This is a genomic window from Hyella patelloides LEGE 07179, from assembly GCF_900659865.1.
In the GTDB taxonomy this organism is placed as follows: Bacteria; Cyanobacteriota; Cyanobacteriia; order Cyanobacteriales; family Xenococcaceae; genus Hyella; species Hyella patelloides.
On the sequence record NZ_LR213782.1, the window covers coordinates 1 to 52,857 of the forward strand.

40 protein-coding genes, 3 pseudogenes and 1 riboswitch are annotated in these 52,857 nt (G+C 36.6%); of the genes and pseudogenes, 18 read left to right on the top strand and 25 right to left on the bottom strand.

The window, feature by feature from the left end:
- Together H1P_RS04450 and psbC are read left to right on the top strand one after the other, a co-directional pair.
- Window positions 1-161: pseudogene (locus H1P_RS04450) on the top strand (photosystem II D2 protein (photosystem q(a) protein)); the annotation flags it as partial.
- A complete protein-coding gene (psbC, locus tag H1P_RS04455) occupies window positions 145-1,527 on the top strand; it encodes a photosystem II reaction center protein CP43 (protein WP_144864558.1) in 1,383 nt (460 codons plus the stop codon). The pseudogene H1P_RS04450 and the gene psbC, both read left to right, overlap by 17 nt.
- A gap of 541 nt (window positions 1,528-2,068) precedes the next feature.
- Here the strand turns inward: psbC and glgA are convergent.
- Together glgA and H1P_RS04465 are read right to left on the bottom strand one after the other, a co-directional pair.
- Entirely contained in the window at window positions 2,069-3,541 is a 1,473-nt protein-coding gene (gene glgA, locus H1P_RS04460; protein ID WP_144864560.1) for a glycogen synthase GlgA, read from the bottom strand.
- Between the two features lie 213 nt (window positions 3,542-3,754).
- Complete coding sequence (locus tag H1P_RS04465; RefSeq protein ID WP_144864563.1) at window positions 3,755-4,114, bottom strand: winged helix-turn-helix transcriptional regulator; 360 nt, start codon at window positions 4,112-4,114, stop codon at window positions 3,755-3,757.
- Window positions 4,115-4,241: 127 nt separating this feature from the next.
- Between H1P_RS04465 and H1P_RS04470 the strand changes: the two genes are divergently transcribed.
- The 4 genes and pseudogenes from H1P_RS04470 to H1P_RS04485 all read left to right on the top strand — a co-directional run bounded on the left by H1P_RS04470 (window position 4,242) and on the right by H1P_RS04485 (window position 8,890).
- Window positions 4,242-5,210, top strand: a complete 969-nt coding sequence (locus tag H1P_RS04470; protein ID WP_144864565.1) for a zinc-dependent alcohol dehydrogenase family protein — start codon at window positions 4,242-4,244, stop codon at window positions 5,208-5,210.
- Window positions 5,211-5,491: 281 nt separating this feature from the next.
- Window positions 5,492-6,105: pseudogene (locus tag H1P_RS04475) on the top strand (DUF3038 domain-containing protein).
- A gap of 115 nt (window positions 6,106-6,220) precedes the next feature.
- The gene (locus H1P_RS04480; RefSeq protein ID WP_144864567.1) at window positions 6,221-7,837 is read left to right on the top strand and encodes a DUF4335 domain-containing protein; all 1,617 of its coding nucleotides are present in this window, start codon (window positions 6,221-6,223) and stop codon (window positions 7,835-7,837) included.
- A 111-nt stretch (window positions 7,838-7,948) separates the two neighbouring features.
- Window positions 7,949-8,890 carry an alpha/beta fold hydrolase gene (locus H1P_RS04485; RefSeq protein ID WP_144864570.1) on the top strand — a complete coding sequence of 314 codons (942 nt, stop codon included), beginning with the start codon at window positions 7,949-7,951 and terminating at the stop codon, window positions 8,888-8,890.
- A 16-nt stretch (window positions 8,891-8,906) separates the two neighbouring features.
- On the opposite strand, the gene H1P_RS04490 is transcribed toward H1P_RS04485, so the two are convergent.
- Window positions 8,907-9,203 (bottom strand): hypothetical protein, encoded by a 297-nt coding sequence (locus H1P_RS04490; protein ID WP_186375833.1) that lies wholly within the window; start codon window positions 9,201-9,203, stop codon window positions 8,907-8,909.
- A gap of 334 nt (window positions 9,204-9,537) precedes the next feature.
- Here H1P_RS04490 and gltX point away from each other — a divergent pair, with 334 nt between their 5' ends.
- The 4 genes from gltX (at window position 9,538) to H1P_RS04505 (ending at window position 12,976) form a co-directional block, all read left to right on the top strand.
- Window positions 9,538-10,983 (top strand): glutamate--tRNA ligase, encoded by a 1,446-nt coding sequence (gene gltX, locus H1P_RS04495; protein WP_144864572.1) that lies wholly within the window; start codon window positions 9,538-9,540, stop codon window positions 10,981-10,983.
- 154 nt (window positions 10,984-11,137) lie between these two features.
- Window positions 11,138-12,031: a methylenetetrahydrofolate reductase gene (locus tag H1P_RS04500; protein WP_144864574.1), complete on the top strand. Its 894-nt coding sequence runs from the start codon at window positions 11,138-11,140 to the stop codon at window positions 12,029-12,031.
- A gap of 3 nt (window positions 12,032-12,034) precedes the next feature.
- Entirely contained in the window at window positions 12,035-12,232 is a 198-nt protein-coding gene (locus H1P_RS38100; protein WP_246141466.1) for a hypothetical protein, read from the top strand.
- A gap of 54 nt (window positions 12,233-12,286) precedes the next feature.
- On the top strand, window positions 12,287-12,976 hold the full coding sequence (locus tag H1P_RS04505; RefSeq protein ID WP_281291088.1) for a formylglycine-generating enzyme family protein: 690 nt from the start codon (window positions 12,287-12,289) through the stop codon (window positions 12,974-12,976).
- 13 nt (window positions 12,977-12,989) lie between these two features.
- Here H1P_RS04505 and H1P_RS04510 read toward each other — a convergent pair whose 3' ends face one another.
- Entirely contained in the window at window positions 12,990-13,427 is a 438-nt protein-coding gene (locus H1P_RS04510) for a pentapeptide repeat-containing protein (protein WP_144864576.1), read from the bottom strand.
- A gap of 373 nt (window positions 13,428-13,800) precedes the next feature.
- Window positions 13,801-13,890: riboswitch (Glutamine riboswitch) on the top strand.
- A gap of 37 nt (window positions 13,891-13,927) precedes the next feature.
- On the opposite strand from H1P_RS04510, the gene H1P_RS04515 reads away from it, so the two are divergent.
- The 3 genes from H1P_RS04515 (at window position 13,928) to pyrF (ending at window position 16,629) form a co-directional block, all read left to right on the top strand.
- Window positions 13,928-14,248 carry a DUF4278 domain-containing protein gene (locus H1P_RS04515; RefSeq protein ID WP_144864579.1) on the top strand — a complete coding sequence of 107 codons (321 nt, stop codon included), beginning with the start codon at window positions 13,928-13,930 and terminating at the stop codon, window positions 14,246-14,248.
- Between the two features lie 265 nt (window positions 14,249-14,513).
- Window positions 14,514-15,728: a tyrosine--tRNA ligase gene (gene tyrS, locus H1P_RS04520; RefSeq protein ID WP_144864581.1), complete on the top strand. Its 1,215-nt coding sequence runs from the start codon at window positions 14,514-14,516 to the stop codon at window positions 15,726-15,728.
- A 202-nt stretch (window positions 15,729-15,930) separates the two neighbouring features.
- Window positions 15,931-16,629, top strand: a complete 699-nt coding sequence (gene pyrF, locus H1P_RS04525) for an orotidine-5'-phosphate decarboxylase (RefSeq protein ID WP_144864583.1) — start codon at window positions 15,931-15,933, stop codon at window positions 16,627-16,629.
- A gap of 339 nt (window positions 16,630-16,968) precedes the next feature.
- Here pyrF and H1P_RS04530 read toward each other — a convergent pair whose 3' ends face one another.
- From H1P_RS04530 to H1P_RS04565, 8 genes are all read right to left on the bottom strand, one after another.
- Window positions 16,969-17,829, bottom strand: a complete 861-nt coding sequence (locus H1P_RS04530; protein ID WP_144864585.1) for an NAD(P)-dependent oxidoreductase — start codon at window positions 17,827-17,829, stop codon at window positions 16,969-16,971.
- The gene (tadA, locus tag H1P_RS04535) at window positions 17,826-18,335 is read right to left on the bottom strand and encodes a tRNA adenosine(34) deaminase TadA (RefSeq protein WP_144864587.1); all 510 of its coding nucleotides are present in this window, start codon (window positions 18,333-18,335) and stop codon (window positions 17,826-17,828) included. The genes H1P_RS04530 and tadA overlap by 4 nt, the downstream gene beginning before the upstream one ends.
- Window positions 18,336-18,527: 192 nt before the next feature.
- Window positions 18,528-19,448 (bottom strand): DnaJ C-terminal domain-containing protein, encoded by a 921-nt coding sequence (locus H1P_RS04540; protein ID WP_144864589.1) that lies wholly within the window; start codon window positions 19,446-19,448, stop codon window positions 18,528-18,530.
- 140 nt (window positions 19,449-19,588) lie between these two features.
- The gene (dnaK, locus tag H1P_RS04545) at window positions 19,589-22,006 is read right to left on the bottom strand and encodes a molecular chaperone DnaK (RefSeq protein WP_144864591.1); all 2,418 of its coding nucleotides are present in this window, start codon (window positions 22,004-22,006) and stop codon (window positions 19,589-19,591) included.
- A gap of 354 nt (window positions 22,007-22,360) precedes the next feature.
- Window positions 22,361-23,137 carry an MlaE family lipid ABC transporter permease subunit gene (locus tag H1P_RS04550; protein ID WP_246141467.1) on the bottom strand — a complete coding sequence of 259 codons (777 nt, stop codon included), beginning with the start codon at window positions 23,135-23,137 and terminating at the stop codon, window positions 22,361-22,363.
- A 118-nt stretch (window positions 23,138-23,255) separates the two neighbouring features.
- Window positions 23,256-25,877 carry a methyl-accepting chemotaxis protein gene (locus H1P_RS04555; protein WP_144864595.1) on the bottom strand — a complete coding sequence of 874 codons (2,622 nt, stop codon included), beginning with the start codon at window positions 25,875-25,877 and terminating at the stop codon, window positions 23,256-23,258.
- A gap of 243 nt (window positions 25,878-26,120) precedes the next feature.
- Entirely contained in the window at window positions 26,121-26,651 is a 531-nt protein-coding gene (locus tag H1P_RS04560) for a chemotaxis protein CheW (protein WP_144864597.1), read from the bottom strand.
- Between the two features lie 95 nt (window positions 26,652-26,746).
- Window positions 26,747-27,112 (bottom strand): response regulator transcription factor, encoded by a 366-nt coding sequence (locus H1P_RS04565; RefSeq protein ID WP_144864599.1) that lies wholly within the window; start codon window positions 27,110-27,112, stop codon window positions 26,747-26,749.
- A 1,633-nt stretch (window positions 27,113-28,745) separates the two neighbouring features.
- Between H1P_RS04565 and hmpF the strand changes: the two genes are divergently transcribed.
- Complete coding sequence (gene hmpF / locus H1P_RS04570) at window positions 28,746-30,479, top strand: pilus motility taxis protein HmpF (RefSeq protein ID WP_144864601.1); 1,734 nt, start codon at window positions 28,746-28,748, stop codon at window positions 30,477-30,479.
- A 90-nt stretch (window positions 30,480-30,569) separates the two neighbouring features.
- Here the strand turns inward: hmpF and H1P_RS04575 are convergent, their stop codons facing one another.
- From H1P_RS04575 to truB, 4 genes are all read right to left on the bottom strand, one after another.
- Complete coding sequence (locus H1P_RS04575) at window positions 30,570-32,201, bottom strand: diguanylate cyclase domain-containing protein (protein ID WP_144864603.1); 1,632 nt, start codon at window positions 32,199-32,201, stop codon at window positions 30,570-30,572.
- A gap of 41 nt (window positions 32,202-32,242) precedes the next feature.
- A complete protein-coding gene (locus tag H1P_RS04580; RefSeq protein WP_222426927.1) occupies window positions 32,243-32,650 on the bottom strand; it encodes a response regulator in 408 nt (135 codons plus the stop codon).
- Between the two features lie 92 nt (window positions 32,651-32,742).
- Window positions 32,743-34,773, bottom strand: a complete 2,031-nt coding sequence (locus H1P_RS04585; RefSeq protein WP_144864606.1) for an ATP-binding protein — start codon at window positions 34,771-34,773, stop codon at window positions 32,743-32,745.
- 71 nt (window positions 34,774-34,844) lie between these two features.
- Window positions 34,845-35,801 carry a tRNA pseudouridine(55) synthase TruB gene (gene truB / locus H1P_RS04590; RefSeq protein WP_144864608.1) on the bottom strand — a complete coding sequence of 319 codons (957 nt, stop codon included), beginning with the start codon at window positions 35,799-35,801 and terminating at the stop codon, window positions 34,845-34,847.
- Window positions 35,802-36,063: 262 nt separating this feature from the next.
- On the opposite strand from truB, the gene H1P_RS04595 reads away from it, so the two are divergent.
- On the top strand, window positions 36,064-36,504 hold the full coding sequence (locus tag H1P_RS04595) for a DUF3531 family protein (RefSeq protein WP_144864610.1): 441 nt from the start codon (window positions 36,064-36,066) through the stop codon (window positions 36,502-36,504).
- Window positions 36,505-36,819: 315 nt separating this feature from the next.
- On the opposite strand, the gene H1P_RS04600 is transcribed toward H1P_RS04595, so the two are convergent.
- Window positions 36,820-37,056 (bottom strand): type II toxin-antitoxin system HicB family antitoxin, encoded by a 237-nt coding sequence (locus H1P_RS04600; protein ID WP_144864612.1) that lies wholly within the window; start codon window positions 37,054-37,056, stop codon window positions 36,820-36,822.
- A 534-nt stretch (window positions 37,057-37,590) separates the two neighbouring features.
- On the opposite strand from H1P_RS04600, the gene H1P_RS04610 reads away from it, so the two are divergent.
- Together H1P_RS04610 and H1P_RS04615 are read left to right on the top strand one after the other, a co-directional pair.
- Entirely contained in the window at window positions 37,591-37,920 is a 330-nt protein-coding gene (locus H1P_RS04610; RefSeq protein ID WP_144864614.1) for a PadR family transcriptional regulator, read from the top strand.
- A 1-nt stretch (window position 37,921) separates the two neighbouring features.
- A complete protein-coding gene (locus tag H1P_RS04615; RefSeq protein ID WP_144864616.1) occupies window positions 37,922-38,887 on the top strand; it encodes a cytochrome b N-terminal domain-containing protein in 966 nt (321 codons plus the stop codon).
- Between the two features lie 138 nt (window positions 38,888-39,025).
- On the opposite strand, the pseudogene H1P_RS39250 reads toward H1P_RS04615, so the two are convergent.
- From H1P_RS39250 to H1P_RS04650, 7 genes and pseudogenes are all read right to left on the bottom strand, one after another.
- Window positions 39,026-39,787: pseudogene (locus tag H1P_RS39250) on the bottom strand (pyruvate:ferredoxin (flavodoxin) oxidoreductase); the annotation flags it as partial.
- A gap of 36 nt (window positions 39,788-39,823) precedes the next feature.
- On the bottom strand, window positions 39,824-40,354 hold the full coding sequence (locus H1P_RS04625) for an O-acetyl-ADP-ribose deacetylase (protein ID WP_144864618.1): 531 nt from the start codon (window positions 40,352-40,354) through the stop codon (window positions 39,824-39,826).
- An 11-nt stretch (window positions 40,355-40,365) separates the two neighbouring features.
- Window positions 40,366-41,622, bottom strand: a complete 1,257-nt coding sequence (locus tag H1P_RS04630) for a M16 family metallopeptidase (protein WP_144864620.1) — start codon at window positions 41,620-41,622, stop codon at window positions 40,366-40,368.
- Between the two features lie 14 nt (window positions 41,623-41,636).
- Window positions 41,637-42,908: a M16 family metallopeptidase gene (locus tag H1P_RS04635; RefSeq protein WP_144864622.1), complete on the bottom strand. Its 1,272-nt coding sequence runs from the start codon at window positions 42,906-42,908 to the stop codon at window positions 41,637-41,639.
- 510 nt (window positions 42,909-43,418) lie between these two features.
- Window positions 43,419-45,530 (bottom strand): hypothetical protein, encoded by a 2,112-nt coding sequence (locus H1P_RS04640; protein ID WP_144864624.1) that lies wholly within the window; start codon window positions 45,528-45,530, stop codon window positions 43,419-43,421.
- Window positions 45,531-45,563: 33 nt separating this feature from the next.
- Window positions 45,564-47,633 (bottom strand): hypothetical protein, encoded by a 2,070-nt coding sequence (locus H1P_RS04645; RefSeq protein ID WP_144864626.1) that lies wholly within the window; start codon window positions 47,631-47,633, stop codon window positions 45,564-45,566.
- Between the two features lie 376 nt (window positions 47,634-48,009).
- Entirely contained in the window at window positions 48,010-49,713 is a 1,704-nt protein-coding gene (locus tag H1P_RS04650; RefSeq protein ID WP_222426929.1) for an ArnT family glycosyltransferase, read from the bottom strand.
- 422 nt (window positions 49,714-50,135) lie between these two features.
- On the opposite strand from H1P_RS04650, the gene H1P_RS04660 reads away from it, so the two are divergent.
- The gene (locus tag H1P_RS04660; protein WP_144864630.1) at window positions 50,136-51,386 is read left to right on the top strand and encodes an MFS transporter; all 1,251 of its coding nucleotides are present in this window, start codon (window positions 50,136-50,138) and stop codon (window positions 51,384-51,386) included.
- A 23-nt stretch (window positions 51,387-51,409) separates the two neighbouring features.
- On the opposite strand, the gene H1P_RS04665 is transcribed toward H1P_RS04660, so the two are convergent.
- On the bottom strand, window positions 51,410-52,579 hold the full coding sequence (locus tag H1P_RS04665) for a glycosyltransferase family protein (protein ID WP_144864632.1): 1,170 nt from the start codon (window positions 52,577-52,579) through the stop codon (window positions 51,410-51,412).
- Between the last annotated feature and the right edge of the window lie 278 nt (window positions 52,580-52,857).

The window sequence follows — 52,857 nt, forward strand, 5'->3', positions numbered from 1 at the left end:
CTCAAGAGTTAAGAGCAGCCGAAGACCCTGAATTCGAGACTTTCTACACCAAAAACATTCTCTTAAACGAAGGTCTACGCGCTTGGATGGCGACACAAGACCAACCACATCAAAACTTTGAATTCCCCGAGGAGGTTCTACCACGTGGTAACGCTCTCTAGTCCCGCAATGGGAGGCGGTCGCGACCAGACTTCTACTGGCTTTGCCTGGTGGGCTGGTAATGCACGTCTAATCAATCTTTCTGGTAAGCTACTGGGCGCACACGTTGCTCACGCTGGCTTAATTGTTTTCTGGACTGGTGCAATGACTATTTTTGAAGTTGCACACTATGTTCCTGAAAAGCCCATGTACGAACAGGGCATGATCTTAATTCCTCACCTAGCCACATTAGGTTGGGGTGTAGGTCCTGGTGGTGAAGTAATCAATACCTATCCTTACTTCGTTGTTGGTGTATTACATTTAATTTCTTCTGCGGTACTTGGTTTGGGTGGTATTTACCACGCAATCCGTGGACCCGAAGTATTGGAAGAATACTCCAATTTCTTTAGTCAAGATTGGAAAGACAAAAACCAAATGACCAACATCATTGGTTATCACCTCATTCTTCTTGGATTAGGTGCATTCCTTCTTGTCTTCAAAGCGATGTTCTTTGGTGGTGTTTACGATACCTGGGCTCCTGGTGGTGGAGATGTTCGTCTCATCACTAACCCCACTTTAAACCCTGCTGTTATCTTTGGTTATCTAACTAAAGCTCCCTTCGGTGGAGAAGGTTGGATTGTTGGTGTTGATAACATGGAAGACATCATCGGTGGTCACATCTGGATTGGTTTGATTTGTATCTCTGGTGGTATTTGGCACATCTTAACCAAACCTTTTGGTTGGGCGCGTCGTGCTTTGATCTGGAACGGAGAAGCATACCTTTCTTACAGTATCGGTGCTGTGTCTTTCATGTCATTTATTGCCTCTACCTTTATTTGGTTCAACAACACTGCTTACCCCAGTGAGTTTTTCGGACCTACTAACGCAGAAGCATCTCAAGCTCAAGCTTTTACTTTCTTAGCTCGTGACCAACAAATGGGTGCTAACATCGGTTCTGCACAAGGTCCTACTGGTCTTGGTAAATACTTAATGCGCTCTCCCACTGGTGAAATTATTCTTGGTGGTGAAACCATGCGCTTTTGGGACTTCCGTGGTCCTTGGTTAGAACCCATGCGTGGTCCTAACGGTATTGACTTGGACAAAGTAAGAAATGACATTCAGCCTTGGCAATTACGCCGTGCTGCTGAATACATGACTCATGCTCCTAACGCTTCCATCAACGCTGTAGGCGGTATCATCACTGAGTCTAATTCTTTCAATTTCGTAAACATCCGTCAGTGGTTGGCTTCCTTCCAATTCTTGATGGCTTTCTTCTTCCTCGTAGGTCACTTATGGCACGCAGGACGCGCTCGTGCTGCTGCTGGTGGTTTTGAGAAAGGAATTGAACGCGAAACTGAGCCAGTATTAGCGATGCCTGATTTAGACTAATCGATATTTTTGATTAGTTAATTAAATTAAGTATATTGAATAAGCTCCTATCATTAATGATGGGAGCTTATTTTTTTGTTTCGTCATATTGGTTACCGTTGTCTTTTTTGAGACTCTTTCGATCTTTGATGAAGATATTATATTAAGCGAACTTAAACAATACCGCTTCTCACGCATTAACAAGAGACGAAGGTTTAGAGCTAGGATTCATGATGTCACCGAGTCAGAGTAAACAATAGTTTTGGTGTTTTTTCTTCAGAAAAAACAATGTGCTATCTATCTAGCCAGTGCGCGAGAATTGGTATTATAAACTCTCTCTCAGCTTTGCTTAGAAAATAGTCAGCTTAAATCAAAGCATCCCCACCGACTAGCAATCAACTGGGGTTGCTCTGAAATTTCTGGCTCTTGCACTCAAGGTCAGTCAGTACGCAACCCATGAGAATACCATATATTGTTTGAGTAAGGATAAGCACTCATTTGCCCTTACAGTTTGTTTATAGTAAATATCTAGATTTTTCCCATAGCGTTTATACAGACTTAATTAAGCTTTGATGTGGTTATAGACATCCATGTATTTCTTACCTGAATTGTTCCAAGAGTAATCATATTCCATACCTTGTTGAAATAACTGTTCAAATTCTTTGGGAAACTCTTTATATAAACCGATTGCTCTTTCCATAGCGGTTTCTAAAGCATGGTTATCAGTTTGATAGAAGACATAGCCGTTACGTTTTTCTGGCGCACGATCTAAATCGAAATCACGGTCAAATACCGTACTTAATAAGCCTCCTACTCCACGAACAATAGGAACAGTGCCATATTTTAAGCTAATTAATTGAGTTAATCCGCAGGGTTCATAGTTACTAGGAACAATCATCATATCTGCTCCTGCATAGATTAAATGAGCCAAAGATTCATCAAAACCAATCTCTAAATGAATATCGGGATTACTATTAAGGTGATGTTTTTCGTGCCAGAATTGACTGTTAATAGTTGGTTCGGTAGCAGAGCCTAAAAGGACAAATTGCGCCCCTCTATCGAGAGCATAGTACATCGCGTGATGTACTAAATGAACTCCTTTCTGTTGGTCTAATCTACCGATATAAGCAATAATCGGTTTATCGCAATCTTTTAATAAGAGTTTTTCTCGTAGAGCTTTTTTATTGAGAGCTTTCCCCTTCAAATTATCAATAGAGTATTGGTGAGGAATAAATTCATCTACTTCAGGATTCCAGATATTGTAGTCCACACCGTTAAGAATTCCGCTAAATTTATCTTGATAAATTTCTAAAGTATGACCCAAACCATAACCGACATCTTGAAACCTGGCTTCCCAAGCGTGGTGAGGTGAAACAGTATTGACATAATTAGAGTAAACAATACCACCCTTCATCATGTTCAGTGCAAAAGGATTAAAGTTATCTTTAAGATGATCGTACTGGAAGTAATACTCTTCGCGATTTAAACCAGTTGCGTGCAGCATATCTGCACCGGCCATACCTTGATGTTTGAAATTATGGATAGTGTAGCAAACTCGCTGATTATCCATACCATGATACTTATACACTTCGTAAAGCATTACGGGTACTAAACCAGTTTGCCAATCATGACAATGAATAATGTCTGGACGTTTACTACTAACTAACAAGAACTCTAAAGCAGCTTTACTGAAAAAAGCAAAGCGCATATTGTCGTCGTTTCCGCCATAGTAATAACCACGATTGAAGAAATTATCTTCAGATTGGGGCTGTATGAAAAAGCATAATCTACCATGTACCCAGCCACAGTAAACATCGCAGTAGATTTCACCAACATACCAGGGTACGGAAAGTCCTTTATAGGCTTCGTGGAGTCCCCATATTTGGTCGTATCTCATGCAGTCGTACATAGGAAGAATTATCTCAACACAATTACCGCGAAGTTCTAATTCTCGACTCAACCCGTAAACGACATCCCCTAAGCCTCCAGCTTTAATAACTGGCGCGCATTCTGAGGCAATTTGCACGATATACATACCTAATCCTCTCTTAACAAAATTTTATTTTTATATATTTTGTTTAAAATTCTAAGCTATATATGACAAATCTTACTATCAAGAGAGAATTAATCTTGATGAATTAACGATGAAATTAAACGTAATCACCGCAAGCTGACAATAGAACTGTATAAAGAACAGGAAATAATAAACCTTGATTTGAGGCGTGTTATCAATTAACTTAGATGAATATCATGAGTGACGAAACTCTTCTAACTTATCTATCGTGTCCAGAATTTTAATAAAGTGTAGTCCAAACTCAGTAAACTCATATTCTACGCGGGGTGGAATTTCTGGGTAAGAAACTTTATTAACAATGCCAAAGTTCAACAGATCTGATAATCGTTCGTTAAGCACTTTTGTAGTTAATCCATCCACTGCACGAGTCATCGCTCCTGGGCGATTAATACCACTACGAATTAAATAAAGAACTTTTAGCATCCATTTGCAACCCAATGTGTGTTCAACAATATAGGCAACTTTAGGTTGAGCATTAATTATTGTGCGATCGCTTATTTTTTGTTCTTGACTGAAACTTGTTTTTTTTCTCATTTGCTACCAAAAGGTTGATACCTTACTAAATTGTGCTTACTTGTGGTTTCTTATGGCATTTCTTTAATCTAAATACAATTACGAAATCTTGTCACAAATTTATTCTATATAGATAGGGAGGTTGGTAATGTCTTTGATGAAAGCTGCTCTTTTAACAGAATTTGGTAGTGCAAATCAATTAGAAATTCAAGAAGTTCCTAAGCCTCAACCAAAACACGATCAAATTTTGGTACGAGTATGTGCTACCTCAATCAATCCAATTGACTATCAAATTCGTCGTGGTGACTACCAAGATTTGGTCAAGTTACCTGTTATTATCGGCGTGGATATTTCTGGGGTAGTTGAAGCTGTTGGAGAATCGGTAACGAGTTTTCAAATAGGTGATGAAGTATATTACTCGCCACAGCTTTTGGGTGAATCTGGTAGTTATGCAGAATATCATGTCGCCAGTGAGCATATCGTCGCTCGAAAACCATCAAAGATCTCACATATTGAAGCAGCTTGTTTTCCTCTGGCTGCTGGAACAGCCTGGGACTGTCTAGTTACAAGAGGTAAGTTGCAAGTTGGTGAATCGATTTTGATTCATGGTGGGGCTGGAGGCGTGGGTTCATTTGCCATTCAGTTAGCTAAAGCAATGGGGGCTTATGTTTTTACTACCTGTAGTGCAAAGAATCATGATTTAGTTAAAAAGTTGGGTGCCGATCGCATCATTGATTATCAAAAAGAAGATTATGTAGCAGCGATCGAATATGAGACTCAGGGTAAGGGGATCGATTTAGTATTGGATACAATTGGTGGAGAAACCATTCAAAAAAGTCTTGAGATAATTCGCCCTTATGGTCGGCTTGTCAGCATCGTTGATATTGATAATCCTCAATCATTACTCACAGCCTGGGCTAAAAATCTCACATTGCATTTTGTTTTTACATCTCAAGAAAACACCAAGTTGAACTCACTCAGGCAGCTAATTGAACGTAAACAGCTATTTCCTATAATCGAGCGCGTCATGCCTTTAATTCAGGTAGCAGAAGCTCATCAGCGTTTAGAACAAGGTGGTACAAGAGGTAAGATAGTTTTACAAGTTTTTGATGATTGACATTTTGCCAACTATAGCAATACAAACTCAGTAGATTCTTCTTCAAAAAAAGAGTTGAAAACGAATCGCACGGCGAAACCTGCCACTTCGGGATCGCGCCGAGCCAGCATAATCAAGAGAAACACCTATTAAGTATAGGGTGTTATCAATTAGGCCAAATGACAAAAGCAGCAAGATTAATAAAATAAAACAATACTTTTGTTTCCTATCTCTTGATGAGAAGTAGTAGTATTAGCTAACAGCTACGATAGTATAGTTACGTCTCAAAATCTCCTAGCAAAATGTATCCTAATGCCAATAAAACTCCTTCTGTCGCTAAATGGCAAGATTTACACAGGCTGAGAATTCCCACAATTAATCAGTTAGATAATATTAAGTCCCATCTTGACTTGGTAATTTTGGCGTTAGAGCGATCGCAAATATTACTTCTGAGACAATTTTACAAGCAGCAACTACTCTTAATTTAGAGTCGATTGTTAAAGATAGAGTGGAGCTATGGCGGTTACGACAAGCAAATCCCTGGCGTAAAAGTGCTGGAGGAAGAAAAAAGTTAGATGTAGAAGAGGCTCGTTCTTTAGTTTTAATTATTTGTTATTTGGCAAAACAAGAAAAAGAGTTATTACGACGAGCCGTTAGTCTTTTAGAACAAGTTACTGCCCAAAATAAAGAGCCTCATACAATGGCATTGTTAGGAGATTATTTAGATAAATTTATTAATTTATACCAAGAGAGAATGGCTGAGGAAACAGCAATTAATTCTGATGGATTGTATCAGTTAGGACTCAAACTATTAATCGATTTACTTTTTTATAGTGGTAATAGCGGACATCGTTTATTGTGGTTGGCTATTTTGGGTAAAGCATCATTTAAGGAAGAAAGAGAGAAGAAGGAATAAAAAGGTAATAGGCAAAAAATAACAGATATTGTCTAGCAATCAACCAACAACGAACTACTAAATACTGTAAGGAATTAGTATATTACGTCCCTAGCAACTAATCAATAACAAAATTATGGATTCTTCTTATACTGTTATTCGGCGTTTTACGCCTCCGACTTGTACTTTAGAGATTTGGGGAAAAAACTCGCCTTTGTCTCGTTGGACAAAACAAACTGTAGTTAAAGATATTCAGTTTAAACTGAGTTTTGACGACCCTAGAATCTTAGAAGTAGAACCAATTACGATTTCAGGCGATCGCCTGAAATTAGAACAGCTTTACGATCTGGTTTTAGACCATACAGAAGGTTTTTTAGCACAGTCTTTTAATAATCAAATACCTGCTTTAGCTATCACTAATCAAGAACAATTAGCCAATTCTACTCAGCCTTATCTAACATCTCAAGGGTTAATTAATCATCAGCTGAATTTGGGTAGTTTAGCAACAAAAGAAAGCCCTACAACAATCGATCTTTCAGCAACTCAATTATTCGATTTGGTATCGGCTTTAGAAGAATATAAAACCGAAATGGCGGTATTGACAGAATTAGAAACTCAAAAAGCGCAAAAAGTTCGTAAGCTAATACCTATTGGTGTTAGTGTCGCAGGAATTTTATTAGCCGTAGGCTTGACTACTGTGGGTATTAAAGTTGCTAACCAGCCAGAAGAACGAGATCGAATAGCAGCTATTGAAGAATCTCAACCTGAAGCAACTTCAACTGTTCCTCAAGAGGATGTTATTCCGCCAAAAGTACCTGAAGTCGCCGAAAAACCTGTCACAGGAATTCAAGAAAGTGAACCTCTTTCTTCATTAGAGACATTACCTCCTCCTCCTGCGGTAGATACTCTTAAACCTCCCCCAAATATCCCCGATCCCTCTCAGTATCCGCCATCGGGAAATTTGACCATTCCACCTATTTCTTCTTTACCGAAACCAAATTCTGCATCTGAGACAGCTAAATCTACTACTGAAACTTCGCCAGATAATTCTCAGGTAGAATCTACTATTAACATTCCTCCTGAAACTGCAAAGCCAGATTCTCCAGAAGAAACCACACAATCTGAAACTCAAAAAACTACAGAATTGGAAATTGCTACAGAATCTAATGTTCAAACAGCAACATCACCTTCTGTTAGTTCTGTTACTGAGGATAATAGTCTTCAACCTTTAGAGCCTGACGAACAAGCAGAAATTACAATTAGCGAGGAAAATGTGGCGATAAAGGCAGAAATTGGGGAAAAATTAGAACAAGCTGCTTCTTTTGATAGCAGAGTAGAGTCTGAAGCGATAACAGAAAACACAACCGAGGAAAATCTCAATCTTAATAATGATGAGATTGCTCTAGAGAATACTACGCCTAAACCAACGACGAAAGAATCAACTATTATCGAAAACGATTCAGACTCGATAGCTCCTACAACACGACAACTTCAAGAAGCAGCAAGTTATTTTCGCCAAAAATGGCGATCGCAATCTGAATTACAACAAACTTTAGAATACCGTCTGATTATCAATCAAGATGGTTCGATTAAACGCATTATTCCTATTGGTAAGGCATCAGAAATTTATCTAGATCGTACTGGTGTACCCTTGATGGGAGAGCCTTTTGTTTCCGCTTTCCCACAAGAACAAAGTCTTGTCATTCGCTTATTACTTAGCCCTGATGGAGAAGTGAGGACTTTTTTAGAGTAAAGACTTATCGATTAATCATCCTCCAGGGAGATGAAAGTTCTCAGCAGTTGTCATACTCTTTTGCTATGAGAATTAATAATTTGCTTGTCTAAAATTAATTAAGATAATGCTATGTTTATTCCTCTTGGTTTCACCTCAAAATCTGTCCAGACAAGTTTGGGCAAAATAGTTTACTATACTAACGATCGCCCACCTTGGAACGATTTAAAATCAAATTCCCCAGAAACTTTGGTATTTTTACATGGTTTGGGTGGTGGTTCTTCAGCTTACGAATGGTCAAAAGTTTATCCTGCTTTTGCTGCTGAATATCGTATCCTGGCACCAGATATGCTTGGTTGGGGTAGATCTGAACATCCCGAACGCGACTATCAGGTAGATGATTACGTTACTACCATTGCAGAGTTCTTGAGCAATACCTGTACTTCACCCGTTACTGTGATTGCTTCTGCTTTAACGGCAGCCTTTACTATTCGAGTAGCGATCGCAAATCCTCAATTATTCAAATCCATGATTTTGACGACGGCTGCTGGATTAAATGAATTTGGCAGAGACTATCAGGATAATTTCTTTACTAAGTTAGCTGGAACTCCAATAATCGATCGCTTGCTATACAGTACGGGAGTTGCTACCAGTTTTGGCATTCGTGGCTTTTTAGAGCAGCGTCAATTTGCCAGTAAAGATAGAGTTGACTCTGAATTGGTAGAAGCATATTTGCAATCGGCACAACAGCCCAATGGAGAGTATTCCGCACTGTCTTTTGTACGGGGAGATCTGTGTTTTGATTTGACGCAATATATTACTCAATTAACAATCCCGACGGCGTTAATTTGGGGTCAAGAATCAGAATATATTGGACCGAGGGTTGGTCGTCGATTACAAGAAATGAATCCCCAAGCAATTCGCATTATGTATCAATTGAATGATGTCGGTTTCACTCCCCAACTAGAACTACCTGCTATTACCATTGGACTAATTCGTCAATTTTTACCTCAACTAGAAACCAGTAATTCTCAGTCAGTCTTGGAAGAGGATTTACCAGCTTTTGATAATTAATCATGAAGGTATATAGTCAAGATTCGTAAATTAAAGGGTCGTCATCGATATCAAAACCTTTGGTAGCAATGGTTTTAATCGTATTACCAAGAGGTGAGATTATAGAAAGTTGCTTCAATGCTCCAGAAATACAAGGCAGATCTCCCACAACTAAAGACTCATAATCGAGTGAAAGCTGCCTGCGACGTATACGTTTTTCTGTGTAAAAAGTAATGGGAATTCTACGTCGGTTAAGCTCCTCAACGACTCGGCGTTCTTCTTGTCTAAGCAGTTCGTTCCCTTGCTCTTGAATAAATGCTTGGGAAATTACCATAGAACATTTATTTTTGTAATATTATTGAATTAATTTTGTCATACAATGCATTATAAAATGAGATCGCAGAATCTTGTTTGAGAAACTGTCGTAAAATAGAAAGTCTGGACTTGAGTGATAGTCAGATAACTTTATACCAATTCTCGCGTACTAGCCAGATAGATAGCACATTATTTTTTCTCAAGAAAAAACACGAAAACTATTGTTTACACTAACGGGCGTGACTCCTGTATGGACGCGAAATAAGGGGTCTCTACTGACTCCAAAATAAGTCTCTTGTTAATGCATGAGAAACGGTATTAGATATGGATCGAAAATAAGGAAATTAAGAATAATGACTATTAGAGTAAGGATTGCTCCTTCACCCACAGGTAACTTACATATTGGCACAGCAAGAACGGCGGTATTCAATTGGTTATATGCTCATAACCAAGAAGGTAAATTTGTTTTAAGAATTGAAGACACCGATCTAGAGAGATCGCGTTCTGAATATACTGAGAATATCAAGTCTGGTTTAGAATGGCTTGGTCTAACTTGGGATGAGGGACCTTTTTTCCAAACTCAACGGCTAGATAAATATACAGCAGCGATTCAAACTTTGATCGATCGAGGGTTAGCTTATTCTTGCTACTGTACCCCTGAAGAGTTAGACAAAATGCGGGAAAATCAAAAAGCTAAAGGTTTGGCTCCCCGCTATGATAATCGCCATCGCAATCTCTCTTCAGAAGAAAAAGCAGCTTTTGAAGCCGAAGGACGTAAACCAGTCATTAGATTTAAAATTGACGACGATCGCGAAATAGTTTGGCAGGATAAAGTTAGAGGTAGAGTATCTTGGCAAGGAAGTGATTTGGGTGGTGACATGGTAGTCGCTCGTGCTGGAGAGACAGAAGCTATTGGACAACCCCTCTATAACTTAGCTGTAGTAGTAGATGATATTGATATGGCAATTACCCATGTCATTCGTGGAGAAGATCATATTGCTAATACTGCCAAACAAATTTTACTTTATGAAGCTTTGGGCGCAAAAGTACCTGAATTTGCCCATACGCCTTTAATTCTCAACCAAGATGGTAAAAAATTGTCTAAAAGAGATGGGGTAACATCTATAGATGATTTCCGTAAAATGGGTTTTCTCCCCGAAGCATTGGCTAACTATATGACTCTGTTGGGTTGGACTCCCCCAGATTCAACCGAAGAGATTTTTACCCTGGAAGAAGCAGCAACTAAATTTGATTTAGGGCGAGTTAACAAAGCGGGTGCAAAATTTGATTGGGCAAAACTAGATTGGATTAACAGCCAGTATTTGCATAAAATGCCAGCTAATGAGTTAGTAGAGTTATTAATTCCCTATTGGCAATCAGCAGGATATGAAGTTAACCTAGATAGCGATCGGTCTTGGCTAGAAAGTCTTACTGCGATGGTTACACCTAACTTGACTCGTTTAGCAAATGTGGTTGAAGAAACCAAGCTCTTATTTGGAGAATCTGTAGAGTATACCGATGAAGCTATCGAATTTCTGAAACAAGAAGGAGTCGATCTGGTTTTACAAGAAGCTATTACTGCAATTGAAGAAGCTGACACTTTAGAAACAGCAGACGCTAAAGGAATTATCAAGCAAGTTACTAAAAGTCAAAAAGTTAAAAAAGGCTTAGTAATGCGATCGCTACGTGCTGGTTTAACAGGAGAAATGCATGGTCCTGATTTAATTCAGTCTTGGGTTTTACTAAACCAAAAGCAATTAGATCGAGGGCGTTTAAGCAAAGCTTTGAGCTTAATTTAAATTAAAAAAGGTGGGCAATGCCCACCTCACTAACTGATTTTTTAACTCAAACTAACTAAAGATTTCGTAAAGTCTTTTCTTTAAATGGGAGAGAAAGCTAATCTTCTATAAAATAATGAATAATAAATAAAAACTTAAGAAAAATTACTTAATAATGACCAGTCGTCTTCGTAATGCTGTCACTAATCAAGAATTTCTAATTACCGCAGAAGTTGCTCCTCCAAAAGGTAGTAACCCAACCAGAATGCTAAAAGTAGCACAAAAATTAAAAAATCGTGTTCATGCTGTAAACATCACTGATGGTAGCCGTGCGGTATTGCGAATGTCTTCTTTAGCTGCTTCGGTAATCTTGCTTAATAACGGTATTGAGCCAGTATGTCAGGTCGCTTGTCGAGATCGCAATGTTATTGGTTTACAAGCTGATTTAATGGGAGCATCTGCTTTAGGAATTACTAATATTTTGGCATTAACGGGCGATCCTGTAAAAGCGGGAGATCATAAAAAAGCCAAAGCAGTATTTGAATTAGAATCAGTTAGATTACTCAGACTGATTAACAAACTCAATCAAGGTATTGACTTTAATGATAAAAAATTACCCGATGAGCCTTTAAACCTTTTTGCTGGTGCTGCTGTGGATCCACAGTTAAAAAGTTGGTCTGGTTTACAAAAACGTTTTGAGCGCAAAATCGAAGCAGGAGCGCAGTTTTTTCAAAGTCAAATGATTACAGATTTTGATAAATTAGACAAATTTATGGCTCAAATTGCTTCTGTGGGCAATAAACCCATACTAGCAGGTATTTTTCTGCTAAAATCAGCTAAAAACGCCCAATTTATCAATAAATATGTTCCAGGGGTAGATATTCCCCAATCAACTATCGATCGCCTAGCCCAAGCCACAGACCCCTTGCAAGAAGGAATAGCGATCGCAGCAGAGCAAGTCAAAACCGCTAAAACCTTATGTCAAGGTGTTCACTTAATGGCAGTTAAAAAAGAAGAATTAATCCCCGAAATTCTCGATTTGGCAGGAATTGAAGCGATTGATGATTAGCAAATGATTTTCATTCAAGGCTGGAAAAAGCTAACTGCAACTGTTCCTTTTATAATCACAATTACAAGTCTTATTTTAGGGAGCAAAACTTCTCTATCAACTGTTTCCTCAACATCGATAACTCGTGAAGAATGTGAAGCAGACTCTTCTTTTGTCTTTATTCCCCCTGGAGAATTTATTCTATTTAGCGATCGCCAATAACGAGATTTTGCCTATAACGTTTCAGCACAATCCATTGCCAAGACAGAAGAAGGCATTTTTCAGGCAGAACAAAAATTACGACAAACAGGTTGGTTTGAAAAGGAAAATCCCCGTCAATCTATATTTCTACCTAGCTATTTTATTGGTCGTAATCTAGTTACTAACCAGGAATACCAAGAATTTATCCAAGCTACCAATCATCAACCACCTGGTATCAGTGAAGTAGAATATCAACAACAAGGATTTTTAGTTCATCCCTACTCTAAAGTAAAAACCTTTTTGTGGAAAAAGAGAAACTATCCTGATGGTACAGCCCAACATCCAGTAGTGCTAATATCTGTGGGCGATATCTCTGCTTATGCTAGCTGGAAAGGAAAGCAAACAGAAGCAACCTATCGTCTACCCACCGCTATGGAATGGGTAAAAGCTGCTAGAGGAACAGATGGAAGATATTTTCCTTGGGGCAATAATTGGCTTGATAAAGGAACAAATGCTGCTGTTAGTGGTTTACATTATACCAGTGCGATCGCAACTTTTCCTCTCAGTCGTAGTGTTTATGGTGTAGAAGACATGGCAGGAAACGTCTTTGAGTACACTTCTAGCCTTGAAAATCAGGGTACTCATATTGTAATGAAAGGATGTTCCTGGGACGATTTACCAGGATTTTGTCGTGCTGCTTACCAACATACTCGTCCAATTAATTCTCGCCATATTTTATTTGGCTTTCGTCTAGTTAAAGAATAAGACGCATTATTTGCTAATCGTCTCCACCACCAATACCAATACCAGTGTTATAGATAGTAGCACTGGTAACATCCAAACCAATCATTGACGCACCAGATACATCAGCATCAATTACTGTAGCAGCAGTCAGATTAACACTATCTAAATCAGCATCATTGAAACTGGCGTTGGTCAAATAAGCAGCAGTTAAATCAGCATTTTCTAAGTTTGCACCAGTCAAATCGGCACCTTCTAGGTTCGCGCCTAATAAATTAGCACCTTCTAGGTTTGCTTCTCTTAAATCTGCACCAATAAGATGGGCTTCCTGTAAATCTGCATTACTAAGATCGCATCGATAACATTCGCCTGTAGAGAGTAACTGCTTTACATGGCTGGGATTTTCTGCCTGTACGGGAAATGTAGTTGCTAGTACAAAAAGTGCGCCGACAGTGGCAAATAATTTGGTTTTCATTTTTGTTTCCTGGGGTCGCTATCAAAACAGCTATCTTTATAAGACCCTCTGGATACCTGTTTTTTGGTTCACTCATGTTGTACCATAATTTTCTTGCCAAATAAATCGGTCAATCGTCATAATTTTGGTGAAAAAACCCTACTTTTCAAAACAGGATTGAAATAGCGCGACAGTCTTGCAGAAGGGTTTCCCGATCCAGATAAAAATGTACATACGTACTGTTGAAAGAATGCTTTTCTTTCCAAGAGCATCGGGAAGCATTCGGTAAGCACGCGGGGTCTTCCCTCATTTTCTCTCATCATTAATCATTAAACGTTGGTCAGCAAAAGTTGACATTTTTCTCAAAAAAAGTGATAATAGATACAGAAAATAAATCGTTCATCTCTTTCAGTATTTTTTATCAAATTTTTTCATAAAATTACAGAGAGACGGAAGTAAGGAGTTACTCCTGAAGGAACGCGCCCCAAACTCATTACCAAATTATTTTGGAGGCGAATTTTATGAAACTTAACTATCGTGGTGTTAATTACGATTACAACCCCCCAGTAGTTGCTACCAGTGAAGGCGAAGTTGCTGGTAAATTCCGTGGCTTAGATTGGAGATTCCGTAACTTAGAAAAACCCCCAGTCTTGCAACCACCCCTAAACTTAACTTATCGTGGTGTAGCCTACAGTAATTGTCCAACAGTTAAAGCTACAGGAACACCCCAAGAACCCAAAGTTAAATCTTTATCTCGTTGGTTGATGCTGCACAAAGAAAAAATGGCGAAAAATCGCTCTGCATCTATGTTAAGCCGTACAGCCCACGAAATCGGACTTTAAATAGGGCAGATGGCAGATGTTTACTAGGTAAAAGTAAAAGCAAACTAATTTCTTAACTAAAATTTTGCGATCGGGGTTACAGTGACTTTATTGTCATTGTCCCCGTTTTTTTATGATTTCAAATAATGAAGAGTCTTCTTTTCAAGAATTAGTTGAACTTGGAAATAGTCCACGTCCCCAAAATTACAACCCAAATTAGAGCGATCTTTTGATACGGTAATAGTCGGACTACAAATCATCAATCTTGTCACACTGTTAATTAGTAATGTCATCTTCAGCCCAAAACTTTCAATGGTTGCATCGAGGAACAAGTGAAATTTTCCCTAACCAACCAGAATCCAATAATCCAGAAGAAAACCTGGAACAGAGAATCCTCAATAGCGATCGCCCTTTACGGGTTAAACTAGGTATCGATCCCACTGGGACAGATATTCATCTCGGACATAGTATCCCTTATCGAAAGTTACGGGCGTTTCAAGATGCAGGACATATTGCAGTGGTGATTATTGGGGATTTTACCGCCCAAATCGGCGATCCTACAGGAAAATCTGATGTTCGTCGTCAGTTAACCCCAGAAGAAGTCAAAGCTAATGGAGAAACTTATCTCAAGCAATTACGCCCTATTCTCGATTTTGATACCCCTGGTAGATTAGAAATTCGCTACAATTCCGAATGGTTGAGCCAATTAGATTTAGCGAAAATCCAAGAACTGCTAGCTACGATGACAGTAGGTCAAATGTTAGCTAAAGAAGGTTTTGCCGAACGCTACAACCAAGAAAAACCAATCTTTCTCCATGAGTTTTTATATCCTTTGATGCAAGGCTACGATTCTGTTGCTGTAGATGCGGATGTGGAATTAGGAGGAACAGATCAAAAATTCAATATTGTTGTGGGTAGAGATTTACAGCGACACTTTAAGAAAAGACCACAGTTTGGCTTACTATTACCTATTCTGTTAGGCACAGACGGAGTACAAAAAATGTCTAAATCTCTTAATAACTACGTGGGGTTACAAGAAGATGCTTTATCCATGTATTCTAAGTTGGAAAAAACCCCTGACGCACTGTTACCAGAATATTTTGAATTACTAACTAACCTCGATTTAACTAGCCTTCCCGAAAATCCCAGAGAATGTCAACAGAAATTAGCTGTAGAGATTGTCTCTCAGTTTCATGGTAAAGATGCAGCTCAAAAAGCACAACAAGATGCCATAGAAATAGTTAAAAAAGGTGGTGCGGGGAGTGATAGTGTACCTAAATATTCCCTTGCAGAAGTAGAATTTCCTGCCAAAATTTTTTATATTCTAAATGTTAGCGGATTATGTAAAAGTAGCGGAGACGGTAGAAGACAAATCAAAGGGGGTGCAGTGCGCTTAGACGGAGATCGCATTACTGAGGAAAATCTTACTTTTAATTCCCCTGATGAGTTATCTGGAAAGGTATTACAAGTAGGGAAAAAAAGATTTGTACGGTTAGTTTAAGGAATAAGGAAGTGGAAAAAGTAGGAAGAGATAAAAGAGATAAATAAGGATTAAGAAGATAAGGAAAAATAATAATAGCAACAGTTAGCTATTAACAATTAACCACTGTAAGGACGTTCTATCAGAACGTCTCTACCCACTAACCATATTATCCCCGTTTACCCCGCTTAGTTTGGGGCTTGACGGAACTAACCATTAACGTATGAGCCATAAAATAATCGTTCCCCTAGATGTTCCTACTTTAGAAGATGCCAAGACTCTTGTCGAGAAATTACCCCAGGTAAGCTTTTGGAAAGTGGGGTTAGAACTTTTTGTGAGTACGGGTGCAGATATTTTGCAATACCTCAAAGATCGGGATAAAAAAATCTTTCTCGATCTTAAGTTTCATGATATCCCTAACACTGTAGCGGGTGCTTGTCGTTCGGCTCTTATTTATGAAGTAGATTTGTTAACTCTCCATGCAACAGCAGGAAGAAAGGCATTAGAAGCTGCGGTAGCTGCGGTTAAAGATGCGAAAAAACCACCCCAGTTATTAGCTATTAGCTTGCTTACCAGTATTGATAGTCGTAGTTTAGCTTTCGATCTCAAAGTACCCCTAGAGTTGCCAGAATATGCTCTTAATATGGCAATGTTAGCCAAAGAATCGGGACTTAATGGCGCAGTGTGTTCGCCCCAAGAAGTATCTAAATTGCGGGAAGTTTGTGGTCAAGATTTTACTTTAGTTTGCCCAGGAATCCGTCCTAGTTGGTCTGTTAAAGGCGATCAAAGCCGAATTGCTACTCCTAAAGATGCGATCACTCAAGGAGCAAGTTATCTGGTGATTGGGCGACCTATTACGGCTGCGGATAAACCTGCTGAAGCATGGGAAAGAATATGTCAGGAAATTGATGATGAGGGATGAGGAATGAAAAATATTATTTTGGGAAAAAAAGCGATCGCTTTTTAACAATTTATCATCATTAAAGCGATCGCCTTTGTTCTGACGTTTAGCTAAAGATACTCCAATAAACCAAGTCTTACTTAAAGTAATAACTTTTTCCCTCCAGGTCATATTATCTAAGGTAGCCAGTAGATAGCTAAGACAAAATAGTAAAAACACTTAATTTTTAAGAGTTTAATTTTATTTAAAAAATATCTAAGTATTATCCTCAATAATAAGGATAAACAATCGGGGATCGACAATGAAATTACCAATAATAAAATTAGGCTTTGCTGGGAAAAAATAGCTAACAATTATTAATTACTCAGGATTAATTGCATTATAAATTGCGGAATAATCAGCATCAGCTAAACCAAGAGCGATCGCTTTTTCAATAATGCTTTTAATTCCTTCTAAGTTATCTGTTACCAAGCCTAATTCTTGTGCTTGAGTTAAAAACAAATCGGTATCTTTGAGTAAATGTTTGGTAGGAAAATTGGGATTAGCAAAATTGCGATCGCACATTCGAGAGAGTTTTTTATCAAAAGTCGGTGCGTATAAAGCACTTTCTCGTACTACCTGCATAAATTGTTCTACATCTACTCCTTGGCGTTGCACAAAACCCAAAGTTAAGGCAAAAGTAGAGGTTAAACCAGCAATTAACTGATTTAAAGCTAGTTTCATTGCCGAGGCTGTACCTACTGCACCAATATGCATTGGTTCGGGACTATAGTGCTTTAAAACAGGTTTCCATTGACTAAATTGTGCCTCTGTACTACCTACCATTACAATTAATTCCCCTGTTTTCACTTGGGGTATACTACCCAATACAGGTGCTTCGAGATATTCTCCTTCTGCTGCGGTAATGCTGTTACAAATTGTGGTGCTTTCTTGAGGAGAAATTGTTCCCATTTGGATAATAGTGCATTTTTTGAGTAAAGATAAAGTATTTTCTGCCAACAGCATTTCTTTAATAGCATTAGCGTCAGTTAGCATCAAAATAATGCAGTCAGCTTCTTCTACAACAGTTTTAGGAGAATTAGCTGCAATTGCACCTGCTTTCTGTAGAGGTTGTAATTTGCTAGTGGTGCGATTATATACAATTACAGATAAGCCAGCTTCTAATAACTTTAACGCCATTGGCTGACCCATTAAACCCGTACCAATTAAACCAATTTTCACGCTTTTTTTCTCCTTTTGTTAGCAAACCAAATCTGTAGCTGTTGACGACATTCTGTTTCTGCAATTCCTCCTAATACGGTTAATTTATGATTGGAAGCAGCACTATCTGGGATATTCAAGACAGTCTGAATTGCTCCAGTTTTAGGATCGTCAGCACCATATACCAATAATTTAATTCTGCTATGAATAATCGCCCCCGCACACATCGGACAGGGTTCTAAGGTTACATATAGAGTACAATCATTAAGATGCCAATTCTGTTTTGTTTTACTAGCTGTTTGGATCGCTAAAATCTCTGCATGGGCAGTAGCATCACAATTTCTTTCTTTGTAGTTGGCTGTTTTAGCTATTACTTTACCATTTCCATCAATAATAATAGCCCCTACAGGTATCTCTCCTGCTTCTCCTGCTTGTTGCGCTAATTCCCTCGCTTTTGCCATCCATTGACAATGAGCCAAATAAGTTTCGTGGTCTAAATTAACCAGAATATTTGCTTCTTTACTCATTAACCGTTCAACATTTGTCAGTATTTTATTTGACGTTTTTTTGAGTACAATTACTTAATTAATTCAAATCAATGGTAGAGCTAGAATATTATCAGTTATAGTTTCCAGAAATAGCTAAAGAAAGCGATCGCTTTTCGATTTCGTTGTACTTCTTACAATCATTTACAGGGAGTTGTAGACTACAGCTAACCCTTACAAACTTTGAATAATATTTTGTCGGGGCTTGAATGTTTCAATTAATCGTAATTTATGATAAAACTCTTTTTCTTGATCGCTGATTTGTTTGGGAGTTACGATTTGAATTTCTACTAACTGATCTCCGCGCACTCCGATTTTGTCAGGATAACCTTTATTTGCCAAACGTAATCTTTGACCAGAGCGTATTCCTGGGGGTAAATTCATTTTGACTAAACCATCTATCGTAGGTACTTCTATTGCACCTCCTAGCACTGCTTCTATGGGGGAAATGGGTACTTTACAAAAGACATCTGTACCTTGAATTTCAAAGAAAGGATGACGAGCAACGGTAATTTTAAGATACAAGTCTCCGCCGTCTAATCCTTGTCCCTTCAAACGAATTTTTTGCCCATTAAACATTGCAGGAGGCATATCTACCTCTAAAGAGCGTCCATCTTCCAAGCGAATACGCTCTCTACCACCGCGATAAGCTTTGCTTAAGGGTAGGGTTAATTTAGCTTCAATATCTCTTCTGGGAGGGCGAGAAACCACCCTTTGTCTTTTGGTAGTGCCTGGACGATAATCTGTACTATCTACCCTCGTACTGCGGGGACGCTCTGCTGTAGGGGTGCGATTTCGCGGAGGATGATCGTTACGTACAAAATTATCAAAGGGATTGTATCTAGAAGTTTTAGTTTTACTACTTTTTTTCCCCCAAGCTTGACTAAACTGGTCATATTGCGATCGCTTTGTGGCATCAGAAAGTACTTCATAGGCTTCATTGATGTCTTTGAATTTTTCTTCAGCCATTTTATTTCCTGGGTTTTGGTCAGGATGATATTTTCTGGCTAAAGAACGATAAGCCCGCTTAATATCTTGGCTAGAAGACTTCTTCGTTACACCTAGAATTTCATAATAATTCCGTAAGTTTTGCATCCTTTCGTTGTCAGCTATCTATCAATGATTAATTAGAAACAAGCACTAATCGGGGGAATGCTTAAGCAGTCGTTGTTAGTCAAGTCATCAAACCAATTTATAACATTATTGATAATTTTTTAGTATATATTATGTACGTTTTAGAACCACTCATCATCCTCTTCATCCCAATCGTTTTGATAGGGAATGCTGCGAGAACGATCTCGACTACTATAGTAACGACGGTCTATACTATCATCATAATTCCCATCTTGCGATCTATTATTCTCTCGTTTTCTGCTCTGATTGGGATTATTTCCTGAATAGTTATCTGAGTTACGACGGCGGGAATTGCCATAGTTATCTTGGTAGTCATCTTGATAACCATTTCCGTTACTTCTGCGAGAGTTATCATAATTATCTTGGGTTACATCTCGATAACCTTCTCTACCGCCACGGCGAGAATCCCCATAACTATCATCTTGATAATTACCTAAATTGCGACTACGGGAATTGCCATAGTTATCTTGGTAGTCATCTTGATAACCTCCACCACCACGACGGGGACTGTCTCCATAATTGTTTTGATATCCTGGGTTACGATTGCCTCCACCATAGTTAGGATAACCATAATTATCACGATAATCTCCCTGACGAGGATCGTAACTGTAATCTTCATCCAATCTCTCTTGTTCATCATCACCCAAGAAAGTTTTGCGAATTGCGCCAAAGAAATCATCATCATCTTCATCTTCGTATTGCAATCGAACTTCTCGATTTAGTTCGTAAAGAGTGTCTTGTAAGTCAGCTTGCGCTCTATCTAAGACTCTTTCATCATCTTTTTCTAGACTATCGAGGATTTCTTCGCATAAGACGTCTATACGACGACGATAGTAGCCAGCGAATTGACTACCAAAATCTAAAGTAACTTCTTTTAACCTGCGTTGTGCTTGATCTGTTAGAGCTTTAGCACCATTGCGTTTTTCTACCCTTTCCCTGCGTTCGCGATCTTGATCTGCAAACTGTTCCGCATCTTTAATCATACGGTTAACTTCAGAGTCACTTAGAGTAGAAGCACCTTGAACCGTAATTCCCTGTTCTCTACCAGTGGTTTTATCCCTCGCGGTAACTTGTAAGATACCATTGGCATCAATATCTAAAGACACCTGAATTTGGGGGATTCCTCTAGGCGCGGGGGGAATTCCAGAGAGTTTAAATCGCCCCAAAGATTTATTCCCCGAAGCCATTTCCCGCTCTCCTTGAACAACATGAACTTCTACTACTGTTTGATTATTTTCCCCTGTAGAGAAAGTATCAGAACGACGTACAGGAATAGTAGTATTGCGGGGAATCAGTTTGTTAGTCACCCCTCCAATGGTTTCTAAGCCCAAAGACAAAGGAGTAACATCTAACAACAGAATATCTTTAATCTCGTTATTCAAAATTCCTGCTTGTACCGCAGCACCAATAGCAACTACTTCATCAGGATTGACGTTTTGATTTGGCTCAAGATCGATGTAACTACGAACTAAATCTTGCACCATCGGAATGCGAGTCGAGCCACCCACTAAGATTACTTCGTCAATTTCCATGGGGCTAATTCCCGCATCAGAAATAGCTCGTTTGAGGGGGCGACGTAACCGAGATACTAAATCACCACAAAGCTCTTCAAACTTAGCTCTATTTAACCTCGTTTCAATATGTTTTGGCCCATTGGCATCTGCTGCAATAAAAGGTAAATTAATTTCGGTAACTGCTACTCCAGAAAGCTCTATTTTGGCTTTTTCTGCTGCTTCTGTCAGACGTTGTAAAGACTGACGTTCTTTACGTAAATCTTTACAATCTTTACCTTCCTTCTCTAAAAATTCTTCCGCTAACCAATTAACAATCCGTCTATCAAAGTCATTACCCCCTAACTGAGTATCTCCACTGGTAGACCTTACTTCAAATACTCCATCCCCAATATCGAGAATCGAAACATCAAAAGTGCCTCCACCAAGGTCAAATACCATCACTGTTTGGGGTCGGCGACGGTCTAAACCATAGGCTAAGGCTGCTGCGGTAGGCTCATTAATGATTCTTTTAACATCTAAACCTGCAATTCTTCCTGCATCTCTAGTAGCTTGTCGCTGAGAGTCATTAAAATAAGCTGGTACGGTAATTACTGCTCCCGTGATAGTTTCCCCTAAATAACGTTCTGCTTCTTCCACTAACTTACGCAGAATCATGGCAGAAATTTCTTCAGGAGCAAATTCTTTTTTCAAACGAGGACAACGAACTTTGATATTGCCAATCTCGTCACGACGAATAGTGTAGGGAACTTTTTTCGATTCTGCCTGTAATTCGCTGTATTTACGCCCCATAAATCTTTTAATGCCATAAAAAGTATTTTGAGGGTTTAATATAGCCTGTCTTCTAGCGAGTTGTCCCACTACCAATTCTTCATCTTTACTAAAACCCACTATAGATGGGGTAGTTCGCATTCCTTCAGAGTTGGCAATAACGACTGGTTTTCCACCTTCCATAACGGATACTACAGAATTGGTTGTTCCCAAGTCGATACCGACTACTTTTCCCATGGGTTTTTAAGTCTCCTATTATTTTTCCTCGCTAGTGGTTTTTCTGCTATGTGCAACCTTCTTTATTTATCATAGGTTAACTCATAGAGGAAGGTTTTTTGCTGAATTTCTTTTTACCGCCAATAAATACTATGTTACTATTTTTTTGAAATTATAATGCGATCGCTAATGCTGTAAGATAGCTTCATTATCTTTATGGCGATCTCTAAATATTTCATGATTACTACTGTCATAGATATCGTAATGCTCCGATCTGGTTATAAGCGTTAGTATAGTTGATTGGAGAAAAGCGATTGTAGGCTTTTTTCCCATTACCCATCAACTCTCCTCACCAGAAAACTTGTTCAGCAAACCCTAATTAGTTAAAGCACTTCCTGGTCCTTGAAACATCAACCAAGATAAGAAAAAATTAGTAACAAATATAGCTAGTAAAGCAGTAACTACCGCCGTAGTAGTAGATTGTCCTACTCCTTTGGCTCCTCCAGTAGTTGTCAGTCCCCAACTACAACCGATAACTGCGACTAACCCACCAAAAACTACAGCTTTAAATAAAGCACTCAATAAATCCCAAATCTGCATAAAATTACGTATCGAATCGAGAAATACTACTTGAGAAATACCGTAGAGATTGCTAGAAATAATTAATCCTCCAGTAATTCCCACAACTAAAGAAAGTAAGGTCAAAATCGGTAACATCAAACAACAAGCAATAACACGGGGTACTACCAGATAGTCAATGGGGTCGGTTTTCAGAACATAAAGAGCATCAATCTGCTCTGTAACTCTCATTGTGCCGATTTCGGCTGCAAAAGCCGAACCTACTCTACCTGCTATCACGACTGCGGTTAATACAGGAGCTAATTCTCTAGCTAAAGCTAAAGCTAAAACCCCTCCTACTGCTTGTCCTGCACCAAAATCAAGAAATTCCCGTGCTACTTGAATGGTAAATACCATCCCCACAAAAGCAGCCGTTACCAAAGCAATCCATAAAGAATCAGGGCCTACTGCTGCCATCTGTTCCATAGTATTACGACGATTAATTTTCGCTTTCAAGAGATGAACTATGGTTTGTCCGCCTAAGAATGCGGCTGCTGTCAAGCGTTGCAGCCAAAGTCTAATTCCACTATTCAAGGTAGTTTTACTGATTATTGATTGCCAGTATTCTACTACGTCAGAGAAAGCATGAAAGATGAATTATGAGGGATGAGGTTAAAAATTCATTGATTGGGTGATTGGGTGATTACTGAGATTACTCTTCATTTTTATCAATACGGAATCTTTCAACAGAAGATAGTAAATCACGAGCGATGCTTACTAAGCTTTGCAGTGAACCCGCTACCCTTTGGGATTCTTGGGATGTTGCCTGTGCTGTTAATTCGACCGATTGCATTACCTGTGCCACCGCACGGGAGTTTTCTCTTTGTTCTACCGTATCTGCGGTAATTGAACGAACCAAAGTATCAATACGATTGGATACTTGAATAATATCTTCTAAGGCTGTTTTTGCCTGTTCTGCTCTGTCGGTAACGTCAATTACTTCCTGAATACCTTCTTCCATAGCGGTCATTACCGAGCCTGTTTCACTTTGAATTTGCAAGACAATCTGCTCGATTTCTTTTAATGATTTACCAGACCTATCTGCTAACTGTCGTACCTCATCCGCAACTACCGCAAAGCCCCGTCCGGCTTCTCCTGCTTTGGCTGCTTGAATAGAAGCATTGAGAGCTAATTGGTTGGTTCTTTCGGCGATTTGGGAGATTAACAAGACAATTTTTGAGATTTCTTGGGATGCTTCTGCTAGGCGTTTTACTTTCCGCGCTGTTTCCGATACCGTTTCTCTAATCTGGAATATTCCTGCTACCGTACTTTCTACCGCTTTACCTCCTTTAAGTGCTGTTACCGAGGAAGAACGGGCTACTTCTTCTGCTTCGCGGGCGTTCTCTGCTACCCTCTCGATAGATTCCGTCATCATCTGTACTGAATTAAGAGTTACGGCTAATTCTTCTGCCATCCGCAATGCTTCACTAGATTGGTTACGAGCAAACAATTCACTATCAGTAGAACTTTTATTTACCTGCTCGGCTGCTTCTTTTACCTGACGGACAATTTCTCGCAGACTTTGAATGGTTAAGTTAAAGGCATCGGCAACCGCCCCTAATACGTCAGCAGTTACAGTGGCTTGTACGGTTAAATCCCCTCTAGCTGCGCCTTCTACGTCATCCAGTAAGCGAATTACCTGACGCTGTAAGTCTTCTTTGGCTTGTTCGGTTTCTTCTGCTCTTCTTTGTGCTTCTTGGGTGGTAGTCAAAATAACTCTGGTCATGCGGTTAAAGCCCGTTGCCAAGCGACCAAACTCATCTTGGGAATAAACTGTGGCTTTGGCGTTCAAATTACCTTGATAAACATCATCAAATTGATTCTGTAGGTTTTGAGTCGCTTGATTGATTTGCTTAGTAATCATTGAGCCAAAAAACATAGTTGTAGTAAAACCAGCAACTCCAGCTACTAAAGACATTAAACTGCTACTCACCAAGTCGATAGAAGGTGTTCCTTCTTCTGTTTCAGGAGCAAGTAAAATGCTACTTCCGACACCCGCACCCAATACAGCGATCGCTGATACTATACCAGTACAACAAGCTGTAATAAATTGTTTTTTGGGCATAGTCGCATTAATAAAACCGCCCCAAAATCCTTGTCTAACTTCAACTACTGGTTCAATTTCTGATTCTGTGGTAACCATGCTGCTATCTATACTATCCGCAGCAGCAAAGGCATCATCTTCTACACCAACCAACTCTGAGCTTTCCATACCCTGGTTCATAGAAAAACTAGAACCTGCCTCACTCAAATCCCCTGAAACGTTAAATAAACCAGTATCAGGAAGTCCCTGCTCTAATTCTTCTAAATCGAAAAAACTACTATCAATTTCATCAAATTCCAACTCATCTTGGTAATCTAGCCCGTCATGTTCCGATGACTCTCCAAAATTAAAGCCTTCTGAATTATCAATAGCATGAGGCTCAGTGAGAACTGTATCAATTTCTAATTCACTATTAGCTGTGAAATTATTTTCAAAGTTATTATCTAGACCAAGCTCTTCATCACTAAACTCATCATCATCAAATTCATCATTATTTGTTTCTGAAAGATAATTGTTTTCTTCTATATCGTAGTCTACTTCATTGTCGGGCTCGGCAGTCTCGCCAAAAGAATCAGCAGCTAGGTATTCGTCTTGCTCATCATCTTCTTCAACCATAAAGGTTTCACTATTGTGTACTGAACCATAACTGTTTTCTTCCGTATCAGGAGTTATCGATTCCAAGGTAAATCCAAAAGAATCTGACTCAGCAGAGTCTACTATATCAGGAGAATCAAAATCAGAAAACGGGTCTTCATAATCTCCATCATCTTCTGCTAGCTCATCTATAGAGTCTTCACTAAAAGAATTACCAAAACCATTGTTTTCTATCTCGTCCTCAGCAAAGTTGTCTAGTTCAAAATCAGAATCATGAGAATTAAAGTTGGCAAAATCCCCATTTTCAGAAGCACCAGAATCTATCCAGTCTGATTCGGCAAAAGAGTTTACTGATTGTTGCTGTAATTTTCTAACGTGTTCAATTCCATTATGAGCGCATTCTACTACATCTTGTTCTGAGCTTAATCCCAAAACAGCCTGATACTGTTCTTCGGCTAGGTCATAATTCTGAAATCCAGAGCAATAGATGTGACCCCTGAGCAATAAAATATTCGGATTATCTGAAAATTCTTCAGCTAAACGGTCGATAATTTTAGCTGCTTGAGTAAAATCTCCTTCTCGATAAGCTTTTTCTGCTTGTCCGTATTCTTGTGAATAGTTAGTTCCTGATGCCATCTGCTTTTTATCAAGTTAATTTAAGTGTTGTTTACGCAGTTGAGAATTTACTGAGGATTTTGAGCAACCGTCGGATTAGACTCGATGATGTTTGAGCTTGAGGCAGAGTAATCTCTGACTTGTAACAGCTTCGCTTAGGCAGTAATTAAATGTCATTAATAATATTTTTTATGATATTTAGATATAGTCTGTAGCATAAATAATTAAGTTTGCTGCCATTAATTAAATATTCAGTAAAATTAATTAGGCTGCCCATCTTGCTGAACGCAAAATCTTCGAGGAATCTAAAAGATTTAAAACTTCCAATTCTTCTCTCTGCCATTGCCATTGACCCGATACAAAAGGAGTCATACTATCGAGCAATTCGCTCACTGCTTCTAAGTTATCTAAATCCAGCCAATCCATATCTCCAATCTTTTCAATTGCCAAGCCCAAAACTTGTTCTTGGTTTTCAATTGCAATGACAGGAATAGTTGGTCTGTCAGTATTGAGACTGCCTGAGTCTCCCAAAAATTGACAGAGGTCAGCGACCCAGACAATTTTTCCTCTTAAATTAATAGTTCCCAAAAGTAAGGGAGAAGCATTGGGTATGGGAGCAATTTCATCAGGAGCTTGTTGTAAAACCTCTGCAATGCCCGTGGCTGGTAGAGCAAATTCTTTTCCAGAAGGCAAGAAAAATCTTAGATGAAGTTCTCCTTCTGGGTTACTTAATGTCTGAAGCTCCAAAGAAAAATCTTGATCGCTTCCAATGAACAACTCTGGATTACTAGCCATTACATTTCTAAAAATTAGTTGATTACTTGCTGGATTTGATTTCCCTAAATTACCTACTGAATGAAATATTCGGTATCTTCGAGTCTCAAAAGCAATTAAGCCCGAAGTAGCTGTTTAACCGTGCCAATTAACTCTACTGGCTGAAATGGTTTCGCAATATAAGCATCTGCTCCTTGCTTCATTCCCCAGTAGCGGTCAAATTCTTCTCCTTTAGAAGAACACATCACAACAGGAACATTCTGTGTCTTAGGGTCTGCCTTCAGACGACGACAAAGTTCATAACCATTCATCCGTGGCATCACAATATCCATAACAACTATATCTGGATTAAATTTTTCCAGATGTTCTAGAGCTTCTACCCCATCGCAAGCAACAATGACCTTCAGACCACTTCCTTTGAGTAGGTCAGAGATCATTTGTCTTTGTGCCAAACTATCTTCTACGATTAGAACTTTGCTCATAATACGCTATCTGCAAACATTCATACTTAATTACATAAAGTGTACTCTGCGATCAGTGATGATCTATATTTAATTAAATACCTTGAGACAGGTTCTTAATCTTTTATAGTCACTTATTTTCAATTAGTCTATTTTTTGACAATAGTGGTTTCCAATGTTAATCAATTGTACTTTAATCATTGACGATCTTTTCTGAGTCTTACTTAACAATCTTATATTTATTTTTTTTGACCATAAACAATAATTGAGTTCTTATACAAGATTTAACTTTTATGACCTTTCTGCTTCAGAATATACTCTACATTTACTTTAATTGCCACCTGATTGTCTATGTCCACTGGCGACGTTTATCTTATTTACTTAACTGACTAAATTTTTAGTTGAAGATAGCTAATTGTTGGTTTCAATTGTCAGTAACCCTTTTTGAATATAAGGATAAAGAGCTTTTCCAATATGAATTAAAGAGCAATGTAGTTGTTTGAGTAACTGTAACAACTACTTTTTGCGATCGGTTCATGAGGTAAGAGATTCATAGGTTCTAAGAGATATGGTGTTTTTGAGCGTAGTCTGTTCTCCGAGTTTGAGAAGTTGATGGGGATATCGAATGTGGAGATCGAACTGTTTCCACTATTTGAGTTTTCTTTCCAGCTTGCCAATAATTGTGATTGTAGAGCTAATTTGGGATAGAGGGTATTGAAAATTATCTATTTGAAAAGTTAATTGACCTTGCTTACACAGAAAAAGATCGAAGATTGTTGTTTCTCTTAAATTGAGTAGAAGCGATCTTAGTTGTAATGGCTGAAGGTCTTTTTTTGTAGTAACCAAATAAGACAATTATATTTTCTCATTTTGGTATTATTGCTGACTTAGCAAGCATCAAGATATTGATTCAATTTTGATTCTAGTTGATAATACGTCAGACAATCTTTTAGTTTTGTGATGTCATGGCGATTTTCCAGAAAAGTATGGGGAATTTTACCACTGAGACAAGATTTATAACTGATTTGTCGATTAGATGAAGAAACAGAGAGAATAGCTATGTTTTTTGGACTATAATGGCTGTTTAATTCTTAGCACTGAACCTTTTTAGATACTAGTGTTTCTACTGATAAAATACCATTTGTTTGCTTTAATGCTAAAAGTTTAATCTAACTTTGGATGTTGATTCCTCTGAAATTTTTTGGCATTTTCACTGGTTTTAAATAGTAAACTTACTTAGATTGAATTTCAGGCGATATCAAGATTACTAAGATAACAAATATCTTTTAGAAAAACCTTGGCAACCAATTAGAATGGTGGTTATGCTAGTTGTATAAAGATGTATCTAGTAATCATTAGAAAAATCTCAATGATAAATAAAATTTTAAAAAAATATAATAAATGAAGGCTATCATTCAATCACTAGTTGCTTGCTGATAAAAGTTCAATTTACGATTTTTAGCGATCGATATAGTTGAAACACTTTAGAAGATAAATGAGCAACAAGATATCAACTGAACTGAGTCTTAACCAATTGGCTTGATTATAGCAACAAGACTTACTAGATTTTTCAGGTTACAAGATATATATTAATTAATAATTTTTTAACTAATTATTTTGTGGTTTAAGCATAGAAAATAAGGGGATTGCAAGAGTGCGATATTTGGCAGAAATACAAAAGCAAAGCAAGGGTTTTATGGGAGGGTTTGAGACGAAGCTCAAGCTCTTAGCTTGTCAAGGTAACGACCGTAGCTGGAATGTTGTGCCAGGAAACGAATCTATCACCATAGAAGATACAGGAAATCTGGGTGATGGAGCTTTGGTAATGGTAAATCTGAGTTCTAATAACCAAATACAAGGAACTCTCGAACCTGCTTCTACGAGAATTATTGGTATACTACAAAGCTTTTCTCGTCTGTTAGAGAAAAGTAAAAGTCAAGAAGAAGAAATTGAAACTTGGAAAGAATCTTTAACCATTCAGAGTGAACAGCTAAGTTCGCGTGAGTTAGAAATGGAAACTCGCCTAGAACAGCTAGAGAGAATGGAGGAAGAGTTTAATCAATTTGAAGCACAACGCCAAGAAATATCAGCAGCGAGAGAAGAAGCAGAGCTCTTAAGAAAAGAGCTAACTCTTAAAAGTCAAAAATTAGCACAAGAAAGGGAACAACTTCAGCAGGAACAACAACGTCTGGAGCAAAATTTTCAAGAAGGTAAGTTTCTGGATGAAAAACAGGCTGCGGAAATACAAAGTCTGCTAGATTCTTTGTCTTCTGAGATTGATTTTACAGGTTCTTGGGGAGAACATTTACACTCTTGCTTGAGTGCTATCGACCAGCAGCAAGAGCTTTTCACCAAGCATTGGCAAAAACTGGAGCAGAATCAAAAAATTATTGAGCAAGACAGACAAAAATATCTTCAGTCTCAATCGGCACTTAACAATGCTCAACAAGAGCTAGATACTTTGGTAACTTCTATTGATGGAGCTAAACAGCAGCTACAAAAAAAGCAACAATCACTCTTAAGCAAGCAAGAGATCATTGCAATTTTAGTAGAACAAGAAAAGTTGCAAGCAGAAATCCAAGATAGTTTAGACTTTGCAGGTATTGAATCTTCTGGTATGGCACTAGACCAAAAGATCGATATTCAAGCGCTGGAAAATATGCCTTTATCTGAACTGGAGAAGATTGTGACTAACTTAGAAAAAGATTTTCAGAAGATAGCGCAGTTTGTTCAAGATCAAGAAGAAGAATTAAGCTGGCAATGTCAAGCCGTAGCAGAATTAGAACAAAAAATTCAAGAAGCTAGTGAATTCGATCGCCTGGCTTTGGATCACGAACTGGCAGAAGAAAAAGAAGCGAAGAAAATGCTGGATGAAACCTTGGTTGGTCAACGTCGTTCGTTAAAAGAAAGACATGAGCGATTTTTACAGCATTCACGAATTCTCAAACGTCGCCAGGGTGTATTTGATTTGGACGCAGAGCTTCAAACTGTTGATTTAGAACCGATTAAAAATACTTTGCAGCAACAACAAAAGAATCTTTTACAGCAAAAGGAGTTGTTAGAGTCGGAAGTGGCGAGTATTCAAGAAAATATTACTACTTTAAAAACTGACCTGGAACAAAAAACAACTAAAGAAGAAACTTTAAATCGCAGTATTCAAGAACAAGTTGATGTGTTGGAAAAACAAAATCTGACCATTACGAAAATGCAAGCAGAGTTGGATTTTTATCAGGAGAATTTACAATCTCTGCAAGATGGATTGAATCAAATTAGAGAACAGCTTGAAACTATAAGTTCTTCGATAACGGATGAAGATCAAACAGGTCAAAGTCCCAGTGAGGTGTTAACAGAGATAGACCGTATGATTAAGGATTTAGTTAGTACATAAAAATTAATAAAGTAAGGTTAAGATTTTTGATTTGGTTTGAAACCCTGTCTAGCTAGCCTCTACATCCCTCACTTTCAAACTAGATGCAGTTTAAGTTGTTTGATTTGGATCGTTAATCGCAATGCAATCTCTTCCCTGTCGTTTTGCTTGATAAAGAAGATTATCTGTCTGAGCAATTAAGTGATGGGGCGATGCTTTGGGTAAAGGGATTTGGGTAGTAATGCCAATGCTGAGGGTTATATGTTGACTGATAGCAGATTTTTTGTGGACTAACTTAAGCTGAGCTAAATTACGACGAATTTCATTGGCGACAAATAAAGCACCTTGAGTATTGGTATCGGGTAGGATAATGGCAAATTCTTCTCCACCATAGCGAGCAACTAAATCAGCAGGTCTTTTGGTAGATGTTTTCAGCACTTTGGCTACGGCTTGTAAACAGCGATCGCCTGCAGGATGACCATAGGTATCATTATACAGTTTGAAGTAGTCAATATCGCATAAAATTAGGGACAATGGCTTTTGCTCTCTAGCGAGGCGTTGCCATTCGTTGTGTAAAATGCGATCGAAGTAACGGCGATTAGCGACTCCTGTTAGACCATCTAAAATAGCTAGTTTTTCGAGTTGCTGGTTGACATCTTGTAATTTACGATAAAGTTCTGATTGCTGAATGGCAATAGTAATTTGAATTGTCAGCTTTTCTAAGAAGTCGAATTCCCAATCTTGCCATTTACGAGGAGTCTGAAAGTTATGAGCGACTAACATTCCCCACAAGCGAGTGCTATTTTGTTTTTCACTATTGGTAATTTCACTATCAGTAATTTTACTGGAACAACTACGATTAATTTCCGTATTTTCCCTGTAGTTATCTGTACTGACTAAATTGGCAGGTAAAAAATTTTCTTCGATTTCATTATATAAGTAATTAGAAGCATCTAAAGACTCTGTAACAATCGAACTGCGCCAAATAGCCAAAGTTAATACCGATCTAATTTGATGCTCTGCTAAAAAATAGACATCTTCATGAGGTGCTGCAATCACATCTTCAATGGCTTGAATGTTATCAGATTGAGCCAAAAGAGAGTGTAACTCAAAAAAATCTATGCTATTCATCATGGATTGAGTTGACAAATCTTGCTCTTCTTTGGGTTTGATAGACTCAGCAATAATTTCTCCTGTACTATTAGCCTCACAACGATAGAATAGTACTCGATCTGTTGCCAAAAATCTTCTGATTTCTACTACTGTACTATCTAATATTTCTTTCAAATCTAGAGACTGACGAATACGATCTAACATCTCTTTCATGAGGGCATCTTGTCTTACCTTAACTTCTGCTTTTTGTCTTTCAATGGCATAAAGAATAGAACGAATCAGCAATTCTCTCGTGATTTTTCCTTTAATCAAATAGTCTTGAACTCCCTGACGTAAAGCTTCAATGGCGATATTTTGATCGTTGAGATAGGTTAAAACAATAATTGCAGTGTTTGGTGCTTTTTCTTTAATTTTGGCAATACCTTCTAAACCTTTACTATCTGGAAGAGATAAATCTAGTAAAATAGCATCGAAATTATTTTGAGATAAGCTAACAACCGCCTCTTTTAAACGTTTAACGTGTTCGATCTCTACAGTTGGGTGGTCTTGTTCGACTAAAATTTCATCTAGCCAATCAGCATCGGCAATCTCATCTTCTATCAGAAGTATTTTAACTATATCTGTATTCACGGAAAAATAATTTCAAAAATGATTAATTTTTTTACTATTTATTAATTTTGAGGTAACTGAGAATAGTTTAACCAAAAATTCAAGCTGATTTTAACTAAATTGATAAGTTCTTGTAAATTATAAGGTTTATTTAGATAACAATTTGCTTTTAAATTATAACTTTTTATAATATCTTTTTGTGCGTTTGAAGATGTCAGTATAATTACTGGTATTATCTTAAATTTTGGTTCTTCTTTAATTGTTTTTAGTAGCTCATGACCGTTAATTTTTGGTAAATTGAGGTCTAATAAGATTAAATCGGGACGAGGTACATTACAATATGGTTTTTCTCGTCGAAGGAATTTTAAAGCACTTTCTCCATTACTTACAATATGTAACTTGTGAGGCAGATTATTTTCTTCAAAAGCTATTCGCATTAAATCTTGATAACTAAGTGTATCTTCTATCAATAAAATGTTACTTATTGTTGAAAATTGTAGAGACATAGAACTTGGAAATAACTAGGTAATGCTTACTAATTATATCTTCTATTTCAGCTAATTCAATTGTTTTGGTTAGGAATTGTAAAATAAAAAGTTGTACCTCGGTCAAGTTCTGATTCTACCCAAATATCTCCCCCGTGACGTTGCACAATTTTCTGACAAATCGCTAACCCGATACCCGTACCAGGATATTCTTCTTGGGTATGAAGCCGTTGAAAAATTTGAAAAATGCGTTTTTGATGTTGTTTTTCGATACCAATTCCATTGTCTTGGATACAAAATTGCCAAACATCATCTTGTTGAGTAACATCAATTTTAATAGCAGGAGGAATTGAACAACGATACTTGAGGCTGTTACTAATTAAATTTTGGAATAAAGTAACAAACTGACTATGATCGACGATTAATTTAGGTAAATTGTCACTGTAGATAATTTCTGCTTGATTAAGTTCGATTTCTGACTGTAAATTTGCGATCGCTTGTTTGACGATAAAACAAAAATTAGTTTCGCGAAAAGTATTTTGCTGACGATCTACTCTGGAATATTCCAGTAAATCGTCAATTTGATTTTTCATGCGTCCTACCGCACTAACCATATAATTAATATACTTATCTGCTTTTTCGTCTAGTTTTTCACGGTAGCGGTGTTCTAGTAGTTGAGCATAATTAGAAATGGTTTGTAATGGTGCTTGTAAATCGTGTGATGCAACATAAGCAAATTGTTCTAATTCTGCATTAGAGCGAGCTAATTCTTGACGTTGTTTGACTTCGCTTTCTAATAATTCTGCTTGAGATAAAGCAGTATTTAATTGTTCTACTAACTGTTGTAATAATTCAATTTCATCTCTCGTCCATTTGCGGGGTTTACTACACTGTTGAACACATAATAATCCCCAAATACGAGCGATCGAATTAGGATAAACATTATGGCGATCGCGTATTACGGAACGTCTGACAATAGGTATAATTAAATTGGCACGAACTTGATATTTTTGAAGAAATTTGTAATAGTCTGCATCTATAGCTACGGTTTCAATGTCTTCCCAAGCATAAAAAGAACCTTCTTCATACTGATGAGATAGAATTTCGTTATAGTATTCATCACTAATTATCTGTTCCAACATTGAAGGAAAATTAGGTGTAACTGATTCTTCAATTATTTTTGCTGAACCATCAACTAAAAATTGTAAAATTACTACTCTATCTGCATAAAACATTGTTTGTAGCTCTGTCACTGTAGTAGTAATAATCTTAGAAATATTAAGAGACTGGCGAATTTTTAAGGCAATGGAACGTAGTAGGTTACGATAGCGAGTTTGACGTATTTGTTGAGTAATTCCTTGTTTGTCTTTAGTAATATTCCTGGCACTTCCTCGTATTTGAAATATTTCTCCTTGTTGATTTCTTATAGGAACAAGCATAATTAACCATGTTTGAAGCTCATTTTTAGTTTTTACTGTGTTTTCATAACTAATATTTTTTTGTGAAAAAAAGCAATCTTGATACTTTCTTTCTTCTAATGGAGGTAGTATTTCTGTGATTTGTTTACCTGTGATTTCTTCTTTGGGCATACCTGTAATTTTGGCATAAACAGAGTTAACTATGCCATAGACCAATGTACCATTAGATAAACGATCAATTGAAAATAAACCATCAACACAATCGTCAAAAAAATCTTGATAGAAAGCTTTGTTTTGCTTATTTTTTAAAGAAAGAGATTGCTGATAACTACTCGAAGTTAATCTTAAAGAACGTTCAATGTTATACTCATCTAATTTTTGAAGATGCCAATAATCTGTAGCACCTGCTCTGACACTATTTATTCCAGTTTCGTAACTTTGACATAGGGTAATTATAGGTAAACTATTACAATAATTCTTTTCTTTTAGTATCAGGAAAAACCGATAATCAACTATGTAAGTTTGATACTTGCGATCGCTATAATATGAATCCCATTGAGAACAGTCAGATAACCAAGTTAATTGATAGTTAATTTTTAATAATTCTATTTTTTGTAAGCAGCAAGCAATTAAATTATAAGTGTTTAAAGACTCTGTTAGTAACAGAATATGACTATCTTGTTTATTCACTAATTATATTGAACTCTGTCTGAACATCGATCGTTTAACGTTTATTATTGAGAAGTCACCAATAATGTTGATTAATCTTCAATGTCCAAGTTAGCACAAACTATTTTGGGTTTAGAGGACAAAATACCTTCTTGGCTTTTTAAGACACCGATTCCCAGAAATCTACTATCTTCTTGGTAAACTCTTGAATGAACTGGCTGCTCTAATGTCGCTAAATTTTCTTGGTTAATCTCATAGTCATAAACAGATATACTTTTCTTGTCTGGTAAGCAGATAGTCTGACCATGACACCAGCGTTTACTCTGTTCTAGATCGAGAGTTATAGTAGTTAAATGAGCAAGAATTAGATCGGGTCTAATTAGTTTAAAAGTATTATTTTGTAGCTGTTCTTCTATAGTTTCAAAATTAATACTATCCTTTAGTTGCATATTACAACTTTCAGTTCTGATTAAATTAGCCAGAGTTCCTCCTACTCCTAGCATTGCACCCAAATCTCTAGCGATCGCTCTTATGTATGTTCCCGCACTACAAGAGATATCTACTTCAACTTCAGGGAATTCTCCCGTAACAAGATTAATTAACTCACAGCTATAGATAGTAACTTTTCTTTTAGGAACTTCTACTTCGATTCCTTTTCTTGCGAGTTCATAAAGCTTTTTTCCCTTTTGTTTAATTGCGCTATAAATCGGGGGTACTTGTTCTATTTCACCGTTAAATTTGCTCAGATATTGAATTAGCTCCTCTTTTTGAAGATTATTTACTGGTTTAGTTGCAACTACTTCACCTTCTAAATCATCAGTGGTTGTTTGCATACCTAGACGAATACGTGCGCGATAGGCTTTTTTTTCTGGTAAAAATTGCAACAATCGAGTTGCTTTTCCCACAGCAATCGGTAAAACTCCTGTCGCTTCGGGATCTAATGTACCTCCATGTCCTACTTTTTTCATGTTGATTAAGCGTCGTGTTTTGGCTACACAATCATGAGAAGTAAATCCTTGAGGTTTATTTAAATTGAGAAAACCGAACATTATAGTGAGTTGTTGATTGTTGATTGTTAATTGTTGATTACTGGTTGCTACTTACTACTTCGTCCTTAATTTTTCTTCCTCTCTTGATGCGCATTCTGAGGGCGTAATTTTGAAGTTTCTTCAAAATATTAACTACTCTAAGGAAGATAGAACATCTGTTTCTTGGGTATCGCTTCTTGATTCTTTTTTCTTCTTTCCTCACTTGACGAGTATACTTAGTAGTCTGTTGTTGACTTAATTGGTTGTAATACAGTTTGTTCTTATGGAAGTAAGTTTTCGTGAATTTAATCCTTTTGATGTTTGGATTTGGCTGGAATTTGAAACTGTTCCCTCTTTAATGGAACAACAGTATATCGAAGAACTGTTTAACTCTTGGTTTTACCTCGGCAAATTAGGCGGTTTTAATGCAGAAAATCTTCAAGTACAAGAGACAGGTATTGAAATTAGCTATATGGATTACGATACAACACAATCTAGCGAAAATTTAATGTCTTTGATGCACAATATGGGAAGTTTTGAGTTTTTAGGTACATGGGGAAGGTGTTGGTTCGATCTTGGTACTAGCGATTTAATAGCTATAGATGTTTTAATTAATGCTATAACTCAGTTAAATAAAGACTATGCCTTGGTTAAGCAATTAATTATCGGTGGAGAAAATGAGGACTGGTCAGTTCAAGAACAGAGTAATTTTCTTGAGAGTTAGTTGTTAGCTATTAGTCAGTAAGTATATCCATTTGTGAGCGCAAAAGTAGAAATAGTCAACTACTACAGGTAGTGTTTAATTTTTAAATTAACACCAAATATGGATCGAAGAAAAATTGTTTAGCGATCGCTTGTTTGAAGATTTGTTACTCAATTAAATTGCGACCGCGCAATTTCCCAGAAATGCCAAAACTTTGACACAGAAAAGCTTTAGTTAAGCGATGTCTCAGTAAAATTCAGATTTAAAGCCTCCTGGAAACGAGCATTTGGCAATCAGCAAATTAGCTTGAGCGATCGCAGATGTCATAGCTCTATTTTATGAAGCTGGAATTTCAATTTGAATGTCAATATAACCTAGCTGAGATTTGGTAGCAGGTATGGGCTGGTTACTTGCTTTTAAATTTTCCAAGTGAGATATGAGAGCTTCAGTCAACTGTTGTTGAACCTCTTCAATAGTTTTGGCTGTTGCTACACAACCAGGAAAATCGGGACAATAGGCAGCATAGTTGTATTTAGCTTTCTCAATGACGATAGGATAACGAAAGGTCTTCATTAGACTTAATATTTGCCTGTTAGTAAATGCTTTTTAATCTATCAGAAATTGGTTAATTTGATAGTTTGTCAGTAACACCTAGGAAAAACCCACACAAACTTTAGTTAAAGTTCAACAAAGTAAAATTAGAAAAGCAACTAATGCTATTTGTAAGTTAATTGAAGAGGAATATTAGATAGAAAAGGTTCTAAAAGGCGATCGCCTGAAGTCTAATATTTTTCCTGAACTTGAGTTAACTACAGATACAATTTTTTAAGCAGCAAAAAAATCGTAAATGTTAATCGATCGCACTATATAAATTATTAGTTGCAGGTGGACTATTATATCTAAGCTTAATTAGTTTACGGTCGAAACTCGTGCATAACCAAAAGTCTCTTAAAAAGTATCTCTTAAATCGATTATAAGTAAAATTCGTAATAGTCTTTTGATTTACTTACCTACACTATTGTAGATATTCAGAAGCTTATATCTATTTATTAGATATATTGTTATATTTGTATATATATCTTTCATAAACAGTATCCAATAGTTAATATGAGCGATCTAGATTTAAGTCTTACTCCTAATCAGGAAGTAATCCTGTCAGCACTTCGTTTCAGAAAACGCTACGGATTAGAGATTATTGAGGCAATAGAGAATAGTGGAGGTAAACAGATAAGGTTTAATTCTCTCTATCCCAACTTGAAAAAACTGGAGAAAAAAGGCTTTGTCAAGTCGGAATGGGGTAATGAAGCACCTGAAAAGCATACTGGAGCTAGGCGAAAATACTACCAAATTACGGGGACTGGTACGAAAGCTCTGGAAACTAAACAACAGTTGTTAGAAAGCGTCGCTTATTGGATGTCTGAGCCAGAGGGGGTGTGAAATGAGTTCTCAGGATTTAGAATTGGCGAGCAGAATAGGTGAATTGGTCAGCCATTTTTCAGAAGAATGGGAAGAGTACCAAGATTGGCTAAGAGATATTATTTCTTCTCGGTTAGTTCTTCGGGAACGTTATCCAGCTTGGCAAACTGTGGTGATTTTTCACTGGCGTTTATTGTATTTTGTAGCTTATGTGGGTATTGTTATGGTTGTTAATCGACTACTCAAAAAACTTAAAAGTTTTCTCTTAGAAAAAGATTTTTTAAACTTCACAATTCTATCTGAAAGGGTTGCCACTGTAACCCAGTTGCTCGGAATCGCTCGATATCGCTATATTCTTCAACGAACGGCTACACTTTTGGCAGTAGTAGAACTTACCCTTTGTGGTATCGCTGCTTTTACTGGCATTCTGCTAGCGTTTTATTATCAGCCCACGGCACTTGGAGCTTACAATTCCCTGACAATGATTGTGGAAGAAGTTACCAATGGCTCACTTATCTTGAGTTTGCATAATCTTGCTGGTCACAGTCTGATTGTCTTAGCTTTGGTTCAAATCGTCGTCATGTTTTTAGGACGACGGTTCTTGCTGTCTTGGTTAACTGCTTGGATTAGCGGTATCTGTTTGACCCTCACTGCTATTGGTCTTAGTTGGACAGCGATTGTCTTAAATTGGGAACAAACAAGTTTCTGGCGTTTTAAAATCGAACTGAGCATAGTTGCATCGATTCCTCTGGTGGGTTCAAATCTGCGAGATATTTTGTCAGGTGGAAATGGTATTAGTAGTCTCACTTTGCAACATATGTACGCCCTGCACAGCTATATCCTGGCAGTTGTAGCTATTATCCTTTCCATTACTCATCTCACTGCTCTTATCTGCCAAGAGCAAAACTGGAAACCTGAAAATAAGAAGTTTAGATTAATGCAATTATGTAACAAGTATGTTTCAAATGAAGAATCTTCATCTGTTTAGATCGAGTTTTCTAGAATTGGAATAAAGAAAAAGCTGAAACCTATGCTAAGAAAGTCATTAAAGGTTTCAGCTATGGAACAAAAAAATTGTGGTAGTTTGAGGGGAAAAGATACGATCTTTTTAATACTTTTCCCTATGAATTATTACCAGTAACTTATGTTGTGCATAGGTTGTTTCTGGTAGGGGCGTATCGCGATACGCCCTTACAATTGTTTGGAGTTGTTGTTTAAGTTGAGCAACACTTTTGCGCTGTTGGTAAATATCGGCTTCAGATTTTTGGGGATTATTGAGCAGATTGGTAACTAGATTATCTCCTAGATCTCCCGCTAGCTTTTGTAAGAGTTCGGAAGCAAAGTGAGTGTGTTTATCGATGGAGACGCGGAAGCCTAAACCGAATTCGGCGTTGTCTTCAAATAAGCTGTTAGCCCAGGCGGGGCATTGTCCTTGAGCATTTTTCGTCCAAGGAGTAGTAGGCAAGTTACCACCGTAGATGGAAGAACAGCCAGTAGCATTGGCTATTACTATGCGATCGCCGAATAGCTGAGTTACCATTTTTAGGTAAGGGGTTTTCCCACAGCCAGCACAAGCACCAGAGAACTCAAATAGGGGTTCTTCCTGTTGTTGTTGGCGAATTTGGTTGAGTTTGAGGTTACGGCGATCGGGTAGGGGTAAATCGAGGAAAAAGTCCCAATTAGCGCGTTCTGTTTCTCGTAATGGTAGTTGGGGTTCGAGATTAATTGCTTTGCGTGTGGGATCGGTTTTGTCTTGAGCAGGACAAACATCAATACAGACAGCACAACCCGTACAATCTTCTGGAGCAACCTGGAGGCTGAAATTCTGACCTTTAAAGTCTTTATCTCTCGCTGCGATCGCTTTAAAAGTGGCTGGGGCTGATTCTAATACTAAATCCTATTGATTCTGTATATATATTTTGATTTAATCAATATCTACTGTCTCAGATGTAGCCAATATTGTGTGGTAGATATTGTAGCTTTCTCGGTCGTAACAACAGAAAATTATGCGAGGAAAATTACTATTGAGCCGTTGTTCTTTTTGGCATACTTCTATTGCTACTTGTGCTGCTAAATTTTTGGGATAGCCATAGATACCAGTACTAATACAAGGAAAAGCTAAGGAGGTAAAATTTTGTTCTCTTGCTATTTTAAGCGATCGCTGATAACATTGAGTTAAAAGTTCTGATTCTGCGTTATTTCCTCCACGCCAAACTGGGCCGACTGTATGAATCACATAAGACGCGGGCAAATTATATCCTTTCGTCAGTTTGGCATCACCAGTTTGACAACCTCCAAGTAATCTACATTCTTGAACGAGCTTTGCTCCTGCTGCTCGATGTATAGCCCCATCTACTCCGCCTCCTCCTAGTAAGCTAGTATTGGCAGCGTTTACAATAGCATCTACTTTTAATTTGGTAATGTCACCTAAATATACTTCTAAAGAGCTATTCATCAATAATGTAGTTATTCTGGACGGACAATAGAGATAAAAGGATTGGTTAAATAAGTATTGGCGACTTCTTGAATCATTTCTGGGGTAACTTGGGATATAGCTTCAGGAAACTCAAAATCGAAATCTACTCCCAAACCTAAACTCTCGTACCAGCCATAAATTTGCGCAATTTCACCATTGGTTTGTTTACCTAAAGCATATTGTCCTAAAAGCTTATTTTTGGCTCCTTGTAATTCTGCTTCGCTTAATTTTATCTGGCTCAAGCGTTCCACTTCTTGACGTAAACCATCTATGGCAATTTCGGTATTTTCGGGAGCAGTACCCATGTAAACTACAAAAGGAGCAGGTTCTAAACGAGTGGGATAAAAAGCCGAGACATCATAAGCTAAACCGCGTTTTTCCCGTAATTCGACGAATAAGCGACTAGAAAGGCCGTTTCCTAAATAGGTACTGATTAATTTTAGTATAGGATAGGCTTCTTCTGTTACACCAACGCCTTTATAACCCAGCATGACAATAGATTGCTGGGTATCTTGAAAAGTGATTTTTTCTGAAAATTCAGTATCAATAGCAGGTAATTGCTCGACAGTCAAAGTAGTGTCAGGAATGGGCCAGTTACCAAATATTTCAGTTATTGAATTAATAGCTTTTTGTTTGGTGAGACGACCAGAAAGGCTGATAATTAGATGATCGGGACGAAAATAAGTTTGATGATATTGTTTTAAATCTTCCGCAGTTAATTTAGCTACGCTGTCTTCTTTCCCCAAGATTGATACGCCGTAGGGATGTTGACCATAAATATTTTCGCGAAGCTGACTAAAAGCGACATTAAAAGGCTGCTCTTTTTGGGAACGAATAGTCTGCAAGGCGATTTTTCGCTCTAATTCTACTTCTGCGGGGGGAAAAGTAGGAAATTGAATAATTTCTCCTATAAGCTTCAGCATGGCAGGAAAATCAGTAGAAACCGTTTTCAAACTAAGAGCAAAATAGTCTGTGCTGCTGTCTGCACCTAAACCAGCACCAACAGATTCTACTTGTTCGGCAATTTCTAGTGCGGAGAGGTTTCTTGTTCCTTTAGTAATTACAGAAGATACTAAATTAGATATCCCTGCTCGATCTGGACTTTCAACAATTGAGCCTGCATTACTAAAGAAAAAACGACCTGATACTAAATCCGCAGCCTGATTTTCTACAATTAGCAGAATAATACCGTTGGGTAAAATTTCACGATGAATTTGATGCTTTCTGGGCTTTGTTTCTAAAGACATTGAGTGCGAATTAACTAAGGTTTTAGTATCACACTAGCATAGCGTTCTGGTGAGAGATAAGCACCAGCTAAACGCTGTAACTGTTCGGCGGTAAGCCTTTCTACAGTAGCAGAATAGGATAAGCACTGCTCTAAACAATTAATAGTATTGTAATAACCGTAGATACTGGCTAATTGTCCTGGGGTTTCAGTCGAAAAAATGTAGTCGTTGATCAGTAAACGCTTGGCTCTAGCTAGCTCTTTGGCTGAGATGGGTTCGGTTGCTAATTGCCATAAATGATTGCAGATTATCTTTTCTACCAGATATAAGTCTGGGGTATCGAGCAAGGCACTAATGGCAAAGACACTAGAATCTTGCTGTAAAGAAAAAGTACTGCAAATATCTAAAACTAATTGTTTTTCTTCTCTCAACTCATCTACTAAGCGAGAGCAACGACCCTCCGCAAGAATTACCGACAGAATATCTAAACCCACTCCCTGCTCAAGATTTTCCGCAGAAGGTCCTATCCAGCCCATCAATAAGCGAGCCTGTTCGATACGAGGTAATTTTAATTCTTGACGGCGATTGCTGAGTAGAGGAGGTTCGGCATCTATTGTGAAAGAAGGACATTCAGAACGCACACCAAAGTTATTAAAAGTTCGCTCGACTATGGATAAAGCAGATTCTTGGTCAATCCCTCCTACTATGGCTACGGTCATATTTTCTGGTTGATAGTGAGTGCGATGAAAGCAGCGCATTAAGTCGGGAGTATGTTGCATTAACAGTTCGACTTCTCCTAGAATAGAACGCTTGTAAGGATGGTTTTCATAGAGAGTTTGATAGAGAAGTTGCAAACCTAACCAATCAGGATCGTCATTACTAGCGCGAATTTCTTCTAAGACAACATCCCTTTCTCGAATAAACTCATCATCAGGAATAGATGCGTGAAGTAAGATTTCAGATAAATAGGGTAATGTTTGTTCGAGATGGGTATTAGCGGTAGCGAGATAAAAATGGGCATAATCATGGCTAGTTGCAGCGTTAGCCATTCCTCCAGTATTCTCGATTACCCAATCAAACTCACCAACTTCTACCTGGGGAGAGCCTTTAAAAATCATGTGTTCTAAAAAATGAGCCATTCCCGACCAGGGTTCGGGTTCAGCAAGTGCTCCTGCTCCGAGCCACACGTCTGTCACTACCACTGGTGTTACGCTGATATGTTGGTGGATAACAGTTAAGCCATTACTTAGTTGAACAACTTTTACTGGTAAGGTCGGGGTTTCGAGAGGAGTCGATACTTGCACCATTAAGTATTTAATTTAATAATTGATCTTGTTGTGATTTCAGCTATCCTAGCCCCGATCTAATTGACTGAGTGGTCAAGTGTGATACAGAAATAATGATTTTTATTAAGAAAATCTTAAGGATTGCTTATAATATCTTACCTAAACATCAGCACCACGAAAAGATCGCGATCGAGATTAAAAATTGAAGCGACTTGTATTTTCTATAATCATTTGTTACATTGCTAAACATAACTTTACAAAGTAAGTTGGTTTGTCGAGTTCAAAGCTATTTTGTAACTCTTGTACCGACTTGTATGCTGGCATATATTTGTCAAACTAGATCGATGTTTCGCGTCACATTGATTTCTCCTGAATGCTAACCTCGGCAGTACCGAGGTTTTTTATTTGTAATCTTTGTAAATTGTTTTGAGCAGTTAAATAAAGCATCGATCCCTGAAAGAATTAAACTAACTCTCTTTTGTCACTCTAGGCACTTGTTTGATTTCTTAAATCTTTAAGATAAATAACTACTTATTGTACAAACTGTAGATAAAATTCTCGAAATAAATATGCCGATTTTTTCTCAGCATCATAAGTCCATACTTTGAAAATAACAATATCTTCTTGCTCTTTAAATGGGAGAGTAAAATTTGCAGTCCAACCAGAATTAATTAAATCAGGATTATTAAAAAATTTGGTTACCCATGAATTTGGTTCATTGACAGAAGCTCTCGCTACAATTTGGTTATCATCACCCATAGTTATAATGACCTCGTTTGCCTTAGTTCTATCTGGTTTTACAGCCCATCCCTCTAATTCAATTGGTTCATCTTTAGAAGCAGTAATGATGGAACTCGTTTGATTGGAATTGTTAATTCTGTCGATCCCGCCTCGTGGGTAACGACAAATAAAACGGATATTCTCTGGATTGTTGGTAGATGTAAGGTATCTATCTTCTTCAAAATAATCATTAGTTAAAACAGAAATATCGTCCTCAACGGGCAAGACATAAAATTCTTCTTTATCAAAGTAGTCCATGTAGAAAATAGCGAGAATATTTTGTGGAGAAGTGCAGGAAGGATAAATACCTTCTTCTAAATTAAATCGGTAAATATAGCTAGTGGGTATTTGTCGATGTATGGCAAAATAATTTTTTTTGTCTAGGCTTTCTCGCCAGTTAATATTATTAGTGTTAATAATATTTTTTAGGTTTATCAAATCTTGTTTAATATTATTGAATTGTAGATTTACTAGAAGAGTTAAAGTTAAAGAAAAAACTATAATCAATGTAAAATTACTGGTAAAAAAAAATCTGATTAAAATATGTAACTTATATCGTATATATTGCTGCGCTCTTTCTGTATTATTATAGAGTAAATTATTAACTTTTGAGGAAAATAATAAAGCAAAAATCAAGATAATTAAACCAAATAATGCCCCTCTAAAACTCAATTGCCTAGCACAACATATTTCTCCAAATTGATAGTAGCTGGTTATAATAGTTACAAAATTAGTGATTACTAAAGGAATAATAGAAATAAAGCAAGCATTTTTTACTCGTTGACTAATATTTATTTTTACTTTTATTAATGATAGTAAAATTATTAATAAAAGACCAAACTTACAAAAAATAGAATAGGAAAAAGAGTGCCAAGAACTACTTGTTTCCCATGCAGGACTATTCAGGAATAGTATTTCTTGCGTAAACTGTTTTAAACTAGCAATAAAGCTATTAGTCCAATTACCCATTAAAGCTGATTCTAAAGAAGTCTTTACTTCTATGGAACCAACACGATAGGTTTTTATGAGAGAAATTACATATAAAGATAAAGCAGAAGATATAAAAATCCCCATAGATAGTTTTATTTTACCTAATCGATTAATTCGATAAAAGGGAAGATAATTTAACTGAGATTTAAACGTAATTAATAAGAAGATTAATAACAAAAAAATATTTAATACTAATTGATATACTACTCCAATTTCCCATGAAGAAGATGTCATGAGACTAATAACCGTAAATGAAACAAACTCCCCCCAAGAAATTTGAGAGTTATCAGCTTTAGTTAGCAAAAAATTGTTCCCAAGTATAATGCCCGACAAAGTAAGTAAATAGGGTGCTGCAACCGCAGGAGCATAATACATAGTAACAGGTTTTTCTGCATAGATAAAATAACAAAATAAAATTAGGGATAATAGTAAAGCGACTAAGAAGTCTAGCTCTATAAGTTTACTTATTTTGGTAGTTTTAACTTTAAATATCTCAATTATTTGCGGGTTTTTATGCTCAATTGATATTCTAGAAAATTGAGAAATAATACTTTTAAAACTAATAAATAAGGATAAAATTAAGCCGAGCCAAATAGTTAAAAGAAAGAAACCCGTAAATGGGTTTTTAAATAAGAGGACAAAGTGGTAGTAAATATACAAAACTATCTCAGACAAAAATCTAGGACTAGCCTTGAAAACTCTATCTGATAAACCTTGTAATCCAAACAATTGAAATAGTTTAGCTAGTAAATAATCATCATTGCTCCATGATGAAGCCATTAGAAGTAAAAAAGAAGGAAGCAGAATTAAAGTAGAAAGTAAGACTAATAATATAGTGACTTTTTGGGATTTACTTAGTAAATTATTTGTCATAATTAATACCCTAAATTCATGTAGTATCGATCGTTATTTGAGTTTACTATTGGAATAAAAGTTGAGAATAAACTCTTGAGAAAAATTTGCTATTTTTGTATCAGGATTATAAGTCCATACTTTAAAAGCGATCGTTTGTCCATCCCATTCAGGAGAAGCAGTAAACGTTGTTTTCCATCCTGAATCAACTAAATTCGGATTGTTAAAATATTCAGCCACATCAGGACGGGGTATACCTAGTGGAATATTTACCAGTAAATTTTTATCATTTTCTACTGTAATAATTATCCTTTTTGCTTTACTTTTATCGGGATTAATTGCCCAACCAAGTACTTCCACAGTCTCATCAATTTTGACATCAATTACTTGACCAGTATTTGTAACTTTATTTATTTTTTCAACATTACCTAAAGTATAAGAACAGGCAAAATAAATTTTGTTTTCAAGACTTTTAATTTCCTCAGAAATTATTTCGAGTTGAACATCCATTCCTTGACGCTTGAAAGGAGTGGCATACAATTTTTGCTTGTCAAAATAATTTATATATGTAACTGCTCTACCATTATCTGGCTTGTCACAAGAAGGATAAAGCCCATACTCTAAATACATTCTGTAAATATAAGATGCTGGCACTTCAGTATATACAGCGAATGATTCATTGGAATTAAGATTTTCTTGCCAATTTCGATTATTACTAATAATGAGATCCTGAAAATTACTAATATCTTGTTTAAGATGGTTTAGCTGTAAATTAACTAGGAGCGTAATAGTTAAGCCAAAATTGACAAGCAAAGTAATGGGGGAATTGAGCAGTAAACAGATATTTATCTTATTCGTAGCTTTATCTTGTTTAGAGGAAAGTAAGGAGGTAATAATTAACGCGATCAGAACTATCGTTAATCCAATTAATGCAGATTTAAAACTGGTTTGTCTAACAGGTGAAGTTATCCCTAATTGATAATAGCCAGAAAATGTAATGATAAAGTTAGTAATAATTAAAGGAACAATAGATAAAAAACAAGCATTTATGGCGATCGCATTAAGCTTTACTTTAACTTGATAAAGTAAGATTATTAGCAATAATAAAAAACCTAATTTATAAATCAATGAATAAGTAAAAGAATAAACATCTATATGAGACTCCCATGCAGGATTGTTCAAGAAAAATATTTCTCTAAAAAACTGAACCACAGCAGTACTAAAACTAGCCGTAAAATTTCCTGTTAATAGAGATTTAATATTATTAGCTTCAACAGCACCGACTCGATTGGATTGAAGCAAGAATAGAACATATAAAGAAAGGGAAAATGGTATTAAATTTGCTATTAATAATTTCCAGCGATTAAATTTGTTTAGACCAGAAAAAGGCAAATAGTTGAATTGAGTTGAAAAAGTGGTTAATAGCAAGAGTAAAAATAAACTGCCACTGAAACATACTTGATAAATTGCTCCCATTTCCCATGAAGATGATGTAATAATACCAAAGATAATTAACTGTAAAAGATCGACTATAGCAATACTTTGAGTATTACTTTGGTTAATAAAAAAGTTGAGATTAAATATTATCCCTGCTAAGGTTGAAACATAAGCAGCAGACACCACCACCAAATAAAACATTGTACTTGGTCTTTGACTGTCAAGTAAGTAAGCAAGAAAAATCAATGTTATTAGCAGTGGCGATAAAAGTTGTAGATAAATATTTTCTGCTTTATTGTTTGTTTTTGTCCGATCTAAAAAAAAAATTTTATCCTGTAAACATAGACTATTATTATTAATAATATTTCTCACAAAAATAAATATAGAGCTAATGAGAAAAAGCCAAATTATCAAGATCATGCCTCCTGTAAATGGTTTTCCCAACCAAGGGACAGCATTGTAGTACAGATACAAAATTATTTCAGAAAAAAATCTCGGACTCCAAGTAAAAATCCTTTCAGATAAGCCATTGAAACCATTAACCTGATACAGTTCAGCGATCAAGTAGTCATCAGTATTCCATGATGAAGCCATTAGAAGTAAAAAGGAAGGAAGTAGAATTAAAGCAGAAGCGAAAATTAATAATACAGTAACTTTTCTAGGCTTGTTTAGTAAATTATTTACCATAACTAATAGATCGCAAAATTGTTGAGTAACAAAAACAAAAATAATAGCTAATTATAGGCTTTGTGGTACTTTTGCAAAAATTAGAGTTCATTGTGTAGCATTAATTAAAACTTTAATACTGCTACACAATGAACTTAAACCCGCTATTTAAATAAAACCATTTCCGATACAACTTGTCTCAAAATGATTTAAACTCTTTTTATAATTGATTATAGTTGTTTGGGTAGATTATTGATTAGTCAATTGAAATAAGTATTAGGAAACTGCGAGCCATATTCTCACTTCTATTGTCCCTTATTCTTAGACTCTGTTCGCGAATTCTCTTTGGTTTTGTCGAAAGTCCAATAATGTTATTTCAAAACTTATTCAGCAAGCCCTAATCATTATTATCGGTAGATAAATTATGTAATTCATGGGGCTGAATTTTGAATATTAAGAAACTGTAGCCAATATGATCCACAGGTTTTTTGTTTTCTCTTAGCCATTGAAATATTTTGGGATCGTTTATAACGCCCACTAATTGATTGGCTTGAATTGCAACTAAACCACCTTTAAATTTTGCAGGATCGACTCCAACTAGACGATCTCTTATACGATTTCCAAAGTGCCGAAGATCGCGGAGATCGACTTCTGGTCTTCCTTTTAAAAGCTCTAACGTTTCCTCTTCTCTAAGATATCTCATGTATATTGCATCAGGATTTTTTTTAAGATACTGGTCTAAGTAAATCCAATTTTGTCCCCAGTCTAAGTTAGAGTCTGCCAGAATTGTATAGCCCATTTTTCTATCCACTAAAAGTTCATTAAAGTATGATATGTAATGAGGAAAATAAGAAAGATTAGAAATTAATAAATAGGCGACAAGACTAATAATAAAAATTCGATATCTATTTTTAAATGCTATCCAGCCCACTGTCACTCGACTAGAAAAAACGAAAAGAAAGGGGAAAATCATGAGAACGTATCGAATCCCAAGTTGAGCAATGGAAAAACTAAAAACAATCAGAAAAAGTAGAGAAGGGATAATTAGGAAAGCTTCATTTTGCCAAAATTTAAGACGATTTTGATATCTGATTGAGCTAATAACTGCCATTAGTAGGAGTAATTGAGTGGCAATAGGTACTTTGTAGAGAAATGCAATTATATAATATTCTTTAAAGCCTTTTAATCTGCCATTTTCTATCCCCAATCTACCCATAAGGTAAGAAGCTCCACTTCCAAAACCGATTTCATGTTTGTACTTACCAAAATCCAGACCCTGCATATAAGCATAGGGAACTGGAATAGGTAGTTGTCTTAATAGCGAATAACTAGATTGTAAGGAAGTAAAAAATTGACTTTCAAACTTATAATTACCCAGCTTAGTAAATGTTTTGTCAAAGGAAAAACTAATATTAATGATTAGAATTGTAGTTAATAAAAATAAGGTTGTATAGTAGCAAAATTTCTTGATACTTGAAATAATTATCTTGAAGTTCCTAGTTTGAATTAATTTAACAATATTTGAGCCATGGAAGCCAATAACTAAAACAAGATAAATAGGTAGTAAATAGATTGAACCATAGCGTGTAATTTGAGCAATTGCAAAGGTAATTATACTCAGTACAACATTTTTTTGACCTCCAAACTTCAAAAAATTCCAAAAGTAGTAAGTCGCAATAAAAACAGAACAAGCTGAAAATATATCTTGGGTAACGAGGCGAGAGTGAGCAATAATATTTGGGTCGAGTATATATAAAGACAAAGCCAAAAAACCAGCATGAATACCATAAAGTTGGCGAGCCCAGCAAAATACATAAATCGCCAAAATCACAGAAGCAAAAATCGTTGCCAGCCTACCACAATAGAGTCTGCCATCTGGATAGGTCTTGCCATCATAAAATGTCCATTTGTACTCTGTCAATTCAGAGATTATGTTCTCAGGAAAAGCTTTACTAATCAAAACATTCAAGGCTGATATAGGTATGTTATTGCGATAATTTGCATCTGTTGCTGCTCGTTCGGATGGTTTACCTGATAGTATAGCTATACCACTAGCATAATGATCTGGTTCATCGTAAGTTATTGATTTTTTGAGAGGCAAAAACAAGCTTGTTATAGTTAAGATCGAAAAGAAAAAACATAGGCAAAAAACCAGAAATATGTGTTTGTATTTGGTCATTTATTGAATCCGATTTATGATGTTGAAATTTAACAAGTTCATAGAAAAAAATCACTTATCAAATATAAGTGATTAGAAATTGAAGTTTATGAGAGTTATTCTACTTTAGTTGAAACTTTAGAGAACATTTTCAAAAACTTTAGTACAGAATATACAATTAATTTTGTTTGAGTATTTATCGTCCAGAGAAATTTGGGCAAAAGTTAAAGCGATCGCTTTTTAAATTTCTGAATATTAACAAACTCATAGTTCTTTATTAAACAACATTTTAAAACAGAGATTAAAAACATACCGAGACAATTTCTCTTAAAATGACCAACAGTGCCAAAACCATTTGAGTAGCAATGTCTCAAAATAAATTATTAAAATTACCCCAGTTTTCCCGTGCTGTTTGGATATTAGCAGGAGGAAGACTGTTATCAGCCATTGGGACTGGATTTACTCTCTTTTACGCCCCCATATTCTTTGTTAATCAGGTGGGGATCTCTGCTACTTTAGTCGGTTTAGCTTTAGGTAGCGGTTCGCTTTCGGGGGTTTTGGGACGATTTTTTGGCGGACAGTGGGCAGATTCGCCTCAATGGGGAAGAAGAAAAACCCTGTTATTATCGGCAATTATTTCTGCTTTGGCGGATGTCGTTTTAGTAATGACAAATAACTTTCCTACCCTAGTAATCGGTAATTTACTGATGGGTTTGGGAGTTGGGCTTTATTGGCCCGCAACCGAAGCTGCTATTATCGATTTAACTACACCAGAACAAAGGAATGAGTCTTTTGCGATTACTCGACTGGCAGATAGCTTGGGTTTAAGTTTAGGAGTAATTTTAGGCGGGGCTTTAATTGCCAATGAAGTTAATTATCGACTGTTATTTCTTTTTGATGGTATTTCTTTTGTCATCTTTTTCTTTATTATCTACTTTGCGATCGCTGAAACCTATAATTTTACTAATCGACATAAATCTCATAATAATGGATGGCTGACTGCTTTAAAAGATCGTAGATTGACTATCTTTTTAGTGGTTAATGTCTTATTTACTACCTATCTTTCCCAAATACAAAGTACTCTTCCTTTATATTTTAAAAACTTTATCTCTGTAGGAGAATCACAGCTAGGCTTTTCAGAAAAAGTAATTAGTGGCTTATTTAGTTGGCATATTGTCTTTGCAGCGATCGCTCAATTACCCATAGCGCGGTGGCTTAATTCGTTCAGTCGCATCAAGGCTTTAACGATTTCTCTTGTCTTTTGGGGAGTGGGATTTATTTTAATTTGGCTAACAGGAATTGTTACTGCATATCCTTTAGTGTGGGCAATAGTAGCATTAGGAATTATGTCTTTAGCAATGGTATCTTATACTCCTTCTGCTTCTGCTTTTATTGCTGATATTGCACCAGAATCCCTTAGAGGAATTTATCTTTCTTTTAACTCTCAATGTTGGGCAGTTGGCTATTTTATTGGCCCTTCTCTGGGGGGTTTTGCCCTGGATAATTCTATAAACTTTGTTAGGGTTTATTGGTTAGCCTGTAGTGGTTCAATCGCGATCGGTATTTTGATATTACAGTATCTCAATACAATAATCTCTGATACTAAATCCTGTTAAAATATGATGTTTAAAAATTCGCTTTATTCTGTGGTTGCTATTCCCAATATTTTTTTAAAACTGAACCAAAAACTACGCATTTTCCAAAATTTACTGCTTTCCATAGCACGAATCAATTCTTGAGATTGAGCTAATTGTCTTTGTAAGTCACTTGCATCTTGTGGTTTTTCTTTTATTTCATAATGAAACCACCATTGATAGTAATTATGAGCGGAAGTTTTTGTATCATAGGGGTTTTTAAAGGCTGTTTGTAAATCTTTTCTTTGGCGATAAACTAATCTTTGTTCATCGCTGATAGCACAACCATTATCAAAGTAATTATAAACGCAAGATAACTTTCCTAATTCATTTTGACCCATTTGCTCACATTGATTTTGATACCATTCTATTAAAGAAGTAGTGGTTTGATTATGCAATTGATACTTTTCGGGCATAATAGCTTGAGAGCTAGAAAAGTGATAAAAACACAAAGGCTTACCATCAACAGTTATCTTAGTTTGTAAATCTCCCTGTACATCACGGTTACTCAAGTTCCAATTCGCTACATTATAACCAGGGTGCCTTAAGATACTTATACCTGTAAAGAAAGAATGGGCAAGATCGATCCAACGTTGATCGGTATATAAACCATTGGCGACATCACTATAACAAAAATCGAGACAACGATTTGCCCACCAATCGATAAATGCCACTCCTTCAGAGGAATTTTTGACCCCTAAAAAACCTAAATTAAATGTACCATGACGTAGAAAACAAATTTCATTATCAACAATAGCGGAAGATAATTTTTCTGGTTTTAGTTGATGGGGAGTAATCAGAATATTACTATCTTCAAAGTTACTAATTAATTCATCAAGAGGAGAAAATATAGCTATATCAGGATCGAAAAATATGACATTATCACATTGATAATGCTGCATAATATACTTAAATGCCAAGCCTTTGACTGCCGTACATAGCTCTACTACCGAATGTTTAAATAGCCATCGCGTCAAGTCAGGTATTTCTAAATTTTCTAGGGTAATAACATTATCAAAATCTTCATTCTCTAGATTAAATGATTCATGAATGCGATCGCATAATACTAGATGAAAATGAAAGGAAGGATGAAATTTTTTCAGTGATTGAGCTAGCACTCTAGCTAATGGTAAATAATTGTTAGTACAACTTGTAAAAATATGGGTAGTAGTCATTATTAATCAAGATAATTATAATTGTTCATTTATGCCCAATCTTTTTTTAACCTTAAACCATTGCTCTCTCATCTTCCAAAACTTACTAGTTTTCATTGCATTTATTTCTATTTTTAATTCTTCTACTTGTGCTAGACTTATTTTATAGCTTTTTTTTTAAATCGTTTATTGTTTTTAAATAGTTAAATTCTTGATGATGCAGCCTTACTCTTTGTAAAGCATTACTTAAGGATGAAATCACTTTTTCTTCTGCAAAAAGACTTTCATAGAAAAAATAT

Excerpts from the sequence above, each read along its gene's own strand:
- glgA (WP_144864560.1), bottom strand. The coding sequence starts at position 3,541 with ATGTATATCGTGCAAATTGCCTCAGAATGCGCGCCAGTTATTAAAGCT.
- H1P_RS04465 (WP_144864563.1), bottom strand. The coding sequence starts at position 4,114 with ATGAGAAAAAAAACAAGTTTCAGTCAAGAACAAAAAATAAGCGATCGC.
- H1P_RS04470 (WP_144864565.1), top strand. The coding sequence starts at position 4,242 with ATGTCTTTGATGAAAGCTGCTCTTTTAACAGAATTTGGTAGTGCAAAT.
- H1P_RS04480 (WP_144864567.1), top strand. The coding sequence starts at position 6,221 with ATGGATTCTTCTTATACTGTTATTCGGCGTTTTACGCCTCCGACTTGT.
- H1P_RS04485 (WP_144864570.1), top strand. The coding sequence starts at position 7,949 with ATGTTTATTCCTCTTGGTTTCACCTCAAAATCTGTCCAGACAAGTTTG.
- H1P_RS04490 (WP_186375833.1), bottom strand. The coding sequence starts at position 9,203 with ATGGTAATTTCCCAAGCATTTATTCAAGAGCAAGGGAACGAACTGCTT.
- gltX (WP_144864572.1), top strand. The coding sequence starts at position 9,538 with ATGACTATTAGAGTAAGGATTGCTCCTTCACCCACAGGTAACTTACAT.
- H1P_RS04500 (WP_144864574.1), top strand. The coding sequence starts at position 11,138 with ATGACCAGTCGTCTTCGTAATGCTGTCACTAATCAAGAATTTCTAATT.
- H1P_RS38100 (WP_246141466.1), top strand. The coding sequence starts at position 12,035 with ATGATTTTCATTCAAGGCTGGAAAAAGCTAACTGCAACTGTTCCTTTT.
- H1P_RS04510 (WP_144864576.1), bottom strand. The coding sequence starts at position 13,427 with ATGAAAACCAAATTATTTGCCACTGTCGGCGCACTTTTTGTACTAGCA.
- H1P_RS04515 (WP_144864579.1), top strand. The coding sequence starts at position 13,928 with ATGAAACTTAACTATCGTGGTGTTAATTACGATTACAACCCCCCAGTA.
- tyrS (WP_144864581.1), top strand. The coding sequence starts at position 14,514 with ATGTCATCTTCAGCCCAAAACTTTCAATGGTTGCATCGAGGAACAAGT.
- pyrF (WP_144864583.1), top strand. The coding sequence starts at position 15,931 with ATGAGCCATAAAATAATCGTTCCCCTAGATGTTCCTACTTTAGAAGAT.
- tadA (WP_144864587.1), bottom strand. The coding sequence starts at position 18,335 with ATGAGTAAAGAAGCAAATATTCTGGTTAATTTAGACCACGAAACTTAT.
- H1P_RS04540 (WP_144864589.1), bottom strand. The coding sequence starts at position 19,448 with ATGCAAAACTTACGGAATTATTATGAAATTCTAGGTGTAACGAAGAAG.
- dnaK (WP_144864591.1), bottom strand. The coding sequence starts at position 22,006 with ATGGGAAAAGTAGTCGGTATCGACTTGGGAACAACCAATTCTGTAGTA.
- H1P_RS04555 (WP_144864595.1), bottom strand. The coding sequence starts at position 25,877 with ATGGCATCAGGAACTAACTATTCACAAGAATACGGACAAGCAGAAAAA.
- H1P_RS04560 (WP_144864597.1), bottom strand. The coding sequence starts at position 26,651 with ATGGCTAGTAATCCAGAGTTGTTCATTGGAAGCGATCAAGATTTTTCT.
- H1P_RS04565 (WP_144864599.1), bottom strand. The coding sequence starts at position 27,112 with ATGAGCAAAGTTCTAATCGTAGAAGATAGTTTGGCACAAAGACAAATG.
- truB (WP_144864608.1), bottom strand. The coding sequence starts at position 35,801 with ATGTTCGGTTTTCTCAATTTAAATAAACCTCAAGGATTTACTTCTCAT.
- H1P_RS04595 (WP_144864610.1), top strand. The coding sequence starts at position 36,064 with ATGGAAGTAAGTTTTCGTGAATTTAATCCTTTTGATGTTTGGATTTGG.
- H1P_RS04600 (WP_144864612.1), bottom strand. The coding sequence starts at position 37,056 with ATGAAGACCTTTCGTTATCCTATCGTCATTGAGAAAGCTAAATACAAC.
- H1P_RS04610 (WP_144864614.1), top strand. The coding sequence starts at position 37,591 with ATGAGCGATCTAGATTTAAGTCTTACTCCTAATCAGGAAGTAATCCTG.
- H1P_RS04615 (WP_144864616.1), top strand. The coding sequence starts at position 37,922 with ATGAGTTCTCAGGATTTAGAATTGGCGAGCAGAATAGGTGAATTGGTC.
- H1P_RS04625 (WP_144864618.1), bottom strand. The coding sequence starts at position 40,354 with ATGAATAGCTCTTTAGAAGTATATTTAGGTGACATTACCAAATTAAAA.
- H1P_RS04630 (WP_144864620.1), bottom strand. The coding sequence starts at position 41,622 with ATGTCTTTAGAAACAAAGCCCAGAAAGCATCAAATTCATCGTGAAATT.
- H1P_RS04635 (WP_144864622.1), bottom strand. The coding sequence starts at position 42,908 with ATGGTGCAAGTATCGACTCCTCTCGAAACCCCGACCTTACCAGTAAAA.
- H1P_RS04640 (WP_144864624.1), bottom strand. The coding sequence starts at position 45,530 with ATGACAAATAATTTACTAAGTAAATCCCAAAAAGTCACTATATTATTA.
- H1P_RS04645 (WP_144864626.1), bottom strand. The coding sequence starts at position 47,633 with ATGGTAAATAATTTACTAAACAAGCCTAGAAAAGTTACTGTATTATTA.
- H1P_RS04660 (WP_144864630.1), top strand. The coding sequence starts at position 50,136 with ATGTCTCAAAATAAATTATTAAAATTACCCCAGTTTTCCCGTGCTGTT.
- H1P_RS04665 (WP_144864632.1), bottom strand. The coding sequence starts at position 52,579 with ATGACTACTACCCATATTTTTACAAGTTGTACTAACAATTATTTACCA.